Raw genomic sequence first — 57,671 nt, forward strand, 5'->3', positions numbered from 1 at the left:
CCTTCGTCGATGGCCAGGCGCTGCGCACCTACCGTCATGCGCCCAATGCCGGCTCGCGCAAGTCTTGGGCGGCCGGTGATGCTTCCAGCCGGGGTGTGCGTCTGGCCGATATCGCCTTGCGTGGCGAGATGGGCGTACCGGGTGTGCTGACCGCAACGCAGTGGGGCTTCTACGATGTGTCGTTCAGCCACACCAACAAGGACCTGGCGCTAAAGCCCGTCGAGCAACGGGTGTTGCGCCTGCCGCAGCCCTTCGGCAGCTATGTGATGGAGAATGTGCTGTTCAAGATCAGCTTCCCGGCCGAATTCCACGCCCAGACTGCCTGCGAGGCCGCGGTGGCTTTGCACCCCCAGGTGCGCAATCGCCTGCATGAAGTCGACCGCATCGTCATCAGTACCAACGAATCGGCGATACGCATCATTTCCAAGGTCGGTCCGTTGGCCAACGCGGCCGACCGCGATCATTGCCTGCAGTACATGGTTGCTGTGCCGCTGATCTTCGGTGATCTGGTGGCCGAGTACTACGAAGATGCCTTCCACGCGGTGCACCCGAGCATCGACCGGTTGCGTGAGAAGATGGAAGTCGTCGAGGAGCCGCGGTTCAGCCGCGAGTACCTGGAGGCGGACAAGCGTTCCATTGCCAATGGCCTGCAGGTGTTCTTCAAGGACGGCACCCATACCGAGCAGGTGGTGGTGGAGTACCCGATCGGGCATCGGCGTCGACGCGGGGAGGGGATACCGTTGCTGGAGGCCAAGTTCCGGGAAAACCTGGCGACGCGGTTTGCCCGTCAGCGTTGCGATGAAATCTTTGCCTTGTGCAAGGATCAGGCGCGGTTGGAAGGTACGGCGGTGCAGCGGTTCGTCGATCTATTCGTGATTTGAGACTGCCATGCTAGCCAATCGCGGGACAAGTCCGCACACCGGTATAGCACCTGTTGGAGCCGGCTTGCCGGCGATTGCGCCGGTCTGGCCAGCATAAAAAAGCCCCGGCATCGCTGCCGGGGCTTTCGTTTACAGCGTACTGCTCAGCTTACGCCTGGACCACTGGGATCTGGGCGTTGGCTGCCGCTTCGCGGAACTCGGCGATCTGATCGAAGCTCAGGTAGCGGTAGACGTCGGCCGCCATGCTGTCGATGTCCTTGGCGTACTGCAGGTACTCTTCGACGGTCGGCAGTTTGCCGAGGATCGAGGCAACCGCGGCCAGCTCGGCCGAAGCCAGGTAGACATTGGTGGCGTCGCCCAGGCGGTTCGGGAAGTTACGGGTCGAGGTGGAGACTACGGTCGAGCCGGTCTGCACACGTGCCTGGTTACCCATGCACAGCGAGCAGCCTGGCATTTCCATGCGCGCACCGGCCTTGCCGTAGATGCCGTAGTAGCCTTCCTCGGTCAGCTGGTGGGCGTCCATTTTGGTTGGCGGGGCCAGCCACAGACGGGTCGGGATACCGCCCTTGACCTTGTCCAGCAGCTTGCCGGCAGCGCGGAAGTGACCGATGTTGGTCATGCACGAACCGATGAACACTTCGTCGATCTTGTCGCCGGCAACGGTGGACAGCAGGCGGGCGTCGTCCGGGTCGTTCGGCGCGCAGAGCACAGGCTCCTTGACGTCGGCCAGGTCGATCTCGATGACCGCGGCGTACTCGGCATCGGCGTCGGCGGACAGCAGCTGCGGCTTGGCCAGCCAGGCTTCCATCGCCTGGGCGCGGCGCTCCAGGGTACGGGCGTCACCGTAGCCTTCGCTGATCATCCAGCGCAGCAGGGTGATGTTGGACTTCAGGTACTCGGCGATCGACTCTTCCGGCAGCTTGATGGTGCAGCCGGCAGCGGAACGCTCGGCCGAGGCGTCGGACAGCTCGAAGGCTTGTTCGACGGTCAGCTCGTTGAGGCCTTCGATCTCCAGGATGCGACCGGAGAAGATGTTCTTCTTGCCCTTCTTCTCGACAGTCAGCAGGCCCTGCTGGATGGCGTAGTAAGGGATGGCGTGGACCAGGTCACGCAGGGTGATGCCAGGCTGCAGCTTGCCCTTGAAGCGAACCAGTACCGACTCGGGCATGTCCAGCGGCATGACGCCGGTGGCGGCGGCGAAGGCCACCAGGCCGGAACCGGCCGGGAAGGAAATGCCGATCGGGAAGCGGGTGTGCGAGTCGCCGCCGGTGCCGACGGTGTCAGGCAGCAGCATGCGGTTCAGCCAGCTGTGGATGATGCCGTCGCCTGGACGCAGGGACACGCCGCCACGGGTGCGGATGAAATCCGGCAGGGTGTGGTGGGTGGTGACGTCGATCGGCTTCGGATAGGCCGCGGTGTGGCAGAACGACTGCATGACCAGGTCGGCGGAGAAGCCCAGGCACGCCAAGTCCTTCAGCTCGTCGCGGGTCATCGGGCCGGTGGTGTCCTGGGAACCGACGGTGGTCATCTTCGGCTCGCAGTAGGCACCCGGGCGCACGCCCTGGCCTTCCGGCAGGCCGCAGGCGCGGCCGACCATCTTCTGGGCCAGGGTGAAGCCCTTGCCGGTGTCGGCAGGCTGCTCTGGCTTCTTGAACAGGTCGGAGGCACCCAGGCCCAGTTCGGCACGGGCCTTCTCGGTCAGGCCACGGCCGACGATCAGCGGGATACGGCCGCCAGCGCGGACTTCGTCGAGCAGGACTTCGGTCTTCAGCTCGAAGGTGGTGACCAGCTCGTCGCTACCGTGACGACGGACTTCGCCCTTGAACGGATAGACGTCGATGACGTCGCCCATGGCCAAGTTGGTGCAGTCGAACTCGATCGGCAGGGCGCCGGCGTCTTCCATGGTGTTGTAGAAGATCGGGGCGATCTTGGTGCCGAAGCAGAAGCCACCGGCGCGCTTGTTCGGCACGTACGGGATGTCGTCGCCGAAGAACCACAGCACCGAGTTGGTGGCCGATTTACGCGAGGAGCCAGTGCCGACCACGTCGCCGACGTAGGCGACCGGGAAGCCCTTGGCCTTGACCGCTTCGATCTGGGCCAGCGGGCCGACCGAGCCTGGTTGCTGGGGTTCGATGCCGTCGCGGGCCATCTTCAGCATGGCCAGGGCGTGCAGCGGGATGTCAGGGCGCGACCAGGCGTCCGGGGCAGGGGACAGGTCGTCGGTGTTGGTTTCGCCAGGCACCTTGAACACGGTCAGGGTGTACTTGTCGGCGATGGCTGGGCGGGCGGTGAACCACTCGCCGGCAGCCCAGGATTCCAGGACGGCCTTGGCGTTGGCGTTGCCGGCCTTGGCTTTCTCGGCCACGTCGTGGAAGGCATCGAACATCAGCAGGGTGTGCTTGAGCTGTTCGGCCGCGACGGCGCCCAGTTCGGCGTCATCCAGCAGCGCAACCAGCGTTTCGATGTTGTAGCCGCCCTGCATGGTACCCAGCAGTTCGGTGGCGTGCTTGCGGTCGATCAGCGGCGACTTGGCTTCGCCCTTGGCGATAGCGGAGAGGAAAGCGGCCTTGACGTAGGCAGCTTCGTCGACCCCTGGGGGAACGCGGTGGGTGATCAGGTCTACGAGGAAGGCTTCTTCGCCGGCCGGCGGGTTCTTCAGCAGCTCGACCAGGCCTGCAGTTTGTTCGGCGTTCAGCGGCTGGGGCACGATGCCCAGGGCGGCACGCTCTTCGATGTGTTTGCGGTAGGCTTCAAGCACAGTTATTACCCTCATCAGTGGTCCCTAAAGGGAGTCCGGGACGCTCATCCAGCATTCTCCGCACCCATGCGCAATCACGGCTTTTTGGGCCGCCCAGCCAGGGTCGCGGAGAATCCTTACAGAAGCTGCTTTCAAAGTTTTACGCCTGTAGAACGGTGAGCTGATGAGGGCTGGCGCGGGCCATGCACGGTGGCATGCCCCGGCCAACGCCGTTCTACCGGATGAACTGTGCTCGTGACGCTTTGAAAACAGCTTCCAACGGACATTGGTGCCTTGAAAAGGCGGTGTGATTCTACGGTAAAAACGGGACGAAAGTAAGGCGGCATATGTGACTTTAACGAGTGACCCTGGTTAGACAAAGGGCTAACATGGGCCGGTGTTCCGCCGTAAAGCCATCGCTCCTACATGTCCAACCAATCCATCAAGACGCCTTGCGTCGGCCTCTGCTCCACGGTCTATGGCGACCTGGTATGCCGCGGCTGCAAGCGCTTCCACCATGAAGTGATCCACTGGAACAGCTACGACGAGGACGAGAAGCGCGCCGTCTGGCTGCGCCTGGAACACCTGTTGGTGCAGGTGATGATGGCCAAGCTGGAGGTGTTCGACAAAGCGCGCCTGCGCCAGCAACTGGAGCAGCGCTCCATCCGCTTTCTGGCGCACCAGTCCGAGTATTGCTGGGCCTACCAGTTGATCGCGCGCGGTGCCCGCATGATCCGCGACCTGGAGGCATACGGCATGGCCTTGTTGCCAGAGTTTCGCGATTGGGAGCTGCCGCAGTTGCGCGATGCCATCGACCGGGAGTTCTTCCTGCTCTCCGAGGCCCATTACCAGCGCTACATCGCGCCGTCGTTCCTCCACAGCGCCCTGGGCTAGGGGCGGCTTGCGCGAAGCCGGTGAGTGGCCTGGCGGAGGTGACGGCGCGGGGCGCGGCTCACTCGCCGCTGTATTCGCAACCGCTGGTGCAGGTCTCGTGGATGCGGACCTTGGACAGCTCAGGCAGCAGCGGCTTGACCTGGTCCCAGATCCATTTGGCGATCACTTCGCTGGTGGGGTTTTCCAGGCCGGGGATGTCGTTCAGGTAGTTGTGATCCAGCTGCTCGTAGATCGGCTTGAAGATCGCCTTGATCTCGGCGAAGTCGCGGATCCAGCCGGTATGCGGGTCGAGCGGGCCGGTCAGGTGCAGGCCGACTTTGAACGAGTGGCCATGCAGGCGACCGCATTTGTGCCCGGCCGGGACGTTGGGCAGGCGGTGGGCCGATTCGAACGTAAATTCCTTGAAGATTTCCACGCTGTAGGACTCTTGAAAACAATGCTGGCCGGCAGTTTACCAGCATGCTCGTTACAAGGCTTGCAGCCGTTCGTGCAACCGCCCGGTGGCATCCGGGGCATGCTGTTCACAAAGTCGTCTGGGTAGGGCTTGGGATGGGTGCTGCCTGTAGGATCGCGCGCCGCGCGGGCGGCGCTCGATCCTACAGGCGCCGAAGCGCTTCAAGGCAAAGGCGAAGCAACTGCAGACTGCGCTATCATCCCCCCGGCCTGTTTTCAGGTTCAATTAAGGACCACTGGTTAGTCTTTGCCCGTAGACAACTTGTACATCTCGATGGAGAGAACCCGATGAAAACCTTGACTGCCCTGTTCACTGCCGCCGCGCTCGCCCTGGGTGCCAACGTTGCCCTGGCCAAGGATGTCCAGCCTGACGAAGTGATCAAGCTGGTGAATGCCAAGACCATCAAGTCCTTGGACGAACTCAAGGCCGCCGCTGTGGCCAAGCACCCAGGCGCCACCGTGACCGATTCGGAGCTCGAGGACGAGTACGGCCGCTACATCTACAAGGTCGAGCTGCGTGACAGCCAGAACGTCGAATGGGACGTGGACCTGGACGCCAAGACCGGTGAAGTCCTCAAGGACGAACGAGACAGCTGATGACCGATCTACCGCGAACGGCGCGCTACCTGGCGTTTGCGCTGTTGGCCGCCTGTTCGCTGGCCGCTGCACGTGACCTCGATCAGGATGAAGCCTTGGAGCTGCGGCAAAAGGGCGTCATCCTGCCGCTGGAACAACTGCTCGAATCCGCCTTGGGGCGCTACCCCGGGGCGCGCCTTCTGGAAGCGGAGCTCGAAGAAAAGCACGAGCGCTACGAGTACGAGGTCGAACTGCTGACTCCCGATGGCGTGGTCCGCGAGATCAAGCTGGACGCCCGCAACGGAATGCTGCTCAAAGACGAGGAAGACGACTGAATGCGCCTGCTGCTTGTCGAGGACAATGTCCCCCTGGCCGACGAACTGACCGCCAGCCTGCAGCGCCAGGGCTATGCCGTGGACTGGCTGGCGGATGGCCGCGATGCGGTCTACCAGGGCCAGAGCGAACCCTACGACCTGATCATCCTTGACCTCGGCCTGCCGGGGTTGCCCGGGCTCGACGTGCTGGCCCAATGGCGTGCCGCCAACCTGGCCACGCCGGTGCTGATCCTCACCGCGCGCGGCTCCTGGGCCGAACGGATCGAAGGGCTCAAGGCCGGGGCCGACGACTACCTGACCAAACCCTTTCACCCCGAGGAGCTGCAGCTGCGCATCCAGGCGTTGTTGCGCCGTGCCCGTGGGCTGGCCAACCAGCCCACCCTCGAAGCGGCCGGCCTGCAGCTGGACGAAGGCCGCCAGTGTGTCAGCCGCGATGGCGTCGATATCCAGCTGACCGCCGCCGAGTTCCGCCTGCTGCGCTATTTCATGCTGCATCCGCAACAGGTGTTGTCCAAGAGCCACCTCGCCGAGCACCTCTATGACGGCGAGACCGAGCGCGATTCCAACGTCCTGGAGGTGCACGTCAACCACCTGCGACGCAAGCTGGGCCGCAGCGTGATCGAAACGCGACGCGGCCAGGGCTACGTGTATGCCGGGAGCGCCGCGTGAAGTCGATCCAGGCGCGCCTGAGCCTTGGCCTGGTGGCGGTGCTGGTGGTGGTCGGGCTGGTCCTGGCCCAGCTGACCCTGTGGCTGTTCGAGGTCGGCCTGCAGCGCTACCTGGAGGCTGGCCTGCGCAAGGAAAGCGAGAACCTGCTGGTGGCGCTGGTACGCGGGCCTGCGGGGTTGCAACTGGACGAGCGGAGGATTTCCGCGGCCTACCAGCGCCCGTTTTCCGGTTATTACTTTCGCATCGACTTCGATCAGGGCACCTGGCGTTCCCGTTCGCTGTGGGACCTGGACATGCCCAAACCGGCGGCGCCGGGCCTGGAGGACAGCCATGAGCTGGGGCCGGAAGGCCAGCAGCTGCTGGCCCTGCGCGCCGACTATCGGCGGCTGGGCCAGGACATTTCGATCAGCGTGGCCCAGGACTATTCGCCGATACGCGACGGCTTCCGGCGCATGCAGCAGATCGGCCTGGGCATGGGCTTGGTAGCCCTCGTGCTGGTGCTGGTATTGCAGCGCATCACCGTGACCCGGTCGTTGCGCCCGCTGGAGCGCGCCCGCCAGCAGATCGCCCAGTTGCAGCAAGGCCAGCGTTCGCAGCTCGACGCCCAGGTACCCAGCGAGCTGCAACCCTTGGTGGACCAGATCAACCACTTGCTGGCCCATACCGAGGACAGCCTGCGCCGTTCGCGCAATGCCCTGGGCAACCTCGGCCATGCCCTGAAGACCCCTTTGGCGGTGCTGCTCAGCCTGGCCGCCAGCGAACGGTTGAAAGACCTGCCGGACGTTCGCGAGCAATTGCGTGAACAACTGCAGCAGATCCAGCAGCGCCTGTCCCGTGAACTCAACCGCGCACGCCTGGCCGGCGATGCACTGCCAGGCGCCCAGTTCGACTGCGACGCCGAATTGCCCGGGCTGCTGGCCACGCTCGGGATGATCCACGGCGAAGGCCTGCAGCTTGTGCGCGACGTGCCGCCCGGGCTGTTGCTGCCGTGGGATCGCGAAGACCTGCTGGAGCTGCTCGGCAACCTGCTGGACAACGCCTGCAAGTGGGCCGACAGCGAGGTTCACTTGGGCATAGCGCCGAGCGCCGATGGCTACCAGCTGTGGGTGGACGACGATGGCCCCGGCATTCCCGAGCAGGCACGCCTGCAAGTGCTCGAGCGCGGCTCTCGGCTGGACGAACAGGTCGACGGGCATGGCCTGGGGCTTGGCATCGTGCGCGATATCGTCGAGGCCTGGGGCGGCACCCTGGCGCTGCTGGAAAGCCCCATGGGCGGCCTGCGGGTCAGCATCGACCTGCCGCGCAAGGGGCGTTGACCCGTCATCTCTCTTGGTCCAATCGCCGGCAAGCCGACGCCCCCAGGTATGGCGATGTCTTTGAAAACAGCGCAGGACAGGTGGGAGCCGGCTTGCCGGCGATTGGCGCCTGCGCAGGTACCAGCACAGCACTACAAAAAAATTGCAGCGCAAGCGCATTTTTTTGAATTGGCTCCTTGCCAGCCCACCCGGCACAATCGCCGCCATGAAACTTCCCCGTTTCCATCTCCATGGACGGAATCATTGAGCTATTGCATGCGCAATACCGGGCCCAGGCCGATTTGGCTGGGCTTTCTTTTTAACCAGAAGAACACGATCGATCTCCTTGATGTCTGCCTCGCGTCCTGAAAGCCGTTTGCAGCGCCTGCTGCCTGCTCCCTTGAACATCCCCCCCAAAGAATGGCTGCGTGCCGGTGTCGGTGCACTGCTCGGCCTGTTCCTGGCCGGTACTCTATGCAGCATGGTCTTCGGCCCCTCGGTCGCCTTGCATCTGCTCGGCCCGCTGGCCGCCTCGGCGGTGCTGGTGTTCGCCGTGCATTCCGGCCCGCTGGCCCAGCCCTGGCCGGTACTGGGCAGCTATGCCGTGGCCGGTGCGGTGGGCCTGGCCATGCGTCATGGCTTCGGCGCCGAGCTGTGGGTGGCTGCGGCCGCCCTGGGCGTGTCGATCCTGTTGATGTGCCTGCTGCGCTGCCTGCACCCGCCCGGTGGCGCGGTGGCGGCTGGCGCGGTGCTGGCCGACCCAGGCCTGGTGGCGCTGGGCAACCATCTGCTCGAGCCGATCCTGTTGCACGCGCTGATCCTGGTCACGGTGGGGGTGTGCTACAACCGCCTGACCGGCGTGCGCTACCCCAAGGGGCCGTTGCCACGCAAGGACCTGCACCACACCCACGACCCGCTGCCCAGCGAGCGGGTAGGGGTGAACAGCGAAGACCTGGATGTGGCTCTGGAAGAGCTGGGCGAGTTCGTCGACGTCACCCGCGATGAACTCGAACGTATCATCCTGGCCACCGAGCAGCATGCCTTGCAACGCAGCCTGGGCGGCATCACCGCGGCCTCGGTGATGTCCCGCGACGTGCAGTTCGCCTCGCCGGCCACCACCCTGGAACAGGCCTGGAAGATGCTTTCGAGCCATCACCTCAAGACCCTGCCGGTGCTCGAAGGCGGCCGTCTGGTGGGCATCGTCAGCTTGAGCGACCTGGTGGGCCCGGCCATGGCCCGTGCGCGCTTCAGCTGGCGAGGGATGTTCCGCCGCCATACGGTGCGCATGGAGCAGGTGATGAGCCGACGGGTGATCAGCGTCAGCAGCCAGCACCCGCTGGATCGCTTGTTGCCGCTGCTCAGCGATCACGGCCTGCACTGCCTGCCGGTACTGGAGGATGATCACCTAGTGGGGGTGATCACCCAGACCGACCTGATCGCAGGCCTCAAGCGGCATCTGCTCAATGCCGCCGCGCAACGTTCAGATAACCGGGTCCCAGCGCTGTGACCAATCGCTGTCGCCGGCTGCCACCAGCCGGCGCAGCACGCTTAAGGCCTGTTGCAGGGCTTCGCTGTCACGCTTGCGGGCATAGACCAGGAAGGTCGGGTAGGTGAACTCCGGCGCCTGCGGCACCCGCTCGACCACCCCGCGCTCCAGGTAGGCCTGCACCACCCGGGTGCGGAAGTAGCCGCTGCCGCCCTGGTCGAGGATGAACTGCAGCGCCAGCGGGCCGAGGTTGAAACTCAGCGCCGGGCGCGCACAGTCGGGCAGGGCCGCGTCGTGCTGGCGGCGGAAGGCTTCGCCCCAGTCGATGTAGATGTAAGGGTCGGGGTGGCCGACCCGGCGCACGCGGATCAGCTTTTCCTCCATCAATTGCTCCACCTGCAAACCAGGCCCGTAGGTCGGCTGGTACACCAACGCGGCATCGAGCAGGCCCATCTCCACCTTGCGCAGCAACGACTCGCCGTCGCTCACTTCGCTGCGGATGGCATGGCTGGGCAGTTCATGGTGCAGCGCGCTGACCCAGTCGAGCATCATCGGGTTGGCCAGGCTCACTTCGCCGCCTACATGCAACACCTGCTGGCAACCCTGGGGCAACGGCAGGTCGCGCCGCGCCGCTTCCCAGGTCTGCACCATCTGGTTGGCGTAGACCACGAACGCCTCGCCGTCGCTGGTCAAGCTGGCGCCGTTGCGGCTGCGCACGAACAGCTGGCAGCCCAGTTGCTGCTCCAGGCGCTGCACCCTCGCGGTGATCGCCGTCTGCGACACGAACAGGCGTTCGGCGGCGGCGACCAGGCTGCCGCAGCGCACGATTTCCAGGAAGGTACGGGCCTGATCGATATCCATTGAAGCGGCTCAGTGGCTGACGGAAGGCGTATTCTAGGCGTTTGCACCGCAATGGTGCGACTGCCTGTGCAATCTTGCATATCGGTTGCGACTTAAGTCCGATGGCGAGGGTGGGGTAGGGGTCCATACTCCAGGTTCGCCCTTCAATAACAACAAGTATCGGGTTGCAGACCGCCATGACCTACCAGCACAGCTACGCCCATTCCATTGCCGACCCCGCCGCCTTCTGGGCCGAACAGGCCGACCGCCTGGCCTGGCACCGCAAGCCCACGCTGACCCTGCAGGACAACCCCGACGGTACCCACCGCTGGTTCGCCGACGGCCGTCTGAACAGTTGCTACCTGGCCCTGGACCACCAGATTGAACAAGGCAGGGGCGAGCAGTTGGCGCTGATCTACGACTCGCCCGTGACCGGCGTGCAACAGACGTTCACCTACAACCAGTTGCGCGACGAAGTGGCACGCCTGGCAGGGCTGCTGCGACAGCTGGGCGTGAGCAAGGGTGATGGCGTGATCATCTACATGCCCATGGTGCCTCAGGCGGCCATGGCCATGCTGGCCTGTGCGCGGATCGGTGCGGTGCATTCGGTGGTGTTCGGCGGCTTTGCTGCCAACGAGCTGGCCTTGCGTATCGACGATGCCCGGCCCGCGCTGCTGCTCACCGCGTCGTGCGGGCTGGAGTTCGACCGGGTGATCGAATACAAACCGCTGGTCGACCGTGCCCTGCAACTGGCCGGGCACCAGCCGCGCCATGTGCTGGTGCTGCAGCGCCCTCAGGCCCACGCCGGCTTGCAGCCAGGGCGCGACCTCGACTGGCAGGCGGCATTGACCGGTGTCGAGCCAATACCGCCGGTGCAGCTGGATGCCGGCGACCCGCTGTACATCATGTACACCTCCGGCACCACCGGCAAACCCAAGGGCATCGTGCGCGAGAACGGCGGCAATGCCGTCGCGCTGTGCTATGCCATGCGTCATGTGTACGGGATGCAGGCCGGTGACGTGTGGTGGGGGATTTCCGACGTGGGCTGGGTGGTCGGCCATTCGCTGATCGTCTACGGGCCGCTGATGAGCGGCTGCACCACGGTCTTCTACGAAGGCAAGCCGATCCGCACGCCGGACGCATCGGCCTACTGGCGCGTGGTGGAGCAGTACAAGGTCAACGGCCTGTTCTGTGCGCCCACCGCCATGCGCGCGATCCGCAAGGAAGACCCAGAAGGTGAGCTCATCCGCCGCCACGACCTGAGCTCGCTGCGCCAGCTGTTCCTGGCCGGTGAGAAGCTCGACTCCAGTACCCATCAATGGCTGGAGCGTGTCAGCGGCAAGGCGGTGCACGACCATTGGTGGCAGACCGAGACCGGGTGGCCGGTCACCGCACCTTGCGCAGGCCTGGAAGGCAGCGCGGCGCGGCCGGGGTCGAGCAACCGCGCGGTGCCGGGTTACCACGTGCAGGTGCTCGATGACGAAGGCCGGCCACTGGGGCCGAACCAGCAGGGCGCCATCGTCATTGCGCTGCCCTTGCCGCCAGGTTGCAGCCAGACCTTATGGGGCGACCACGCACGCTATCTACAGGCCTATCTGCAGAGCTATCCGGGTTACTACCACACCGGCGACGGCGGCTACCTGGACGAGGATGGCTTCGTCTACATCATGGGACGCACGGACGATGTGATCAACGTCTCCGGCCATCGTCTGTCCACCGGCGAGATGGAGGACCTGGTGGCGCGTCATCCGGCGGTGGCCGAGTGCGCGGTGATCGGCGTGCATGACGAGATCAAGGGCCAGGTGCCGTTGGCGCTGGTGGTGCTCAAGGATGGCGAGGGTGTCACCGAGCAGCAGTTACAGGCCGAGCTGGTGGCCAACGTGCGTGAGCAGATCGGCGCGCTGGCTTGCTTCAACCGGGTGCGCCTCGTTAAACGCCTGCCCAAGACCCGCTCGGGCAAGATCCTGCGCGCCGTATTGCGCAAGATTGCCGACGGGCAGGACTACGTGCCGCCGTCGACCCTGGACGACCCGGCGGTGCTGGAGGAGATCGAAGGCGTGTTGGCGGACCTGCCGCGGGCAGGGTGATGAAGGGCAATACCACTTCCTGTGGGCGCGGGCTTGCCCGCGATTGCCTTTATAAGCTGAGCTTGTTTTTGAAATACGATAAATCGATTTTCCTTATTTCTTCCAACTTGCTTCCATGCATGCCAAGGATCACTCCTAAAACAACGGATAAAAATCAGGAGCCACACCATGCGTTACGCACATCCGGGTACCGAAGGCGCGAAAATCACCTTCAAGAGCCGCTATGGCAACTACATCGGCGGTGAGTTCGTTCCTCCGGTCAAGGGTGAATACTTCACCAACACCTCGCCGGTGAACGGCCAGCCGATCGCCGAATTCCCCCGTTCCACCGCCGAGGACATCGACAAGGCCCTCGACGCCGCCCACGCCGCCGCCGATGCCTGGGGTCGCACCTCGGTGCAGGACCGCTCGAATGTGCTGCTACGTATCGCCGACCGCATCGAACAGAACCTGGAAATCCTGGCCATCACCGAGACCTGGGACAACGGCAAGCCGATCCGCGAAACCCTCAACGCCGACATCCCCCTGGCCGTGGACCACTTCCGCTATTTCGCCGGCTGCATCCGCGCCCAGGAAGGCGGCGCCGCCGAGATCAACGACAGCACCGTGGCCTACCACATCCACGAACCGCTGGGCGTGGTCGGGCAGATCATCCCGTGGAACTTCCCGCTGCTGATGGCCGCCTGGAAGCTGGCCCCGGCCCTGGCTGCCGGCAACTGCGTGGTGCTCAAGCCTGCCGAGCAGACCCCGCTGGGCATCACCGTGCTGCTCGAGCTGATCGGCGACCTGCTGCCCAAGGGCGTGCTCAACGTGGTGCAAGGCTTCGGCCGTGAGGCCGGCGAGGCCCTGGCCACCAGCAAGCGCATCGCCAAGATCGCCTTCACCGGCTCCACGCCGGTGGGCTCGCACATCATGAAATGCGCCGCCGAGAACATCATCCCGTCCACCGTGGAGCTGGGCGGCAAGTCGCCGAACGTGTACTTCGAGGACATCATGAAGGCCGAGCCGGCCTTCATCGACAAGGCCGCCGAAGGCATGGTGCTGGCGTTCTTCAACCAGGGCGAGGTGTGCACCTGCCCATCCCGTGCGCTGGTGCAGGAGTCGATCTACGACGAATTCATGCAGGTGGTGATGAAGAAGGTGCTGCAGATCAAGCGCGGCGACCCGCTGGACACCGACACCATGGTCGGCGCCCAGGCCTCGCAACAACAGTTCGAGAAGATCCTCTCCTACCTGGAGATCGCCCAGAAGGAAGGCGCCGAGCTGCTGACCGGGGGCAAGGTGGAGAAACTCGAAGGCAGCCTGGCCACCGGCTATTACATCCAGCCGACCCTGCTCAAAGGCAACAACCGCATGCGCGTGTTCCAGGAGGAGATCTTCGGCCCAGTGGTCAGCGTCACCACCTTCAAGGACGAGGCCGAGGCCCTGGCCATCGCCAACGACACCGAGTTCGGCCTCGGCGCAGGCGTCTGGACCCGTGACATCAACCGCGCCTACCGCATGGGTCGCGGCATCAAGGCCGGCCGCGTATGGACCAACTGCTACCACCTGTACCCGGCCCATGCCGCGTTCGGTGGCTACAAGAAGTCCGGCGTGGGGCGTGAGACGCACAAGATGATGCTCGACCACTACCAGCAGACCAAGAACCTGCTGGTGAGCTACGACATCAACCCGTTGGGCTTCTTCTAAACGGGCATCGCGGGGCAAGCCCGTTCCTACAGGTGGCAGCACGTTCCCTGTAGGAACGGCCTTGTGCCGCGATGGGCCGCGCAGCGGCCCCTCGCTATTTGGGGTGGCGCTCCAATTGCCGCTCGATCATGTACTTCACCGCCAGCCGGCGCTCCTTGAGCCGGTGCAAGTCATCGTCACTGACATTGCCAGCCGAGATTGCTTCGGCGGCCAGCACCTGGTTGTCGATGTCCACGTATTCATCCAGCAACCGGTCCAGCTCCTTGTCCTGTTGGCGCCGCTGCTGGACGATTTCGCGAGGGTAGTGAAGGTCCTGGTAGAGGTCATGGGAAACTGGCATGGCGCCCTCCTTGTGATGCGCAGGCTTTGCTTACCTGATTGGAATGAAGGAAGCCGCGGTTGTTGAAGCGAGGCCGGGAAAATGCGACGGATGGCAATGCCACGGCTGACCAAAACCCGGAGCAGAGGACTAACTTGCTGTTTTAAGGCATTTTTTTTCACCTTGGGGGTTCCCAGGTGAGAAGACTGTTGGTATAGTGCCGGCCATTCCAGCACAGCGACCCAGCGTTGTTGTCAGTGAGTCTTCAGAGCGACAGTGCACAGGCATTCGTCGTATCCGATACAGGGGCGTCGCCAAGCGGTAAGGCAGCAGGTTTTGATCCTGCCATGCGTTGGTTCGAATCCAGCCGCCCCTGCCATTATCTTCATATCTCTCCTGCTGTTTCCGTGTGCCTCAGCGCACAGTATCGAATCATTTCCGATAGCTAATTCAGCCATTTTTCATACGGCTTTCAGTATTGTGGCGCCTGGCAGTCCCATCGCGGAACAAGCTCCACACAGAGACCGCGCGGGACAAGCGCGCGGCGCTATACCTGTGGGAGCGGGCTTGTCCCGCGATGACGTCGGTTCGCTCAGCGCAAGTCCTTGACCATTTTCGCCAAGGTTTCCAACACCGCGCCCGCCAATGCCTTCGAGCGTTCACCCGACCAGCCGGTGATGGGGTTGGGCGCATCGTCATGGTCCTTGAACGGCATTTCCAAGGTCAGTGACAGGCAGTCATAAGCCTGGCCCACGGCGTTGCACGCCAAGGTCATGTTGGCCTGGCCCGGCTCGTCGCGGGTATAGCCATGCACGGTCTGGAAGTCTGGCGTCACGCTGCACAGCGTGCTGCGGAACTGCTCCTCGAGCTTCGCCAGACGTGGCGTGTAGCCGGGGTTACCCTCGCAGGCGGCGGTGAACACATGGGGGATTTCCTCGTCGCCATGGGCGTCGATGAAGGCATCCACCCCGTACTGCTTCATCTGCGATTGGGCGAAGAACACCTCGGGGCTGAACTCGACACTGGCGTCTTGCCAGGCGCGGTTCAGGTCCTTGCCCTTGAAGTTGGTGCGCAGGTGGCCCAGGAAGGCGCCGTCGGGGTTCATGTTGGGGATCAGGTACAGGTCGGCTTCGGCCAGCAGGGCCTGGACGGTATCGTCGTTGGCTTGCAGACGGTCGATCACACCTTCCATGAACCATTCGGCCATGTGTTCACCCGGGTGCTGCTGGGCGATCAGCCAGATCTTGCGCTTGCCGGCTGAGCCGTTGCCTGCACGCAGCAGTGGAATATCGCGACCTTGCACACTGCGTCCACAGGCCAGCAACTCGACGCCGGGCAATTGCCTGGCGCGTTCGATCAATTGATTGTGGCGTGCGCGCGGGTAGGGTTCGAAATAGGCGAACCAGGCCTGTTCCTGCTGTGCTGCGAATTCGAAGCTCAGCGCCTTGCCGTCGAACTGGCTGGGTACGCGGAACCAGGTCTGCTGGTCGTAGGAGGCCACGGCGTGGTAGCCGGCCCAGGCGTTCTTGTAGGAGGACTGATGGGCGTTGTCCAGGCTGAAGCGGTGGGTCTGGCCTGGTGTCAGGCCGCTGGCCCTGAAGTGGAACCACTGAAAGTGGCCGCTATGAGTGTCGGGGCGGATGGCCAAGTGCACCCGGGTCGGGTCGCTGGTGTCCAGTACCTGAATGTTGCCGGAATCGAAATCGCAGTCGATGTGCAGCGGGGACAGCGTCACGGTCATTGCCAGGCTCCTGTGGCTTTGTTGTGTCGCTACTGTACACCTGCCGGTGTAATGCCTGGGCAGTGAATTTACCGAAACACCTGTAGGAGCAGCCTTGCGCCGCTCCTACAAGGGGTAGAGGCCCAGTACGAGGAGCGCAGCGGCACCGAGGCCGACGGCAATCGAACACCCGCCCAACGACAGCGCCGCCCGGCCATGCCGGTACCAGCCGTCATGGCCCAGCTGGCGAGCCGGGGCGAGCAGGCTGCGCCAGCGCAGTTCGGTGTCGTGGAAAGCGCGCAGGTGCTCGGGGGCGGCGTCCAACCAGCGGCGGAAGTCGATGCGTTCGCTGGCGGTGGCTTGCGGGCTTTGCAAGCGTACGTACCATTGGCCAGCGATGCTGGCCAGGGCATCGCCTGGAGCGCACGTAGCCTGCAGCGCCTGGTTCATGTGACGTTCTATCGCCAGCAGGGGCAAATCAAGGTGTTCGGCAATATCGGCGAAGCCGAGCCGGTCGAGGCGGCTGAGCAGGAAGACTTGCTGCACGCGACGCGGCAGGCGCTTGAGCTGATGGAGCAGGGTGCCTTCGGCGGCAGAGTGGAGGCCGGAAGTGCCCTGTTCAACGGGCAATAGCAGACGGGACATAGACAGCTCCTTGCTCGATGGGGGAGGGGGCATCATCCATGATGCGCAAGCAGATTAATCTTAACGATAGTGATTCTCAAGTGCTGATTGCGCAAAACGTTGTTACAGCCGTTCACGAATTGACACACCTTTGCTATCATCGCGGCCATTACGCGGTAATCGATCTTCATTAGCCTGAAGAGCCAAAAAAAAGACCCGGCAAAAAGCCGGGTCAAAAACCGTGATTAGCCTGATGAGGAGATAATCTGAGAGTCCGACCTAAGGGCTTTCAGGTTATCCAGCGGGTCTCGCGACCTGCTGAGTGCAATAATAATCGTTATCATTTGCCAGTCAAATGAATTTTCACCTATCCGGTAAAAAAGTTTTGCCGGTGCGCTTCCTTTTCCCGGCAACCGGGGGTATCGCTGCCGGGCGGCGATCACGACTCTCCTTATTTCTCTTCCTTCAATGCCGTCTGCTCGTGTTCCAGCAGTGCCCGGGCCATGTTCACCATATGCATCAAGGCAAACATCACCTCGCGGGTCATGCCCTCGGGTTGGTGGGAGGCGGTTTCGTGCGCGGTGGCCGAGGCGCAGCGCAACAGCGCCAGTGCATGATTGTGGGCCTGCCTGGCCGTCACGCCGTTGTGCAGGGTCCAGATCTTGTTGTCCAGACTGGGGCGCGGCGGAGCTGGATTGAGGTAATAATCGAGCGCACGGCGGGCGGCTTCGCTGTCGAGATCTGTTTCTTCGTTTTTCGATGGTTTCATCCTGATACCTGCTCACTGTCACTGCGGAGTGGTGAATACGGAGCATAGGTCAAACTGTATTATTTATCTAAGGCAAGATAATTCAGGATGTGTATTGATGCGCTGGATACAGCCCGTATTGTTCTCGGCCATGGAAAACTGGAACGAATTTCTCGCGCGCTACAAGCGTGAACATGGCCTTAACCAACTGGAACTGGCCGAACGCCTTGGGATGACCCAAGGCGGCGTGGGCCACTGGTTACGTGGCACCCGCAGGCCTACCTTGGCGACCATCAATGAAAAATTGGAAAAGCTCGGGTTGGTCTATCTCAAAGCCCAGGTCATGGTGGTAGAGCGTGGCCTGTTGCGTGAGCCCCTGGGCGTCTATGCGCCAGAGCGCTCCCTTTCATCCGAGGCGCTGCGTTATGCCAGTTTCCGCTTTCCGGTCCTGGCCTGGGCCGACCTGCAAGGCCCTTTGCCCGACGCTGTCGAAGTGACCGAGCAGACCGACTATATGCCGGCCGGCAATGCATTCTGGCTGCCTGTTGAAAACGACTCGATGAACGCGGCAAGCGGAATGAGTGTGCCCCAGGGCATGCTCATTCTGGTGGACACGGGCCTCGATCCGGTGCCCGGCAAACTGGTGATCGCCCGGCAGCCGGGCAAGGCGGCGGTCCTCAGGCAACTGATCGAGGAGGGCGGAGAGCGCATGCTCAGGCCGCTGAATACGCGGTATCCGACCGTTCTGTGCGAAGACGGGTGCGAGTTTCTTGGGGTCGTCGTGCGGGTGCACGGTAAGTTCTAGATCGCTGGGGCTGCTTCGCAGCCCAATCGCCGGCAAGCCGGCGATTGGCCGCGCAGCGGCCCTTTGCATTAATCGGCCAGTTCCACCAGCACCGTGCCCTCGCCGACCATATCTCCCTCCTGGCAGAACAGGGCCTTGACCGTGCCGCCGTGAGGGGCGCGGATGCTGTGCTCCATTTTCATCGCCTCCAGCACCACCAGCGCGGTACCGGCCTCGACCACCTGGCCCGGCTCCACCAACACCCGTACGATGCTGCCGTTCATGGGCGCGCCCAGACCGCCCTGGTGGCTGTGACTGGCTTCGGCTTCGGCGATGGGGTCGAAGGCGCTCACTGCATGCATTTCCCCATCCCATTGCAGGTACAGGGTGTCATCACGGCGTATGGCCAGGTGACGACGGCGCACGCCATCCACAGCGTGGCACAGCTGTTCGCCGTCCAGGTGCCAGGTCGAGGGCGCATTGTGTTCCAGCGCGACGGCCTGGTCCTGCCCGCCGCTGACCAGGTGCAGGCTGCTGCGTGCTGCCAGGCCCAGGCGCAGGCCGTCGCGCCGGGCCCAAGGCGAGGCGGGGTCGTCGTGACGCTGGTGCGCAGGGCTCCCTTGCAGCCAGGCTTCGGCGGCCGCCTGCCAGAACGTCGCCGGCAGTGCGTTCGGCGCAGGCAGCAACTCGGCCTGGTGGCGCGGGATGAAGCCGGTGTCCAGTTCCGCGGCGGCAAAGGCCGGGTGGGCCAGGATGCGGCGCAGGAAGGCGATGTTGGTCTTCAATCCGCCGATGGCGAATTCGTCGAGCATGGCCAGCAGGCGCAGGCGGGCTTGCTCGCGGTCCTGGCCCCAGGCGATCAGCTTGCCCAGCATCGGGTCATAGAAGGGCGAGACCACATCGCCCTCGCTGACGCCGCTGTCCACCCGGCGGCCCTCGCCGGGTGCCGACTCGCGGTACAGCGCCAGGGTGCCGGTGGCAGGCAGGAACTCGTTGGCCGGGTCTTCCGCGTACAGGCGCACCTCGATGGCATGGCCGACCAGCGGCACCTGGTCCTGGGTGATCGGCAGCGGCTCGCCGCAGGCCACGCGGATCTGCCAGGCCACCAGGTCCAGGCCGGTGATGGCCTCGGTGACCGGGTGCTCCACCTGCAGGCGCGTGTTCATTTCCATGAAGAAGAACTCGCCGCGGGCATCGAGCAGGAACTCGACGGTGCCCGCGCCGACGTAGCCGATGGCCTGGGCGGCGCGCACGGCAGCCTCGCCCATGGCCTTGCGCAGCTCGGGGGACAGCCCAGGGGCCGGGGCTTCCTCGACCACTTTCTGATGGCGGCGCTGGATCGAGCAGTCGCGCTCGTTGAGGTACAGGCAGTTGCCGTGTTGGTCGGCGAACACCTGGATCTCCACATGGCGCGGTTTGAGCACGTACTTTTCCACCAGCATGCGCGCATCGCCGAACGACGACTGCGCCTCACGCTGCGCCGAGGCCAGGGCGTCGGCCAACTGGCTTTCCTCCTCGACCACCTTCATGCCCTTGCCGCCACCGCCGGCGCTGGCCTTGAGCAGCACCGGGTAGCCGATGCGCTCGGCGGCGGCGCGGAAGGTGTCCAGATCCTGGGCTTCACCGTGGTAGCCCGGTACCAGCGGTACGCCTGCAGCTTCCATCAGCGCCTTGGCCGCCGACTTGCTGCCCATGGCATCGATGGCGCTGGCTGGCGGGCCGAGGAAGATCAGCCCGGCCTGTTCGATGGCGCGGGCGAAGCCTGCATTCTCGGAGAGGAAGCCATAGCCTGGGTGGATGGCCTGGGCGCCGCTGGCCTTGGCTGCCGCCAGCAGCTTGTCGATCACCAGGTAGCTCTCGGCGGCCTTGGTGCCGCCCAGGTCGATGCGGATGTCAGCTTCGCGGCTGTGGCGGGCGTCACGGTCGGTGGCGCTGTGTACGGCGACGGTGGTCAGGCCCATGGCCTTGGCGGTGCGCATGACCCGGCAGGCGATCTCGCCGCGGTTGGCGACCAGCAGGGTGGTCAGGGTAGGGCGGCTCATGGGCGCGGCTCCTTGTTGTCTTGCCAGGCGGGGCGGCGTTTTTCCAGGAAGGCGCGCAGGCCCTCCTGGCCTTCGGGGCTGACGCGGATGCGGGCGATCGTATTCTCGCAGTAGCGGCGCAGCGCCGGGCTCAGCTCGCCGTCGTCCACCTCGCGCAGCAGGTCCTTGGTGGCGCGCAGGGCCTGGGGGCTGTTCTGCAGCAGATTGTCGACCCAAGCTTGGACCTGGGCATCGAGTTCGGCAGCCGGGTAGACCTCGGCCAGCAGGCCCAGCTCGCGGGCACGCACGCCGCTGAAGCGTTCGGCGGTCAGGGCATAGCGACGCGCGGCGCGCTCGCCGATGGCCTTGACCACGAACGGGCTGATCACCGCCGGGGCCAGGCCGATGCGCACTTCGGACAGGCACAGCTGGGCATCCTCGGCACCGATGGCCATGTCGCAGCAGCTGATCAGGCCCAGGGCACCGCCGAAGGCCGCGCCTTGCACCACCGCCAGGGTCGGTGCCTTGAGGCGGTGCAGGGCGTACATCAGTTCGCCCAGCTCATGGGCGTCGTCCAGGTTGGTGTTGAAGTCCAGCTGCGCCGACTGCTGCATCCAGGCGAGGTCGGCACCGGCGCTGAAGTGTCGGCCACGACCGCGCAGCAGCACGAAACGCAGGCTGGCATCCTCGGCGAGCTGGTCGAGGGCGACGATCAGTTCGCGGATCATCTGCGCGTTGAAGGCGTTGTTCTTGTCTTCGCGGCTCAGCCACAAGGTGGCGAAGCCGCGAGGGTCCTTGATCACTTCCAGGGTGCTGAAATCGCTCATGGGTCACATCCGGAAAATGCCGAAGCGGCTCTGTTCGATCGGGGCGTTCAGCGCGGCGGACAACGCCAGGCCAAGCACGTCGCGGGTCTGGGCGGGGTCGATGACGCCGTCGTCCCACAGCCTTGCGCTGGAATAGTAGGGGTGGCCTTGGCGCTCGTACTGGTCGAGGATCGGCTGCTTGAGCCTGGCCTCTTCCTCGGCGCTGAAGGCGGTACCGGCCCGTTCGCTCTGCTCGCGCTTGACCTGGGCCAGCACGCCAGCAGCCTGCTCGGCACCCATCACGCCGATCCGCGCGTTGGGCCACATCCACAGGAAGCGCGGGTCGTAGGCGCGGCCGCACATGCCGTAGTTGCCGGCACCGAAGCTGCCGCCGATGATCACCGTGAACTTCGGCACCTGGGCGCAGGCCACCGCGGTCACCAGCTTGGCGCCATGCTTGGCGATGCCACCTTCTTCGTATTTCTTGCCGACCATGAAGCCTGTGATGTTCTGCAGGAACAACAGCGGGATACCGCGCTGGCAGGCCAGCTCGATGAAATGCGCACCTTTTTGCGCCGCCTCGGCAAAGAGGATGCCGTTGTTGGCCAGGATCGCCACCGGATAGCCGTGCAGGTGGGCGAAGCCGCATACCAGGGTGGTGCCGAACAGTGCCTTGAACTCATCGAACACCGAGCCGTCGACCAGGCGCGCGATCACCTCGCGGACATCGAACGGCTGCTTGGCATCGGCAGGTACCACGCCATACAGTTCCTCGGCGTCGTACAGCGGGGCGACCGGCGCCTGGCGCTGCAGTTTGCCGAGCTTGTGCCAGTTGAGGTTGGCCACGCTGCGCCGGGCCAGGGCCAGGGCGTGCTCGTCGTTGTCGGCATAGTGGTCGGCCACACCGCTGGTGCGGCAGTGCACGTCGGCGCCGCCCAGGTCCTCGGCGCTCACCACCTCGCCGGTGGCGGCCTTCACCAAGGGTGGGCCGGCGAGGAAGATGGTCGCCTGCTGGCGCACCATGATCGCTTCGTCGGCCATGGCCGGCACATAGGCGCCGCCTGCGGTGCACGAGCCCATCACCACGGCGATCTGTGGGATCCCCAGGGCGCTCATGTTGGCCTGGTTGAAGAAAATCCGCCCGAAGTGCTCACGGTCGGGGAAGACCTCGTCCTGGCGGGGCAGGTTGGCGCCACCGGAATCCACCAGGTAGATACAGGGCAGGCGATTCTGCAGGGCGATGGCCTGTGCGCGCAGGTGCTTCTTCACCGTCAGCGGGTAGTAGGAGCCGCCTTTGACCGTGGCATCGTTGGCCACGACCATGCACTCCACCCCTTCGATACGGCCAATGCCGGCGATCACGCCGGCGGCGGGCACATCTTCGCCGTAGACCTCATGGGCGGCCAACTGGCCGATCTCGAGGAATGGCGAGCCCGGGTCGAGCAGCCGGTCGATGCGCTCACGCGGCAGCAGCTTGCCCCGCGAGGTGTGCCGCTCCTGAGCCTTCGGGCCGCCGCCCTGGGTGACGTGGGCGAGCAGGGTACGCAGGGCCTGCACCTGTTCGCGCATGGCCGCGCTGTTGGCGGCGAATTCCGCCGAGCGCGGGTTGATCTGGGTGTGCAAGGTAGCCATTGGCGCCGGTTCCTCGTGCTCAGCGGGTTTCGTTGAACAGTTCGCGACCGATCAGCATCCGGCGGATCTCGCTGGTGCCGGCGCCGATCTCGTACAGCTTGGCGTCGCGCAGCAGGCGGCCGGCCGGGAATTCATTGATGTAGCCGTTGCCGCCCAGAATCTGGATCGCTTCCAGGGCCATCTGGGTGGCGCGCTCGGCCGTGTAGAGGATCACCCCGGCGGCGTCCTTGCGGGTGGTCTCGCCGCGGTCGCAGGCCTGGGCCACCGCATACAGGTAGGCGCGGCTGGCGTTGAGCTGGGTGTACATGTCGGCGATCTTGCCCTGGATCAGCTGGAACTCGCCGATGCTCTGGCCGAACTGCTTGCGGTCATGGATGTAGGGCACCACCAGGTCCATGCAGGCCTGCATGATCCCGGTCGGGCCGCCAGAGAGCACCACGCGCTCGTAGTCTAGGCCGCTCATCAATACCCGTACGCCACCGTTGAGCTGGCCGAGGATGTTCTCTTCAGGCACTTCCACGCCATCGAAGAACAGCTCGCAGGTGTTGGAGCCGCGCATGCCCAGCTTGTCGAACTTGTTGCTGCGCGAGAAGCCCTTCCAGTCACGCTCGACGATGAATGCGGTGATGCCGTGGGGGCCCTTGTCCAGGTCGGTCTTGGCGTAGATCACGTAGGTGTTGGCGTCGGGGCCGTTGGTGATCCAGGTCTTGCTGCCGTTGAGCACGTAGCGGTCGCCGCGCTTCTCGGCGCGCAGCTTCATCGATACCACGTCGGAGCCGGCGTTGGGTTCGCTCATGGCCAGGGCGCCGATGTGCTCGCCGCTGATCAGCTTGGGCAGGTATTTCTGCTTTTGCTCATGGGTGCCGTTGCGGTTGATCTGGTTGACGCACAGGTTGGAGTGGGCGCCATAGGACAGGGCTACCGAGGCCGAGCCACGGCTGATCTCTTCCATCGATACCACGTGGGCCAGGTAGCCCAGGCCCGCGCCGCCGTATTCCTCCGGCACGGTGATGCCCAGCAGGCCCATGTCGCCGAACTTGCGCCACATGTCGGCGGGGAACAGGTTGTCCTGGTCGATCTGCGCGGCGCGTGGGGCCAGCTCGGCGGCAACGAAGGTGCGCACCTGGTCGCGAAGCATGTCGATGGTTTCGCCCAGGGCGAAGTTCAGGGTGGGGTAATGCATGCGGGGGCACCTTCTTGTTCTTGAGGTTGGTAGACGTCGCACTGTCACTGTGGGAGCGGACTTGTCCCGCCGTCAGATCCAACGACGATGTCAGCCCTGGCTGGCGCAATCGCGGGGCAAGCCCGCTCCCACGGGGTAGGTGCAAACCGGTACTTGTGTTTTCACCTTTACGTTAACGTAAACCTGGCTTCGGAAGCTGTCAATCGACTCGTGACCTTTACGTTAACGTAAATCTGCGCCAGAGTAGCCGCGCTTGCTTCAGTCATGCCCAGAACAACCACAAGAAGGGATACCCATGAGTCAACCAAGCTACACCCGCGGTCGCCAGGACCGCCCGTTGTTGACCCAGACCATCGGTCAGGCCTTCGACGCCACCGTGGCCCGCAACCCCGACGGCGAAGCCCTGGTGGTGCGGCACCAAGGCCTACGCTACAGCTGGCGAGCGCTGGCCGGGCAGGTCGATGGTCATGCGCGCGCGCTCATGGCGCTGGGCGTGCAGGTCGGCGACCGGGTCGGGATCTGGGCGCCCAACTGCGCCCAGTGGTGCATCCTACAGCTGGCCAGCGCCAAGGTCGGCGCGATCCTGGTCAATATCAACCCGGCCTACCGGGTCGGCGAACTGGAATACGTGCTGCGCCAGTCCGGTTGCTGCTGGCTGGTCTGCGCCGATGCCTTCAAGACCTCCGACTACCATGCCATGGTCCTGGACTTGGCCCCCGAGCTTGCCACCTGCGCCCTCGGCCAGCTGGCCTGCGAGCGGCTCCCGGCGTTGCGTGGAGTGATCAGCCTGGCAGCGAACCCGCCGGCCGGCTTCCTGCCCTGGGGCCACCTGGCCGAGCGGGCAGGGCAGAGCGCCCCCGAGGCTTTCGAGGCCCGCCAGCGCAGCCTGCAGTTCGACCAGCCGGTGAACATCCAGTACACCTCCGGCACCACCGGCGCGCCCAAGGGGGCCACGCTCAGCCACTACAACATCCTCAACAACGGCTACATGGTCGGTGAGAGCCTGGGCCTGACCGAGCGTGACCGCATGGTGATCCCGGTGCCGTTGTATCACTGCTTCGGCATGGTCATGGCCAATCTCGGCTGCGTCACCCATGGCAGCACCATGATCTACCCCAACGATGCCTTCGACCCGGGCCTGACCTTGCAGGCCGTGGCTGAGGAGCGTGCCAGCATCCTCTATGGGGTACCGACCATGTTCATCGCCATGCTCGACCACCCCGGCCGCGCCGGATTGGACCTGTCCAGCCTGCGCAGCGGCATCATGGCCGGCGCCACCTGCCCGATCGAGGTCATGCGCCGGGTGATCGAGCAGATGCACATGGCCCAGGTGCAGATCGCCTACGGCATGACCGAGACCAGCCCGGTGTCGCTGCAGACCGGCCCGGACGACGAGCTGGAGCTGCGCGTGACCACGGTCGGCCGTACCCAGCCGCAACTGGAAAGCAAGCTGGTGGACGAGCATGGCACTATCGTCCCGCGAGGCGAGATCGGCGAGCTGTGCACTCGCGGCTATAGCGTCATGCTCGGCTACTGGGGCAACCCCCAGGCCACCCAGGACGCCATCGACCCGGCCGGCTGGATGCACAGCGGCGACCTGGCGGTGATGGACGAGCAGGGCTACGTGCGCATCGTCGGGCGCAACAAGGACATGATCATTCGGGGTGGGGAGAACATCTACCCACGTGAGCTCGAGGAGTTCTTCTACACCCACCCGGCGGTAGCCGACGCCCAGGTGATCGGCATCCCCTGCAGCCGGTATGGGGAAGAGCTGGTCGCCTGGATCAAGCTGCACCCCGGGCACAGCGTGACCGCCGAGCAGCTGCAGCAGTGGTGCAAAGCGCGCATCGCCCATTTCAAGGTGCCGCGGCATTACCGCTTCGTCGACGAGTTCCCAATGACGGTGACCGGCAAGGTGCAGAAGTTCCGCATGCGCGAAATCAGCATCGCCGAGATCAAGCTGTAACCTGATCCTGTTATCACCGGTTCTGTGGGAGATTACCCAGCCCTTCGGGCTGCGCTGTCGCGCAGAGAACAAGCGGCCGATGCTTGCCCCTGTGGGAGCGGCGGTGCGGCGGTCCGACTTGTCCCGCGATCAAGGGCGAAGCCCTTGCCAGGCGACGGTGATATCGGGCCCGGCCTAATCGCGGGACAAGCCCGCTCCCACAAGGTGTACCGCGCTGTACTTGTCTATCCTTTGCCTTTCACCGGCGGCTCCTCGCTCGGCGGGTCGCCCACCGGCGGCGGTGGGCCCGGCTTGGTCGGCTCCTCGGGGTCTTCCTCGGGCTCCGGCGGCGGCAGGGTCGGGTCGTCGATATTCGGGTCCGGCGTCTCCGGTGGAATGGGAATACTCATGGCCAGGCCTCCCAGGGGAAATACGGCGTCGTTGCAGGCTTTGACCCGGCCCCGCGCCGTTCGCTCAATTTTTTTGAACCCCCGGCAGCTCCCACGGCTCTGAACCCTTACCGCCACTGCAAAAGGGAGCAAGGTTCGATGTCAGGTAATGAGCCCTTCGAAAGCGTGCCCATGGCCAACGACCACCCGGACCAGGCGATCAGCCTGTCCCAGGCGTTGCTGGCGCCACGTATCGTGATCGAGGACACCCAGCCCGTGCTCGATGCCGGCACCTTCGCCACCAAGGCGGTGCGCGGCCAGCCGGTGGCGGTGAGCAGCAAGGTCTATACCGATGGCCATGATCGCCTGGCGGTGACCCTGCACTGGCGCCAGGCCCACAGCCGGCGCTGGCACTGCACACCGATGCACTCGCCGGGCAACGACCTGTGGCTGGCCGAATTCACGCCCCTGGAACTAGGCCTGCACCTGTTCAGCATCGAAGCCTGGATCGACCCCTTCGCCACCTACTGCCATGACCTGGAGAAGAAGTACCACGCCGGCGTCGACGTCACGCTCGAGCTGGAGGAGGGCCGGCTGCTGCTGGGCAAGGGCATCGAGCGCAGCGATGGCCTGCTGCGCGAACAGCTCGAGCAGGTGCAGCAGCGCCTGCCGACCTTGGCTTCGGATGACCAGGTGGCCTTGCTGCTGCGGGCCGATACCGCCTTGCTGATGAGCGAGGCCGAGCACCGCAGCTACCTGACCCGCAGTGCTGAGTTCCCCGTGGACGTGGACCGTGAACAGGCCTTGTTCGCCAGCTGGTACGAACTGTTCCCTCGTTCCATCACCGACAGCCCCGAGCGCCACGGCACGTTCAACGACGTGCACCAACGCCTGCCGATGATCCGCGACATGGGCTTCGACGTGCTGTACTTCCCGCCGATCCACCCCATCGGCAACAAGCACCGCAAGGGCCGCAACAATGCCCTTCAGGCCGAGCCGGGCGACCCGGGCAGCCCCTATGCCATTGGCAGCCCCGACGGTGGCCACGATGCCATCCACCCGCAGTTGGGCAGCCGCGAGGACTTCCGGCGCCTGGTGGCCGCTGCCGCCGAGCATGGCTTGGAGATCGCCCTGGACTTCGCCATCCAGTGCTCCCAGGACCACCCCTGGCTCACCGAGCACCCCGGCTGGTTCAGCTGGCGCCCAGACGGCACCATCCGCTACGCCGAGAACCCGCCGAAGAAATACCAGGACATCGTCAACGTCGATTTCTATGCCGCCGAGGCCGTGCCATCGCTGTGGCTGGCCCTGCGCGACGTGGTGGTCGGCTGGGTGGAGGAGGGCGTGCGCACCTTCCGTGTCGACAACCCGCACACCAAGCCGCTGCCGTTCTGGCAATGGCTGATCGCCAATGTACGCAGCCGCTACCCGGACGTGATCTTCCTCGCCGAGGCTTTCACCCGCCCGGCGATGATGGCGCGCCTGGGCAAGGTCGGCTACGCCCAGAGCTACACCTACTTCACCTGGCGCAACACCAAGCAGGAGCTGCGCGAGTACCTCCAGGAGCTCAACCAGCCGCCATGGCGCCATTGCTACCGGCCGAACTTCTTCGTCAACACGCCGGACATCAACCCCTATTTCCTGCAGACCAGCGGACGCGCGGGCTTTCTCATCCGCGCCGCCCTGGCAACCATGGGTTCCGGGCTGTGGGGCATGTGTTCGGGCTTCGAGCTGTGCGAGGGCACACCGTTGCCGGGCAAGGAGGAGTACCTGGATTCGGAGAAGTACGAGATCCGCCCGCGGGACTTCACCCAGCCGGGCAACATCGTCGCCGAGATCGCCCAGCTCAACCGCATCCGGCGACAGAACCGTGCCCTGCAGACCCACCTGGGCATCGAGTTCTTCAACTGCTGGAACGACAACATCCTGTACTTCGGCAAGCGCACCCCGGAGCGCGACAACTACATCCTGGTGGCCGTGAGCCTGGACCCGCACAACGCCCAGGAGGCGCACTTCGAGTTACCGCTGTGGGAGCTGGGGCTGGATGACAACGCCGACACCCATGGCGAGGACCTGATGAACGGCCACCGCTGGACCTGGCACGGCAAGACCCAATGGATGCGCATCGAACCCTGGCACCTGCCGTTCGGTATCTGGCGAATCGAAAAGCCCCATTGACTGTTGTAGGAGCGGCCTTGTGCCGCGAAAGGGCTGCGCGGCAGCCCCAGCCATTTGTCATGTTGCCGAGATCCTGGGGCCGCTTCGCGCCCCTTTCGCGGCACAAGGCCGCTCCTACCGGGGCGCGCCGAACCTGGAATCGGAAGGAGTCGCCCATGGCCAAGCGTTCCCGCCCACAAGCCTTCATCGACGACCCGCTGTGGTACAAGGACGCGGTGATCTACCAGTTGCACGTGAAATCGTTCTTCGACGCCAACAACGATGGCATCGGTGATTTCGCCGGGTTGATGAGCAAGCTCGACTACATCGCCGACCTGGGCGTCAACACCCTCTGGCTGCTGCCGTTCTACCCCTCGCCACGGCGCGACGACGGCTACGACATCGCCGAATACAAAGCCGTGCACCCCGACTACGGCAGCATGGCCGACGCCCGGCGCTTCATCGCCGAGGCCCACAAGCGCGGCCTGCGGGTGATCACCGAGCTGGTCATCAACCACACCTCCGACCAGCACCCCTGGTTCCAGCGCGCCCGCCACGCCAAGCGCGGCAGCAAGGCCCGGGACTTCTATGTGTGGTCGGACGACGACCAGAAATACGACGGCACGCGGATCATCTTCCTCGACACCGAGAAGTCCAACTGGACCTGGGACCCGGTCGCCGGCCAATACTTCTGGCACCGCTTCTACTCCCACCAGCCGGACCTGAACTTCGACAACCCGCAGGTGATGAAGGCGGTGATCGGCGTGATGCGCTTCTGGCTCGACCTGGGCGTCGACGGCCTGCGCCTGGACGCCATTCCCTACCTGATCGAGCGCGACGGCACCAACAATGAGAACCTGCCCGAGACCCACGCGGTGCTCAAGGCCATCCGCGCCGAGATCGACGCCAACTACCCCGACCGCATGCTCCTGGCCGAAGCCAACCAGTGGCCTGAGGATACCCGGCCGTATTTCGGCGAGGGTGACGGCGACGAATGCCACATGGCCTTCCATTTTCCGCTGATGCCGCGCATGTACATGGCCCTGGCCATGGAAGACCGCTTCCCCATCACCGACATCCTGCGCCAGACCCCGGAGATCCCGGCCAATTGCCAATGGGCGATCTTCCTGCGCAACCACGATGAGCTCACCCTCGAAATGGTCACCGACCGTGAGCGCGACTACTTGTGGAACTACTACGCCGAGGACCGCCGCGCGCGCATCAACCTGGGTATCCGTCGGCGCCTGGCGCCGCTGCTGCAGCGTGACCGTCGGCGCATCGAGCTGCTCACCAGCCTGTTGCTGTCGATGCCGGGCACCCCGACCTTGTACTACGGTGACGAGCTGGGGATGGGCGACAACATCTACCTGGGCGACCGCGACGGCGTACGCACCCCCATGCAGTGGTCGCCGGACCGCAATGGCGGCTTCTCCCGGGCCGACCCCCAGCGCCTGGTGCTGCCGCCGATCATGGACCCGCTCTATGGCTACCAGACCGTCAACGTCGAGGCCCAGGCCCACGACCCGCATTCGTTGCTCAACTGGAACCGGCGCCTGCTGGCCGTGCGCAAGCAGCAGAAGGCCTTCGGTCGGGGCACCCTGAAGATGCTTACCCCCAGCAACCGGCGCATCCTCGCCTACATCCGCGAGTATACCGATGCCGAGGGCAACACCGAGATCGTGCTGTGCGTGGCCAACGTTTCCCGCGCCGCCCAGGCCGCCGAGCTGGACCTGGCCCCGTACGCCGACAAGGTCCCGGTGGAGATGCTCGGCGGCAGCGCCTTCCCGCCCATCGGTCAGCTGCCGTTCCTGCTGACCTTGCCGCCCTACGGCTTCTACTGGTTCCTGCTGGCTTCGCGCGACCGCATGCCCAGCTGGCACCTGGAGCCCGCCGAAGGCCTGCCGGAGCTGACCACCCTGGTATTGCGCAAGCGCATGGAGGAGCTGCTCGAAGCGCCTTCCAGTGACACCCTGCAAACCACCATCCTGCCCCAGTACCTGCCTAAGCGCCGCTGGTTCGCCGGCAAGCAGGGGCCGATCGACCAGGTGCGCCTGAGCTATGGGGTTCGCCTGGCCACGGCCACCACGCCGGTGCTGCTCAGCGAGCTGGAAGTTCACAGTGACGGAGCCGTGCAGCACTACCAGCTGCCGTTCGGCCTGCTGCCCGAAGAGCAGATCAACAGTGCCTTGCCACAGCAGCTGGCGCTGTCGCGGGTACGCCGCGGCCGGCAGGTAGGCCTGATCACCGACGCCTTCGTGCTCGAGCCGTTCGTCCGCGCCGTGCTGAGCAACTGCCAGGCCGGCACCCGCCTGGCCGGTGGCGCCGGCGAGCTGCGCTTCGACTGCACCGCACAGCTGGCCACCCTGGAACTGGACCAGGACAGCGAAGTGCGTTACCTCAGTGCCGAGCAGTCCAATAGCTCGGTGGTGGTGGGCGGCAGCCTCGTGCTCAAGCTGATCCGCCGGGTCAACCCGGGCATCCACCCGGAACTGGAAATGAGCGCCTACCTGACCGCTGCCGGCTTCGGCAATATCTCGCCGCTGCTGGCGTGGGTCAGCCGCGTGGACGAGCAGGGCCAGCCGCACCTGCTGATGATTGCCCAGGGCTACCTGAACAACCAGGGCGATGCCTGGGAGTGGACGCAGAATACCCTCGAGCGTGCCGTGCGCGACGAGATGGAGCCTTCCACCGTCGAGCCCGAGGCGCACACCGATGCCTTGGCCGAACTCACAGGTTTTGCCGCCTTGCTTGGCCAGCGCCTGGGCGAAATGCACCTGTTGCTGGCCGCTCCCAGCGACGATGCGGCGTTCCAGCCACGTCCCAGCAGCGAACAGGACTGCGCACGCTGGAGCACGCAGATCAGCGCCGAGCTGGCTCACGCATTGGACCTGCTGGCCCAGCATCGCGATGACCTCGACAGCGACAGCCAGGCCCTGGTCGACGACCTGCTGCAACAGCGCGACGGCCTGGCCCAGCACGTCGACAGCCTGGCCCGCCAGGCCCAGGGCGGCCTGCTGATGCGCGTGCACGGCGACCTGCACCTGGGCCAGGTGCTGGTCGTGCAGGGCGATGCCTACCTCATCGATTTCGAAGGCGAACCGGCGCGACCGCTGGAGGAGCGACGCGCCAAGCACAGCCCGTACAAGGATGTCAGCGGCGTGCTGCGTTCGTTCGACTATGCTGCAGCGATGATCCTGCGCAGCGCCTCGGCGGTGGACCTTTCCGATGCGGCGCGCCAGGCTCGGCAGCGAGTCGCCCGGCAGTACCTGCACCAGTCGCGGCATGCCTTCGTCGAGGCCTACGGCCTGGCCACTGCCGCAATGCCCCATGCCTGGGAGCAGGCCGAAGGCGAGCGCGCTGCGCTGGAACTGTTCTGCCTGGAAAAAGCCGCCTATGAAATCACCTACGAAGCCGAGAACCGCCCGGGCTGGCTGGCCGTGCCTTTGCATGGGCTGCATGGGCTGATCAGCACCTGGGGCGAAGCATGAGTGCGATATCCAGGGCGTCGCTGCGCGCCCCAATCGCGGGGCACGCAGCGGCCCTCAACTAACGACCCAAAACATCTGGAAGGGTAAAAAGATGAATGCAATCACGCGTGAAAACGGCGGCCTTCGGCAACGGGACCTGGATGCCCTGGCCCGCGCCGAGCACGCCGACCCGTTCGCGGTACTGGGCCCGCACGGCGATGGTGCAGGTGGGCTGTTCGTCCGCGCCTTCCTGCCCAACGCCCTCAATGCCCGGGTGCTGGCCCGCCACGATGGGCGCGTATTGGCCGAGATGGAGCAGGGCAGCCTGCCGGGACTGTTCACCGCACACCTGGATGAAGCCCACCCGTACCTGTTGCAGATCGGCTGGGCCGGTGGCGAGCAGGTCACCGAGGACCCCTACAGCTTCGGCCCGCAACTGGGCGAGATGGACCTCTACCTGTTCGCTGAAGGCAACCACCGCGACCTTTCCGGGCGCTTCGGCGCCCAGCCGATGCACGCCGACGGCATCGACGGGGTGTGCTTCTCGGTGTGGGCGCCGAATGCCCGGCGGGTGTCGGTGGTGGGCGACTTCAACAACTGGGACGGCCGTCGCCACCCCATGCGGCTGCGCCACGATGCCGGTGTCTGGGAGCTGTTCGTACCGCGCCTGGGCGTGGGCGAGGCCTACAAGTTCGAGGTGCTCGGTCGCGATGGCGTGTTGCCGCTCAAGGCCGACCCCCTGGCCCGTGCCACCGAGCTGCCGCCCAGCACCGCCTCCAAGGTGGCCGCGGCGCTCAGCCACCCTTGGCAGGATCACGAGTGGATGCAGCAGCGCGCCGAGCGCCACGCTTACCGGGCACCGCTGTCGATCTACGAACTGCACGCCGGGTCCTGGCGTTGCGAGCTGGACGATGCCGGTGAAATCGCGCGCTTCTACAACTGGCGGGAACTGGCCGAGCGCCTGGTGCCCTATGTGCAGGATCTGGGGTTCACCCATATCGAGCTGCTGCCGATCATGGAACACCCCTTCGGCGGTTCCTGGGGCTACCAGCCGCTGTCGCTGTTCGCCCCCACATCCCGCTATGGGACTGCCGAGGACTTCGCGGCCTTCGTCGATGCCTGCCACCAGGGCGGCATCGGGGTGATCCTCGACTGGGTTCCGGCGCATTTCCCCACCGACGAGCATGGCCTTGCCCGCTTCGACGGCACGGCGTTGTACGAGTACGACAATCCCCTGGAAGGTTTCCACCAGGACTGGAATACACTGATCTACAACCTTGGCCGCAACGAAGTGCGCGGCTTCATGCTGGCCTCGGCCTTGCACTGGCTCAAGCACTTCCACATCGACGGCCTGCGTGTCGATGCCGTGGCCTCGATGCTCTATCGCGACTACTCGCGCAAGGCCGGCGAATGGGTACCCAACCGCCACGGCGGACGCGAGAACCTGGAAGCCATCGACTTCATCCGCCACCTCAATACCGTGGCGGCCCACGAGGCGCCGGGGGCGCTGATCATCGCCGAGGAGTCCACCGCCTGGCCGGGGGTGAGCCAGCCGGTGCAGCAGGGCGGGCTGGGCTTTGCCTACAAGTGGAACATGGGCTGGATGCACGACACCCTGCACTACATCCAGAACGACCCGGTGCACCGCACCTATCATCATAACGAGATGAGCTTCGGCCTGATCTATGCCTACTCCGAACATTTCATCCTGCCCATCTCCCACGACGAGGTGGTGCACGGCAAGCATTCGCTGATCGACAAGATGCCGGGCGACCGCTGGCAGAAGTTCGCCAACCTGCGCGCCTACCTGGCGTTCATGTGGGCGCACCCGGGCAAGAAGCTGCTGTTCATGGGCTGCGAGTTCGGCCAGTGGCGCGAGTGGAACCACGACCACCAGTTGGACTGGTACCTCCTGCAGTACCCCGAGCACCAAGGGGTGCAGCGTCTGGTCGCAGACCTCAACCGCCTGTACCGCGAGCTGCCCGCCCTGCACGAGCAGGACTGCCAGCCCCAGGGTTTCCAGTGGCTGATCGGCGACGATGCGCACAACAGTGTGTATGCCTGGCTGCGCTGGAGCAGCGCCGGCGAGCCGCTGCTGGTGGTGGCCAACTTCACCCCGGTGCCGCGCGAAGGCTATCGAATCGGTGTGCCGTTCGGCGAGCGCTGGCAGGAGCTGCTCAACAGCGATGCCGAGCTGTATGCCGGCACCAATGTCGGCAACCTGGGGGCGGTGGCCAGCGAGCAGATGCCCAGCCATGGGCAGCCGCTGTCGCTGGCGCTGAACCTGCCGCCGCTGGGTGTGCTGGTGATGAAGCCGGCTTGACGTTCGGTCGCCCTCTGTGGGAGGCGCCCGGTTGGCGCCGATCCTGTAGGAGCGGGCTTGTCCCGCGATGGCGTCAGGCCGGGTAACGGCATTGCCTGAGCTGACGCCATCGCGGGACAAGCCCGCTCCTACAAAAGCGCCTGGCAGCCTTACCAGCGCATCCTCACCCCCAGGCTGCCGATCAGGCCGTTCAGGTCATTGCCATCCACATCGCTGCTGTAGTCGGCGCTGACGAATAGCGCGACCTTCGGCGTCACCCGTGCCACCAGCCCCAAACCCAGGTCCACGGTGGTGGAGTAGCGAGAGCTGGAGATCTTGTCCACCTGGTCCAGCTTCACTGTGTCGGCATTGCTGAAGTCGTACCAGACGTTGGTCCGCACATAGGGTTCGATCGGCATCCCGCGCACTTCGTAGCGACCCGACAGCTTGGCGCCGACCCGGCCGCTCCAGCTCGGTTGGCTGTCGAAGGCCTGCAAAGTCTCTTCCTGCGCCCGGTTGCTGGGGAAGAACTGCTGGTTGATCAACTGCGCCTGGGGCTCGATCACCCAACCGCCTCCCAGGCCGATGGGGTAGCCGCCTTCGACCGAGAAGGTCACCGCGTGGCCGCTGTCGTCCAAACGCTGGCCGTTCTCGCCGCGGCCATTGACGTCGATACGCGTGCCCATGGCCACGGCATCGACGTGCCAACCCTGTTCATGGGTCATGCTCCAGTACACCCCCAGGCTCTCGCCGCTGAGGTTGACGGCGTTCTTCTGTTTGTCGCCGAGCAGCCGGCGCATGCCGTTGAAGCTGGTCTGCAGGTTGTTGTGGCCGACGAAGAACCCGGCGCGGTGCACATGGCCTTCGCTGGTCTCACGCACGAACAGGTCCGGGCCGATCATCAGCTGCTGGCTGGGCGCCTCCAATTGTGCCGGTACCTGGGCGCCGGGCCGGGTAGGCCCAGGGAAGAACTGCGCCCATTGGCTGGCAACCAGATCCGGAGCCGGTTGCCGGTGGCGTTCGCCCATGCGCTCGGAAAACGCGTTCAGTGTGCCCAGGCCCAGGCCGCCGACGGTCACTGGGTCCAGGGACAGCTGAGGTACCGCCGGCGGTTGCAGAAAACTGTCGAAAGGCATGCCCTCCTGCAGTTCGAGCGCGAAGGTTTCCACCGGGGTTGCCAGGAGCAGCGACGTGGAAACCGCGCAGAAAATCGCGTCGAAGCGCAAAGGGTTCGAGGGTCTTTTCATGGCGGATCTCCTTTTGTTGTTGTGTGGGTGTGTTGGGCTGCCCTAGCAATCCGGCCCGATTACCCTGTACGACACAAAACAGAAGGCGACCGAGGCCATCGCGCCCGCCATCACACGTGCGCACAAAGGCGCGTGCTAGAGGGTCGGCACGAGTTTTTACGTCTAGTTATAGAGTTCAGCTAAGGAGAGGTCGCAGCTTGCGTCAAGAAACGGTGAAAGATCCGTGAAGGCGATATCGTGCGATCTAATGCATTGATTCGCAGGGAATTACCTGGGGGTATATCAGGCATTCTTCTTTCCCGGCGACCGGCTATGCCGAATCATTGCTAGAGCCGCACCTCCACGGCCAGTGGCAGGTGGTCCGACAGGTGCGTCCACGGTTTGTGCCCAAGGATCCTGGGTGCATGGCTTTCGGCGTTGCGCAGGTAGATGCGGTCCAGGCGCAGCAAGGGCAGGCGCGCCGGGTAGGTGCGGGCGAGCAGGCCATGGTGGCGCTCGAAGGCCTCGTGCAGGTCACGGTGGCGGCCCAGGGTACGGTTGCCACGCAACTGCCAGTCATTGAAGTCGCCGGCGATGATCACCGGTTCATCGGCCGGCAGGCTATCGAGCAGCCGGCGCAACAAGTGCAGCTGTTTCTGCCGGTGGCTTTCGAGCAGCGACAGGTGCACGCAGATGGCATGCACCGGGCGCTGGCCCGGCACATCGAGGATGCAGTGCAACAGGCCACGGCGCTCGGGGCCAGTGATCGACACGTCGAGGTTGCGGTGTTCGAGGATCGGGTATTTCGACAGCAGGGCGTTGCCATGGTGGCCGTCGGGGTACACCGCGTTGCGACCGTAGGCGAAGTCACTCCACATGCTGTCGGCGAGGAATTCGTATTGGGAGGTCTGCGGCCAGCCGGGGTAGCGGGCGGCGTGGCGGTCGTGGCTGCCGAGCACTTCCTGGAGGAAGACGATATCGGCCTGGGTGCTGCGCACCGCCTCGCGCAACTCCGGCAGGATGAAGCGCCGGTTGAAGGCGGTGAAGCCTTTGTGGGTGTTCACGGTCAGCACCCGCACCCGATTCACGGTGGGGGCCTGGCTGACACTGACGAAACCTGGACCGCCGGCTTCGGGGTTCACGGCGTCTCCTGAAAAAATGCCTACCTTCGGATCACCACCGAACCCTGTGGGAGCGGGCTTGTCCCGCGATCGCGTCAGACTAGGCACCGAGGTTGCCCCTGTTGATGCAACCGCGGGACAAGCCCACAGGGTGGGTGATGGCTGTTCTAGAGTCTAGGACCGAACGGCGCGCTTGGGGTTCACTCTTCGTCGCGTTGCAACGCCATCAGCAACACCGAGCGCCCCTTGACCTCGAACACCGTGTCGAATGCCAGGTGCTGCGGCTTGCGCATCTGCGGCCGGTCGGTGTCGACCAGGCAGCTCCAGTAGTCGCCTTCGGGCACCGACGGCAGGTGGAACGGCACGGTGTCATGGTAGGCGTTGACGATCAGCAGCAAGGTCGCCTCGGCCCCGGGCCTGGCGATGCCGCTGACCTGGGCGCGGCCATCCATGAGCATGCCCAGGCAGCGGCCGTGGGGATCTTCCCATTGCGCCACGCTCATTTCGCTGCCGTCCGGAGCCAGCCAGGTGACATCCTTGACCCCGATCGCTTCGTTGTAGTCGCCGACCAGGAAGCGTGAGCGGCGCAGCACTGGGTAGGCCAGGCGCAGGCGGGTCAGGCGCTTGACGAAGGCCAGCAGCTCGGCGCCGTCCTGGTCCAGGTCCCAGTTGATCCAGCCGATCTCGCTGTCCTGGCAGTAGGCGTTGTTGTTGCCATGCTGGGTGCGGCTGAATTCGTCGCCGGCAACGATCATCGGCGTGCCCTGGGCCAGCAGCAGGGTAGCGAAGAAGTTGCGCATCTGGCGCATGCGCAGGGCATTGATGCCGGGGTCGTCGGTGGGCCCTTCGACGCCGCAGTTCCACGACAGGTTGTTGTCGGTACCGTCCTGGTTGTTCTCGTCGTTGTCTTCGTTGTGCTTGTCGTTGTACGAGACCAGGTCGCGCAGGGTGAAGCCGTCATGGGCGGTGACGAAGTTGACCGAGGCGTAGGGCCGCCTGCCGCGGTTGTTGAACAGGTCGCCCGAGGCGGTCATGCGTGCGGCGAAGTCGGCCAGCTGGCCCTCGTCGCCTTTCCAGAACGCCCGTACGGTGTCGCGGAAGCGGTCGTTCCATTCGGCCCAGCCCGGTGCGAAGTTGCCCACCTGGTAGCCGCCGGGGCCGCAGTCCCAGGGCTCGGCGATCAGCTTGACCTGGCGCAGCAGCGGGTCCTGGCGGCAGGCCACGAGGAAGCTGTGTCGCTCGCTGTAGCCCTCGTGGTAGCGGCCGAGGATGGTGGCCAGGTCGAAGCGGAAGCCGTCGACATGCATTTCCCCGGCCCAGTAGCGCAGCGAGTCGGTGACCAGCTGCAGCACGCAGGGGTGGCTCAGGTCCAGGGTGTTGCCGGTGCCGGAATCGTTGATGTAGTAGCGTTTGTCATCGGGCATCAGCCGGTAGTAGGAGGCGTTATCGATGCCGCGCATCGACAGGGTCGGGCCCAGTTCGTTGCCTTCGGCGGTGTGGTTGTAGACCACGTCCAGGATCAGCTCCAGGCCCGCGTCGTGCAGGTGCGCGACCATCTCCTTGAACTCGGCGATCTTGCCGCTGGCCAGGTACTTGGGGTGCGGTGCGAAAAAGGCGATGCTGTTGTAGCCCCAGTAGTTGTTCAGGCCTTTTTGCAACAGGTGCTGGTCGTTGACGAAGGCGTGTATCGGCAACAGCTCGATGGACGAGACACCGAGGTCCTTGATGTGCTTGAGCAATTCATCGTTGGCCAGGCCTGCGAAGGTCCCTCGGTGTGCTTCGGGCACGGCCGGGTGGCGCATGCTGATGCCACGGGTGTGGGCCTCGTAGAGGATGGTGCGCTCCCAGGGGATCTGCACGCGCTGGTCGCGGCCCCAGGTGAAGGCCGGGTCGATGACCTTGCATTTGGGCACGAACGGCGCGCTGTCGCGTTCATCGAACGAGAGGTCGCCATCGGGGTGGCCGATGGTGTAGCCGAACAGCGCCTCGGACCATTTCAGGCTGCCCACCAGTTGCTTGGCGTAGGGGTCGATCAACAGCTTGTTGGGGTTGAAGCGGTGGCCGTTTTCCGGCTCGTAGGGGCCGTGTACCCGGTAGCCGTAGACCAGCCCGGGGTGCGCGTCGGGCAGGTAGCCATGGTAGATCTCGTCGGTGTATTCGGGCAGCTCGATGCGTTCGAGTTCCTGTTCGCCGCTGGAGTCGAACAGGCACAGCTCGACCTTGGTGGCGTTGGCCGAGAACAGGGCGAAGTTGACGCCCAGGCCGTCCCAGTTCGCGCCCAGGGGGAAGGGTAGGCCTTCGCGGATGCGCGATGGGGCGACGGAGCGGGATTTCTTCGGAGTGCGGGGGCTCATGGCGGTCCTCTTCAAGCCGGGTGGACGGGCATCCTTCCTGATCTGGCCCGATCGCCGGCATGCCGGCTCCCACAGGTACGGTGGCCGGTGGGAGCCGGCTTGCCGGCGATTGGCCGGGGCAGATACTTCGGGTCGCAGGTCAACCCGCCGCCGGCTTCTTCACTGCCCGAGGTTTCTTTGCCGCCGCCGGCTTCTGCACCGGCGCCGTGCTCTTGGCCAGCTCGTCCTTGGGCTTGGCCGCCGCCTTCTTGCGCGGTGCGGCCTTGGGTGCCAGGGCTTCGGCCTCGGCGAGCTTGCGCGCCATGTCCCAATGGCGCTCCTCCTGGCCTGCAGGTTTACCCTCCGATTCCCAGATTTGGTAGGCGAATTCGCGGATACGTTTTTCATCGACGCTCATCATGACGCTCCTGGTGCTCAAGATTGTTGTATCAACAGGTTGACCGGAAACTCTGCCAGCACGGTGCTCAAACTCAGCTCCTTTGAAGGGCTGACAGCGGTGCTGGAAAAAAGTCCCGAGCAAGTGGCAGGTGACAAGGCGAACGGCAAGATCACCCGGGTGTCGTCCCAGTTCTGCGCCGGGATCAGCGGGAGGGAGGCGTTGCCCAGTAGCGTGCAGGTCAGGCGCGGCACCACTACGACGGCCTGGGCGTCTTCGCCCAGGCGGGCGAAGGCCAGGACCTTGTCGGCATGCCGGCCCTGCACGGCCAGTGGTAGGTAGGCGCCACGCTGGAACAGGTCGGAGTGGGCCTGGCGGCAGTCCAGCACCCGCGCGATTAGTGCCTGCTTGATGCGCCCGTCGCGCCAGTGCATCAGCAACTCGGCCAAGGACAGGCTGTCGCCCAGACTGGCCCGTCGCGCGGCGTAGTCCACTGGGCGGCGGTTGTCCGGGTCGACCAGGCTCAGGTCCCAGAACTCGTTGCCCTGGTACAGGTCCGGCACGCCCGGGGTGGTCATGCGCAGCAGGCACTGGGCCAGGCCATTGAGCGCACCTGGGCAGGCGATGCGTTGTGCGGCCTCGTGCAGGGCGTGGCGCAGTTGCTGGTTTTCAGGTGCCAGCAACAGGCCGTCGACATAGGCTGCACAGGCCTGTTCGTAGGCGTCGTTCGGCGCGCTCCAGCTGCTGCGCAGCTTGGCTTCGCGCAGGGCCTTCTGCTGCCACTGGCGCAGGCGTTCGGCGTATTGCTGCAGGGCTGTGGTGTCATGCAGGTCCAGGCCCAGGGGCCAGCTGCCTAGCAGGGTCTGGAACAGCAGCAGCTCGTCCGCCGGGCTCGGCGCCGGGCCATCGCCCAGGGCCTGGCGCAGCGGTGTGGCCAGCTCGCGCCAATGCTCGACCCGGCTGGCCAGCCAGGGCCCGAGTTCGCTGAGCACCGCCAGCCGCGCGCGACAGTCCTCGCCGCGCTTGTGGTCATGGGTGGCGGTGGCCAGCAGGTTGTCCGGGAAGTCCCGCAGGCGCCGTTGTGCCTCGTTGTGGAAGGCCTGCGGTGGTGCGCTGAAACGCTCGGCCTCGAAGCCCACGTCGTTGCGCGACAACAGCCGGCCGGAGCGGTAGAAGGCGGTGTCCTCCACGGCCTTGGCGGCGCTGGGCGCGGTCAGTTGCTGGAAGCGTACGCAGGCATGGCGCAGGTGCTTGCGTGGACGACCCGGCGGCAGCTGGCGCCAGGGTTGGCCGCCGAGCCAGCGCTCGAGGTGCTCGAGCAGCGGCCAGTCCGCCTCGGCCAGGCTTTGCCGGGCACCGGCCAGGGCCTGCTGGAAGAAGGCCTCGTCTTCGCTGGGGCGGCCGCAGGCATTGATGTAGGTCCGGTACACCGGGTAGTGCTCGACCAAGGCCTGCAAGGCCCGGCGGATGGCGCCCAGGGTCAGGTCGCGGGTCATCAGGTCGTCGCGCGCCACCTGCAGCAGGGCCTGGGCCACCGACTCGCAGTCGCCGGCCAGGCTGGCGTTGAGCACCAGGTGCCGGGCCTGGCGGACTTCCTCGGCAAAGTCAGGACGTTCGCTCACCGTGCTCCACAGCTCGGTCAGGGGCGCTTCACCGGCCGGGTCGTGCTGCAGCAGCGAGACCTGGTTCATGAATTCGTAGCCGGTGGTGCCGTCGGTGCGCCAGTCGCGGTGCAGGTGTTCGCCGGCGCCGAGGATCTTCTCCACGTAGATCGGGAAGTGCTCGACGTCCGCTTGCAAGGGCCGGCGTGCCAGCAGGCTGTCGACCCGGCGGCGCAGCTTGCGGCAATACTGGCGCGGGTCGGCCAGGCCGTCGATATGGTCGATGCGCAGGCCATCCACCAGGCCGCGCTCGATCAGCTCGAACAGCTTGGCGTGGGTGGCTTCGAACACCACCGCCCGTTCCACCCGCAGGCCGCCGAGCTCGTTGATGTCGAAGAAGCGCCGCCAGTTGATGTCGTCGGCAGCAGTGCGCCAACTGGCCAGGCGGTAGGTCTGGCGCTCCAATAGCAGGTGCAGGCGCTTGAAGCCCGCCTCGGTGCGGCTGTCGAAGGCGGCCAGGGCGCCGTCCAGGCTATCGCCCTGGCGTACCCGCCGCGCCAGTTCCGCCTGCAGGGGCAGGGCGTCGGCCAACGGGTCGGCGGCTTCGTGCAGGGCCGTGAAATGCTGCGCCAGGGCTTGCACCTGCGGGTGCTCGCTGTGGGCCAGGATGCGCCCGTAGTCCAGCGGGCAGATGGGGAAACGGTGCTCATAGTGCGCCACCTGCAACAGGCCCTGCTCGGGCTCGAAGGTCAGGGGCAGTTCGCCGTTCTGCAGGGCCACGCCATAGTCGCTGCCCAAAAATGGCAGCAGCAGTTGGCCGGCCAGCAACGGGTCGCTGGAGTGCCACTGGATATCGAAGAATTCGGCATAGGGGCTGCGTCGGCCCCAGGCAAGCAGGCTCTGCCACCAGGGGTTGTCGGCACCGCCCACGGCCATATGGTTGGATACCGTGTCCAGAATCAAGCCCATGCCGTGCTGGCGCAGGGCGGCGACTAGGCGCTCAAGCGCTGCCTCGCCGCCAAGCTCGGGGTTGACCTGGGTCGGGTCGACCACATCGTAGCCATGGCGTGAGCCGGCCCGGGCCTTGAGAATCGGCGAGGCGTACACATGGCTGATGCCCAGTTGGGCAAAGTAGGGCACCAGCGGCACGGCATCATCGAGGGTGAAGTCACTGTGCAGTTGCAGACGTACCGTGGCGGTCAACGGCTTCATCGGTCACGCTCCCAGGCTTGTTCGCGGGCCTGGGCCAGCAGCTCCAGGCGACGTGCGGCGTCTTCGTCGTCCAGCAGCTCGCGCACCGGGCGGGCGAAGCGGCGGCGCCAGTTGGGGTGGCCGTCGGTGGTGCCGGGCAGGTTGGGTTGCTCGTCGCAACCGAGCAGGTCCTCCAGCGGCACCAGCACCAGCGGGGCACGGGTATGGCCGACGTAGCGGATGGCGGCGTCGATCAGGGCATCGTCGTCAGCCAGTGCACCATAGTTCTGTTCCAGTGTACGGCGCAGGCCATCGCGCTCCAGCTGGCGTGTGTGCCGCCAGCGTAGTTCGGCGGCAGCATCGACCAGCTGCAAGCGGTGGCTCCAGTCGATGTCGCGGGCCTGCAGCCAGCCGGCCAGCGGCGCCAAATCATGGGTACCGGTGGTGGCCAGGGCATTGTCCGGCCAATCGAGGATGGGCTTGAAGTGCCCGGGCGGCTCCTGCTCGAACGGCAGTACGCGCATACCCAACACCGCCTTGGCAGCCAGGGTCTCGCGCAGGCCTTCCGGTACCGTGCCCAGGTCTTCGCCGAGGATCACCGCCTGGTGGCGTACCGATTCCAGGGCCAGCAGGCGCAGCAGGTCGTTCAGCGGGTAGTTCAGGTAGGCCCCTTCGCTGGGCCGGGAGCCGCGAGGGATCAACCACAACCGGCGCAGCCCCATGACATGGTCGATGCGCAGGCCGCCGGCGTGGGCCAGGTTGGCCCGCAACATCTCGATGAAGGCGCGGTAGCCGTTGCGCTTGAGGCCCTCCGGGGAGAATGCGCAGATGCCCCAGTCCTGGCCCAGGCGGTTGAGGATATCCGGGGGGGCGCCGACCTTGAGGTCGGCCAGCAATTCATCCTGGCGGCTCCAGGCCTGGCTGCCGGCGCCGTCGGCTCCCACGGCCAGGTCGGCGATCAGGCCCACGGCCATGCCGTTGCCGCGGGCGGCTTCCTGGGCACGCTGCAGGCCGCGCTCGGTGAGCCACTGGCAGAAGGCATGGAAATTCACCTGCTCGCGGTGGCTGTCGGCGAACGCCTCCACTTCGGGGTGGTAGGGGTCATGCCAGGCAGCTGGCCAGTTGCGCCAGTCGGCGCCCAGGCCGCGTGCGGCCGCCTCGGCCTGCAGTACCTGGAAACGGCAATGGTGCGCCAGGGCCTGGCCGCCGGCTTCGCGGAAGCTGTCGAAATCGCTATGCAGCGGGTGGTTGCCCTGGCTGAAGTCCCGGTACAGGGCTTGCAGCAGGCGGTGTCGGGCATCGGCCGCGCGGGGCCAATCCACCAAGGGCTGGCTTTGCAGCTCGTCCAGGGTCTGTTGCAGGTCGCAGGCCTCGATGGCCATGCGCACCTCGCGCTCTCCGAGCAGGGCTGCCGGGCTGGCATAGAGTTCGTTGAGCAGCAGGCGGCTGGAAGGGGAGTAGGGGCTGTAGTGACGCTGGTCCACTGCCGAGAGGGCGTGTATCGGGCTGATGGCCAGGGCGTCGGCGCCCCGTTCGGCGGCCGCGCGTGCCAGCTGCTCCAAGGCCATGCAGTCGCCATAGCCGCCGTCACCCGGGCGGCGCAGGCTGTACAGCTGCACCGATAGGCCCCAACAACGTGGTGGCGGCTGGTCGACGGCGTCTTCCAGGGCATGGCAGCGCGGTGGTGCCACGGCGAGGGTGAAGCGGTGCTCGCCTTGGCTGAGTTGGTGATAACCGATGGGGAGCTCGCCCGGCAGGCGGGCCTGGCTGTCCAGGGAGAGGGATCGCGTGCTCCCGTCTTCCAAGGTGCAGTTCAATGTGCTGCCTGGGTCGAAATAGCGTGCCAAGTCCAGGGGCTGGCCGAGGTCGGCGGTGAGCAGCGGTGGCAAGTGGTCGCGGTCTTCGGCCTGATCCAGGGCCAGCAGGCTGGCGGCGATGTCGGCTTCGTCGTCGGCCGGGTGGCCAAGGCCGGCGAGCACCTTGCGCAGCACGTCGTCGCTGACCTGTTGCGGGCGGGCGTTGGCGTCGATCCAGTCGCGGGCCAGGCCCACCCGGGCGGCTAGTCGATGCAGGGGTATGTCGCTCATGGCGTCTCCTGGCCGGGGGGCAGCAGGCTGGCCACGCAACTGTGCGCGGGCAGGGTGGTGTCGTGGTGCGCGGTGTCGCTGCTGTCGAACAGCCAATGCTGGACGGGCGGCAGGGCCACCGGTTGCGCCTGGGCGGCGAGGTTGAGGTCGATGCGCAGCTCGCTGCCATCGCCCAGCCGCCAGCGCGCGGTCAGGGCGTACTCGCCCAGCACCTCGGCACCCAGGGCGCGGCTGCCGGGCAGGTGCGGGACGATATGCCGATGGCGCAGGGCCAGCAGGCGCTGGTACAGCCCGTGCCAGCCGGCCAGCACGTCCTGTGCGGTGGGCCGCGAGGCGTCGAAGGTGGCCTTGGCGTTGGGGTCGGGAATGCGTGCGCGTGCTTGCGGGTCGGCGAAGGCGGCGAAGTGGGCGAACTCGGCACGGCGGCCTTCGCGTACGGCGTCGGCCAGTTCGTCGTGGTGGTCGGTGAAGAACAGGAACGGTTGCCGACTGCCTTCTTCGTCGCCCATGAACAGCAGCGGAATCATCGGCGCCAGCAGCAACAGGCCAGTGGCCGCGCGCAGGGCCTGGGGTGGGCACAAGCGGGTGAGGCGCTCGCCCAGGGCGCGGTTGCCGACCTGGTCGTGGTTCTGCAGGAACAGCACGAAAGCGCTGGGCGCCAGGTGGGTGCTGGGCTCGCCCCGGGGCGTACCATGACGGTTGGCCTGGCCCTGGAACACGAAGCCTTCGCTCAAGGCACGGGCGAGCTGTTCGATGGGGCGGTCTTTGTAGTCGGCGTAGTAACCTTCGGTTTCGCCGGTCAGCAGGACGTGCAGGGCGTTGTGGCCGTCATCGTTCCACTGGGCGTCAAAGCCGTGCGTCAGGAGCGAGGCTTGGTTGTGCTCATTCTCGAGGACCAGCCAGGTATGGCGGGTGTCGGCCCCTGTCGCTGCCCGGACACGCGCCGCCAGCTCAACCAGGAAATCGGGCTGGTCGATGGCATGCACCGCATCCAGCCGCAGGCCGTCGAAGCGGTAGTCGCACAGCCACATCAATGCATTCTGGATGAAGTATTCGCGCACTTGGGGCCTGCGGAAATCGATGGCCGCGCCCCAGGGCGTGTAGCGGTCCTCGCGGAAGAATCCGCTGGCATATTCATGCAGGTAGTTGCCGTCGGGCCCGAAGTGGTTGTAGACCACATCGAGGATCACCATCAGGCCAAGGCCGTGGGCCTGGTCGATCAACGCGCACAGTTCGGCCGGGCTGCCATAGGTGTGCTGCGGGGCGAACGGCAGCACGCCGTCATAACCCCAGTTGCGTTCGCCCGGGAACTGCCCCACAGGCATCAGCTCGATGGCCGTGATGCCCAGTTCGGCCAGGCGCGGCAGTTGTCGGGCGACGCCGGCGTAGCCGCCGAGCAGGCCGACATGCAGCTCCTGGATCACCGCCTCGTGCCAGGGGCGCCCCTGCCAAGGGTGTTGCCAGGGGTAGCTGGCCACGTCCACCACCTGGCTGGGCCCATGGACCCCTTCGGGTTGGTAGCGCGACGCCGGGTCGGCTACTTCCAGTCGGTCGTCGATTCGATAGCGATAGCGGCTGCCTGCCTGGCAGGGGGCCAGGCCGGTGAACCAGCCATCCCCCTCCGGCAGCAGCTCGATCGCCGGTTGTCGTTCCAGCTGCAAGCTCACGCTGCGCGCATCCGGCGCCCAGAGGGCGAAGCGCGCCGACGTGGCGTCCAGCAAGTGTGCGCCATGCCTGTGCATCTTCGGTGCCCCCGCTCAGTAGTGGCCGACGTGGGCCTGGCAGACCAGCTCCTCGTACAGCCGGGCGTAGGGTTCCACCGCCTGGCACCAGTTGAACGGCTGGGTCATGGCCAGGCAGCGCATGGCGTTGAGCAGGTCCTTCTTGGCATATACATAGAAGGCCCGGGCCAGCGCCTCGCGGTAGCTGTCCACCGTGGACTCGTCGAACAAGAAGCCCGTGACGCCATTCTCGATGGTGTCCGCCAGGCCGCCGGTGTTGCGCGCCACCGGCAGCGAGCCGAAGCGCTGCGCATACATCTGGCTCAGGCCGCACGGCTCGTAGCGCGACGGCATGAGCAGGAAGTCGCTGCCAGCGAACATGCGCCGGGCGTCGGTTTCGTTGAAACCGATGCGTACGCCCACACGGCCCGGGTAGCGCAGGGCCAGCTCGCGCATGGCTTGTTCTTCTTCCGGTTCGCCACGGCCGATGATCGCGATCTGGCCTCCTTGGCTGACGATGTAGTCGGCCACGCCCAAGGTCAGGTCCAGGCCTTTCTGGTAGACCAGGCGCGAGACCACGGCGAACAACGGCCCTTCGGATGCCTCAAGTTGGAACAGCTCGCGCACTTGTTGTGCATTGCGCGCCTTGCCGTCCCAGTCGTTGAGGCTGAAGTTGTGCTCCAGATGCTTGTCGGTGGCCGAGTCCCAGCTCTCGTCGATACCGTTGGGGATGCCGCCTAGCAGGCCTTGCTGGGCCTTGCTGGCCAGGAAACCGTCCAGCCCGCAGCCGAATGCCGGGGTGGTGATCTCACGGGCGTAGGTGGCACTCACCGTGGTGATATGGCTGGAGTAGGCCAGGCCCGCCTTGAGGAACGACAGCTTGCCGTAGAACTCCATGCCTTCCTGTTGCAAGGCATGGTCGGGAATGGCCAGTTCCGGGCAGCAGCCGCGGCTGAACACGCCCTGGTAGGCCAGGTTGTGAATGGTGAACAGGGTCGGGGTGTTCAGGCCGCGCCAGTGCATGTAGGCCGGTGCCAGGCCTGCTGGCCAATCGTGGGCGTGCACCAGGTCGGGGCGCCAGTGGATCATGCCTTCGCCGGCGGCGATTTCCGCGGCGGCCAGGCCCAGGCGGGCGAAGCGGATGTGGTTGTCGGGCCAGTCACGGCCATTGTTGGCGCCATAGGGCGTGCCGTCGCGCTGGTACAGCTCGGGGCAGAGCAATACATAGATGACCAGGCCATCGGGCAGGTCCATGCGCCCGATCTTGCACGGCGGCAGGGCCGCATGGCCGCCGAGTTCGCCGACGATATGGATGGGGTTGTCGCTTTCCACCACCTGGCGGTAGCCAGGGATCAGTACGCGCACGTCATGCAGGTGGGAGAGGGCCCGTGGTAGGGCCGAAGACACATCGCCAAGCCCACCGGTCTTGACCAGGTCGGCGATTTCTGAGGTTACGAACAGGATCTTGCGTTTGTGCAGGTTATGACGCCGCTGGGTACCAGGTGCCTTGGCTGTCGTGGCGAAGTCCGGCAGAAGCGGTTCGCGGTTGTCCGGGTTGAATGTGTCTACGTGAGGCTCGACAGCGGCACTGATCATACTTCTCTCCGTCCCTTGTGTCGGGTGGCTGGGCACCCTTTGCGTTATGTCGTGTTGGTTCTCTCTGGTTCGTACGTCTTCGTAGTGCGTTCCTTGCCCCGGAGCCGTGCGCGCAAGCACACCGTGCAATCGGCATTCCAGCCGAAGGCAGTTGGACTGTTTGGGGTGGGTGGGCCGAGGCTGGGGTCGTCCCGTTGCTCTGGCCTACTTAATTCCTGACCTGCCGCTTTATTGGAAAGTTTCGATTTTTTTCCATCCGGTTACCCAGACGGTTTGGCAGGCGGAATCCCGAGTGTAGGAGAGGTTGCGTTACAAATGTGACCCGCTGGTCACTTCAGTGACGACCGTAGGTCTGCGCAAACGTTGGCGGGTTGTTACCGGATATGAATAGATGAGGTGTTGCCTGGGGGTTCGAGCGCCGCCCGCGCGGCGCTGGATATCACCAACGCCGAAGCTGTTACGGTGGAAGAGTCGTACTAGAAGTGGGAGCCCGAAAAGCCCCCACGCCAAGGGAGGGGATGACTCAGAGGCTGATGGCTTTGTCTTCGCAGCGCGCCTGCTCAAGCAGCAGGTTCAACTGGGCGACCTGCTGGCGCAGTTGGTCGCGTTCATCTTTCAGGCGGCGCAGTTCGTCACGGCGCACGGTGACATAGAGGGTCTGGGTTGGAGTAGCAGGCATCAATGTACCCATGTAAACACCTCGCAATTCTGGACGTTTTTTTGGGGAGCGGGGCGAGCCCGCGAATGTGCCGGTACTGGCAACACACCGTTCTGGGTTGAACACGACTCCCTATCGACGAGTGTTCCTTACAAGGGTAGACGCTCGTGCGGCGGGCATTCTGAATTCTTTTCCTGGCCTTGGGAACTTTTTTGTTTATCGTTGTCGCCCCGTTCGTCGGTGAACCCTCGAGCGGAGTGCTGGACTAATCTGAACACCTGAACCGCGTTGTCATCCATTTACCAAGGGGAGCTTCGGCACATGCAACTGGGAATCGTCGGGCTGGGCCGCATGGGCGGCAATATCGCGAGAAGGCTGATGCTCGCAGGGCACCGGACCGTGGTGCATGACCGTAACCGCGATGCGGTCGTGGCATTGGAGGGCGAGGGCGCCCAAGGGGCCCACGACCTGGGTGCCCTGGTACAAAAGCTCAAGGCCCCGCGTGCCGTATGGGTGATGCTGCCGGCCGGCGAGCCCACCGAGCAGACCATCGCCCAGCTGGCCGAACTGCTGGAGCCGGGCGATGCGATCATCGATGGCGGCAACACCTTCTACAAGGACGACATGCGCCGCGCCAGCGAACTGGCCAAGCGCGGCCTGCACTACCTCGACGTCGGCACCTCCGGTGGCGTGTGGGGCCTGGAGCGTGGCTACTGCATGATGATCGGCGGCGAGAAAGCCGTATTCGAGCGCCTGGAGCCGCTGTTCAAGGCCCTGGCCCCTGGCGTGGGCGACATCCCTCGGACCCAGGGCCGTGAAGGCGAGCATGGCCGCGCCGAGCATGGCTATATTCACGCAGGCCCCGCTGGCGCCGGGCACTACGTGAAGATGGTGCACAACGGCATCGAATACGGCCTGATGCAGGCCTACGCCGAAGGCTTCGACCTGCTGCGCAGCAAAGGCGGCCCGGAACTGCCCGAAGACCAGCGTTTCGACCTCGACGTGGCCGAGATCGCCGAAGTGTGGCGCCGTGGCAGCGTGGTCACCTCCTGGCTGCTCGACCTCACCGCCGATGCTCTGGTGGCCGACCCGCAGCTGGCGCGCTTCAGTGGCTCGGTGTCCGACAGCGGGGAAGGCCGCTGGACCATCGACGCCGCCGTCGAACAGGCCGTGCCGGTGCCAGTGCTGTCCAGCGCGCTGTTCGCCCGCTTCCGTTCCCGCCAGCAGCAAGGGACCTACGGCGACAAGATCCTCTCGGCCATGCGCCTGGGCTTTGGCGGCCACGTCGAGAAAGGCAAATGAAGCCACAGAAGATTCCCGCCGCGCCGCCGTGCACCTTGTTCCTGTTCGGCGCCAACGGCGACCTGGTCAAGCGTCTGCTGATGCCGGCGCTGTACAACCTCAGCCGCGATGGCTTGCTGGACCGCAACCTGCGCATCGTTGGCGTTGACCACAACCCGGCCACCGCGCAGGCGTTCGCCGACCGCCTGCATGATTTCATGGCCGAGCGTGACAAAGGCGAAGGCGCCAATAAATGCCTGGATGACAGGCGCTGGGCACGCCTTGCCAAGCGCCTGGATTACCAGACCGGCGATTTCCTCGACCCCGCCACTTATGCAGCCATCGCCCGGCGCATCGACAAGACCGCCCACGGCAATGCCATCTTCTACCTGGCCACTTCGCCGCGCTTCTTCCCCGAAGTGGCGCAGCGCCTGGGCGATGCCGGCCTGCTGGACGAGTCCGGCGGCGGCTTTCGCCGGGTGGTGGTGGAAAAGCCCTTCGGCACCGACCTGGCCAGTGCCGAAGCCCTGAACGCCTGCCTGCTGGGTGTGATGACCGAGCGGCAGATCTACCGGATCGACCATTACCTGGGCAAGGAGACGGTGCAGAACATCCTGGTCAGCCGCTTCTCCAACGGCCTGTTCGAGTCGTTCTGGAACAACCACTACATCGACCATATCCAGATCACCGCCGCCGAAACCGTCGGCGTCGAGACCCGCGGTGCCTTCTACGACAACACCGGCGCCCTGCGCGACATGGTGCCCAACCACCTGTTCCAGTTGCTCGCGATGGTCGCCATGGAGCCCCCGGCCGCATTCGCCGCCGATGCCGTGCGCAGCGAGAAGGCCAAGGTGATCGGTGCCATCCGCCCCTGGTCGCAGAAGATGGCCCTGAAGAACTCCGTGCGCGGCCAGTACGTGGCCGGCAAGCAAGGCCGCAAGCGCCTGGCGGGTTACCGGCAGGAGCCAAACGTGGCCCCCGACAGCCGCACCGAAACCTATGTGGCCTTGAAGGTGATGATCGACAACTGGCGCTGGGCCGGCGTGCCGTTCTACCTGCGCACCGGCAAGCGCATGAGCGTGCGCGACACCGAAATCGCCATCTGCTTCAAGCCAGCGCCCTATGCCCAGTTCCGCGAGTCGGAGCTGGAGCGGCCCAAGCCCAACTACCTGAAGATCCAGATCCAGCCCAACGAGGGCATGTGGTTCGACCTGCAGGCCAAGCGCCCCGGCCCTGAGCTGGTGATGGAGAATGTCGAGCTGGGCTTCGCCTACAAGGACTTCTTCCAGATGACCCCGGCGACCGGGTACGAGACGCTGATCTACGACTGCCTCACGGGCGACCAGACCCTGTTCCAGCGAGCCGACAACATCGAGAACGGTTGGCGCGCGGTGCAGCCGTTCCTGGATGCCTGGGCCAGCGGCGGCGAGGTCCATGAATACGCCGCCGGCGAAGACGGCCCTGAAGCGGGCAACGAGCTGCTTACGCGTGACAAGCGGGAGTGGCATACCTTGGGTTGATGCGTTGCTCTTACCGGCCCGATCGCGGGACAAGCCCGGGGCGCCGGGCCTGTAGGAGCGGGCTTGTCCCGCGATCGGGGCGCATGGCGCCCCCGAATGCGCAGTCCAACAAAGGAGTCCCCATGCCAGCCCCGATCGAAGACTACGCCCTGTTGGGCAACTGCCGCAGCGCCGCCCTGGTCAGCCGCGACGGCTCACTGGACTGGCTGTGCCTGCCACGTTTCGATGCCCCGGCAGTCTTCGCCGCGCTGCTGGGCAACGAGGAGAACGGTCGCTGGCGCCTGGCCCCCTGCGACTTGGTGGAAACCACCCACCGGCGCTACCTCGACGACACCCTGATCCTGGAAACCACCTACACCACCGCCAGCGGTCGTGCCCGGGTCCTGGATTTCATGCCGCTGGGCGAGCACAGCGCCGTGGTCCGCATCGTCGAAGGCCTTGCCGGCGAAACCAGCTTCGAGATGGACCTGGTGCTGCGTTTCGACTACGGCCGCAGCGTGCCCTGGGTGGAAAGGATCGACCCCCTGACCCTGAGTGCCGTCGCCGGCCCAGACCGCCTCATCCTGCGCAGCACCGAACCCGTCCATTCCCACGACCACCACAGCGTTTGCCGCTTCCGCGTCCATGCCGGCCAACGCCAGGTGTTCAGCCTGCGCCATCAGCTTTCGCACCTGCCCCCGCAGCCCGACTTCGATGTCGACCAAGCCTTGGAAAACAGCCATACCCAATGGCAGGCCTTCGCCGCCCGCTGCCCCGACGTCGGCCCCTGGACGCCCCTGGTCCGCCGCTCCCTGCTGACCCTCAAGGCCCTGACCTACGCCCCTACCGGCGGCATGGTCGCCGCTGCTACCACTTCCTTGCCTGAGCGCATCGGCGGCGAGCGCAACTGGGACTACCGCTACTGCTGGCTACGCGACGCCACCATGACCCTGCTGGCGCTGATGAACCTCGGCTATTTCGACGAAGCCCAGGCCTGGCGCGAATGGCTGCTACGCTCGGTGGCCGGCAACCCGGAACAGATGCAGATCATGTACGGCCTGGCCGGTGAGCGCGACCTGCCGGAATTCACCCTGCCGTGGCTCAGTGGCTACGAACAGTCCCGGCCCGTTCGCATCGGCAACGCCGCAGCCCAACAGCTGCAATTGGATATCTACGGCGAGCTTGCCGACGCCATGACCCAGGCCATTCGTGGCGGCCTGCCCCGGCACCCGCGCAGCTCCGCCATCGCCCGCCTGATCCTGCCGTACCTGGAGCGCATCTGGCGCGAGCCTGACGAGGGTCTCTGGGAAGTGCGTGGCGGGCGGCAGCACTTCGTGCATTCCAAGGTCATGGCCTGGGTGGCCTTCGACCGCGCCGCGAGCCTTGCCGAAACCACCGAGGAGGACCGCGAGCGCGGGCGGCACTACCGGCAAGTAGCCGATGAGATTCACCGCGAAGTCTGCCAGCAAGGGCTCGACGCCAAACGCCAGTGCTTCGTGCAGGCCTACGGCTCGGCGGAGGTGGACGCCAGCTTGCTGCAGATCGCCTTGACCGGTTTCCTGCCGGCGGAGGATCCCCGGTTCCTGTGCACGCTGGCGGAAATCGAAAAACGCCTGCTGCGCAACGGCTTGCTGCTGCGCTACGACAGCGACCGCTGCAGTGACGGTCTGACACCGGGGGAGGGAACGTTCCTGGTGTGCTCGTTCTGGCTGGCGGATGTGTACGTGTTGCTCGGCCGCCAGGAAGAGGCGCGGGCGCTGTATGAGCGGTTGGCGGCGCTGTGCAACGACGTCGGCTTGCTGGCGGAGCAGTACGACCCGGTGGGCAAGCGCATGCTTGGCAATTTCCCTCAGGCGTTCAGCCATATCGGCATCATCAATACCGCGCTGAACCTGCACCGGGCGCAGTGTCCGGTGCGGGATCGGGCAAATTGGCGTTGAAGCTCGAGCTTGCCTGGTTCGTCATCAGCCGCCGGTGGATTGGCTGGCTGCGTCATGCCATCGATGCAGCATCAGGCAGTGCCCAGCAGCGTTTTCATGAAGTGGGCAAACACCTTGACTCGGGTCGATTCCCGATTGATCGGCAGGTATATGAGATTGATCGATGCATCAACCGACGTCGGGTTCACCTCGAACCGAGGCAGCAATCGGACCAGTCGACCGTTGCGCACGTCGTCGGCAACCAGCCAGTCGGCCAACAGCGCGATGCCCTGGCCATCCACGGCTGCCTGGCGCAGGACATCGGCATTGTTGCTTTGCATCCGCCCTTGCACCGCGACCAGCACCGTTTCGTCGGCGATCTGGAAATGCCAGGCCCGCAGAGGCCGGCCGTAGTCGAACCGTAGGCACGCGTGGCGGGTCAGCTCGCTCGGGTGGGCAGGTGTTCCGTGCTGCTCCAGGTAGCCAGGGCTCGCCACCAGCCATCGCTGGAAGTGGCCAAGGGTGGTGCAGATGACCTCCTCGCTGGAAACGCTCGACCCCAGGCGCACGCTCAGGTCGATGCGATCCTTGTAGAGATCGACCCGTTCATCGCTGAGGCTCAGGGTCACCTCCAATTGCGGATGGCATGCGAGCAGCTGGGCCAGGTGAGGCGAAATCAGGCGGCGGCCGAACTCCACGGGCACGCTGACCCTGAGCTTGCCTTTGGCTTGCGGCCCACGGTCGGTCACCATGCTGTCTGCAGCGGCCAGCGCGTCGAGGATGGCCACGGCGTTGTCGAAATAGGCCTGGCCCAGGTCGGTCGGGCTGTTTCGCCGCGTGCTGCGGGTCAGCAGCGTGGCGCCCAGCGCAGCTTCCAGGGCCGCAACCTGCCGTGTGACCGACGAGGTCGCCACGCCAAGCTTTCGCGCCGCGGCAGCGTAGCTACCGCAACGCACCGTTTCGACGAACATGCTCAGCGCGAGAAATTTATCCATAGGTGCAACTCTGTCGAAGGGGATCCGCGGGCTGTAGCGCGACTGCGCACAGCGTTGGAGGATATCGACAGCAGAGGCGATAGTCATGCGTGAGGGCTAACGCTCATGCCGGGCGAGGAAGATCACCAGCGCCAGGCCCGGGATCGCAGCCGCTGCGTAGAGCGTGGGCGACCATCCGAAGCGTTCGTAGAGTGGGCTTGCCAACACCGAACCCAAGGCTCCGCCGACGAAGATACTGGTCATGAACACGGCGTTGAGACGTGCCCGGCTGTGTGGATCGAGCGCATAGACCTCGCGCTGCCCCAGCACCATGTTCAGCTGCACGGCAAAATCCAGGGCGACAGCCGCAACCACCAGGCCCAAATAGCCAAGCCCCGGGATGCCAGCGACCAGCAGCGAGAGCGGAGCCAGCAGCAAGGCGACCAAGGTGCTTGTACGGCCATGACCGGCATCGGCAAGACGCCCGGCAATGGGCGCCGCGATCGCGCCGACTGTACCGACCAGGGCAAACACAGCCACACCCTTCTGACTGAAGCCGTAATGGCGGATCAGCTCGATGGGCACGATGGTCCAGAAGAAGCTGAAGCTGGCGAACAACAGCCCCTGGTACAACGAGCGCTCACGCAATACGGCGTATCGCCTGGCCAGGACGAATACCGAGCCGATCAGGCGGCCGTAGGTGGTGTGGTGGTTTGGCACACGTTCGGGCAACAGCATCGCGACCAGGGCGGCAATGACCACCATCAGCATGGCGGCGCTGTAGAATACGCCTCGCCAGCCGAAGTACTCCGACACCAGGCTCGAAACCGGGCGTGCGAGCAGGATACCGAGCAACAAGCCGCTCATGATGTTCCCCACGACCCGACCCCGGCTGCTTTCCGGCGCCATATGCGCAGCCAGGGGCACCAAGATCTGTACCGCCACCGAGGTCAGGCCGATCAGAAGCGACGCGGCCAGGAACAGCGAAGGCGAGCCCACCAGACCTGCTGTGGCCAGGCAGGCGGCGACGACCAGTGTAAGGCCGGTGACCAGGCGCTTGTTCTCCATCAGGTCAGCCAATGGCACCAGCAGAAGCAGACCGGCGGCATAGCCCAATTGGGTCAAGGCCACAATCAGGCTGGCATATTCGGGGGCAAGCCCGATGCTGGGGGCGATCAGTTCAACGATGGGTTGGGCGTAGTACAGGTTCGCGACGACGGCTCCACAACAGAACGCCAGGAACAGGACCAACGCCTTGGACAGGGTGGGCGACGTATCGGCATCCACCGACGGTGAAGCGGTTATCTCAGGGCTGCTCGCAGACATTGGTGAGGTCTCCGGATTGGGTTGGAAGTCAGCGACAAGCCTATGTGTGCAGCCGTTCCGTCGGTAGACGAACGTGCCGCAATGAACCTGTGCGCATCGCGCAACACTGGCCCTCGTCGATAGGCTGGGGCAGCTCGACGGAACGCCCCTGTTTCGCGTGTCGTCTGAACAGACACACATGCGGTGTCGGGGGCGACAGGTGTTGGCTGCCCCCTCACTACCTTCAGCGCGCCCTTTTCCGACTTGCCTGGTCGGCGTTACCCCTTGGTCAGGTCAACCAACGGCGTCTGCCGCACCTCGGTTTCGCGCCCACCCTGGATCTCGCTCACCCGTTTCAAGGCCTGGTCCACAGCCGTTTTGTCTGCCAATAGGCTGTAGCTGATGTGGAACTGCCGGCGTTGCTTCGGTCCGATTGTCGGCACCAGGTTCAGTGGCCGCTGGTAACGGCGGTTATAGGAAAAACTCGTTCCTGGCTCCAATCCCGTGACATAACCCTGGCCTTGGGTATCGGTATTCTTCCACAAGGAAAACACAGGCAGTGTCCGAGTGTTGAAACCGACCGAGACGCCCAGGGTGCCGGCCTTGTTATGCAACACGGCCAATGTATCGCCCCTGGCATCGGCATACGGCACCACGTTATAGACCGTTTCGTCATAGTCCTTGGTGGGGGCGCGGTAGGTTTGCCAGTCGGGCAGGTCGCCCCTGGCCTTGTCGTTGAACGGCGACACCTGTTTCACCGGCGCGGCGAAACGAGCGCCCTGCTCCAGGAATGGGGTGCTGAAGTTACTGTGATACAGCGCCTGGTATTCCTTCGGATAATCGCCGTTGTTGGTGAGGGTGTCGTTGAGGGTGAACACCACGCTGCCGGGTTCGGTAACCACTTCGGTCGCGATGGAGAAGTCGACCTTCTTGAATGCCTGCTCTTTCAGTTCGCCACGCAAGGTGATGGCGTACGGTGGCTTCTCATCGATGTGCAGGGTGACGTTGTTCGCAGGAATGTTGGCGGCCCGACCGTGCAGGGTCAGCAGTTCGCCATTGTCGATGCCGGGGTGGCCGACCCACTCGTAACCGCAGCGGGTGACCAGCTCGTTGAAACCTTCCAGCCAGCCTAGGCCATTGCGCCCATTGAGTTCGATGAAGGAGGGGTTGACCACTTCCTTGACCGGCGAGTCCCAGCCCATGCGCACATTACCGACCGAGGCCTGCAAGACGTTCATGCCGCGAGTCGGCACCACCGAAAGTTTCATCGTGCCGTTATCGATGTCGACGATGCTGACACCCTCCTGCCGACCGCCGTGCAAGGTGCGCAGGGTGACGCTGAAGGGCTTGTCGGTTTTTATGCCAAGCTGCTGGCTGGTGATCTTCCAGTTCTGGGCGGGTTTGTCGGTGTCGAGCAGGACGTAGTCCCAGGCCATGGCCTGGGAGGTCGCGAACAGGGCGCTGAAAGCAACGAAGCGTTTGAGAGCGGGCATGGCGGCAGCCTTTTGTTGGAGTTGTGCCTTTTTTATAGAGTTAGAGAAACGTTTCAGCAAGCTGGATTAATGATGCTTCCGGCAAATGTACGAAATCATTTGCTATCCGTTGGCGCCGATTCTTTAATTCGCTTGTTGGTTATTGGCCATGTGCCACTACTTTTGCCCAATCCGTCCTCGTCGCCACCGCCAAAGGATTGAGTCATGGATTCGTTTGCAAGATCCTGCCTGTATGCTGCACTCCTTGCCGGTACCGTTGTTCTGCACGGCTGTTCCAGCTGGAAGCCTGCCGGGGCCTACGGTATCGAATCCGCTGTCCGGGATTCCGAGGTCAGCGCCTTGCCCAAGTCCCAGGCACAAGCTGTGGTATTCATCGACCCCTCTCAGCTGGGTACTGCCATCGACAAGTCGGCTGAAGGATTTGCCGGAAGCGCCTGTGAAGTATCCTTCCGCCTCTATCCAGAGCTGTATGCGCAGTCATTCCAGAAGCTTTCCATGGTTTATCGGCGTGTGGATCTGAAGCCTTTGGGCAGTTCTGCGGCCGGGTACGATCTGGCGGTATTGCCGCAACTCGAGGATGTTCAATGGAGCGCTGACGGGCCGAGTGCCAATATGGCGGCGGTAAAAGTGCTGTTCACTTTGATGGCGGGCGGCACACCGAAGCACAGCTTCGAAGCCTTCCAGATGGCACGTGGCGACCTGGGGCGCTGGCACCAGGGCTGCCCGGACGCAACGAAGTCCTCCTCAAAGGCGGCGCAAGAGGCGGTCGGCCTGGCGGTGAACCGGATCGTCCGGGAGATGGCGGCCCAGCCCATTCGTGCAGGCGGGGCCTCGATTCCCCCGTCCGGCGAGCAACAAAGCCTGCTGCTGATGCAGATCCAGGGCCTGCGAGGCAATGCTGGGGTGCTCAATCACGAAACGGACTACACCCCAGTCATTGCGGCCGGCCTGGACGTCACGGCGGCGGCCTACAACCTGAAGGGCAGAAGCGCCGAAGCAACGACCGCACTGAACCTGGCCAATCAGTTGAGAGCAGGGGCCAGCGCAGCGACGGGTGAAGGCGCTGCCATGGCTGCTGTCGCAGCAAGCGACGGCATCCCGGTGCCTGCCGCGGCTTCATCAGCCAGTTGCAGCGGCGACTACAGCTTCCTGGCGCCACAGCTGCGAGCCTATCAGGACCCTTCATTGTCCGAGGTCCGCTCCAGCTACCTGAGGCAGCCTATCTCCAAC

42 protein-coding genes and 1 tRNA gene (2 of these 43 only partly in view) are annotated in these 57,671 nt (G+C 65.0%); 19 read left to right on the forward strand and 24 right to left on the reverse strand.

Translation table 11 applies throughout. The features are described 5' to 3' along the window. Nucleotides 1-881: the 3' portion of a 2-methylcitrate dehydratase gene (prpD, locus tag AC1MHZ_RS08465; RefSeq protein WP_324818264.1), read on the forward strand. Its footprint begins 604 nt before the window's first position; the window shows 881 of its 1,485 coding nt (coding positions 605-1,485); its start codon lies off the left edge, out of view; the stop codon is at nt 879-881. A gap of 148 nt (nt 882-1,029) precedes the next feature. On the opposite strand, the gene acnB is transcribed toward prpD, so the two are convergent. After that, nucleotides 1,030-3,639, reverse strand: coding sequence for a bifunctional aconitate hydratase 2/2-methylisocitrate dehydratase (acnB, locus tag AC1MHZ_RS08470; RefSeq protein ID WP_084855433.1), 2,610 nt, complete (start codon nt 3,637-3,639; stop codon nt 1,030-1,032). Between the two features lie 405 nt (nt 3,640-4,044). Between acnB and AC1MHZ_RS08475 the strand changes: the two genes are divergently transcribed. Beyond that, nucleotides 4,045-4,512, forward strand: a complete 468-nt coding sequence (locus tag AC1MHZ_RS08475) for a DUF1289 domain-containing protein (RefSeq protein WP_084855432.1) — start codon at nt 4,045-4,047, stop codon at nt 4,510-4,512. Between the two features lie 58 nt (nt 4,513-4,570). On the opposite strand, the gene queD is transcribed toward AC1MHZ_RS08475, so the two are convergent. After that, the gene (queD, locus tag AC1MHZ_RS08480; protein ID WP_224458606.1) at nt 4,571-4,927 is read right to left on the reverse strand and encodes a 6-carboxytetrahydropterin synthase QueD; all 357 of its coding nucleotides are present in this window, start codon (nt 4,925-4,927) and stop codon (nt 4,571-4,573) included. Between the two features lie 326 nt (nt 4,928-5,253). Here queD and AC1MHZ_RS08485 point away from each other — a divergent pair, with 326 nt between their 5' ends. The 5 genes from AC1MHZ_RS08485 to AC1MHZ_RS08505 all read left to right on the forward strand — a co-directional run bounded on the left by AC1MHZ_RS08485 (nt 5,254) and on the right by AC1MHZ_RS08505 (nt 9,347). Continuing rightward, a complete protein-coding gene (locus AC1MHZ_RS08485; protein WP_084855430.1) occupies nt 5,254-5,562 on the forward strand; it encodes a PepSY domain-containing protein in 309 nt (102 codons plus the stop codon). Next, on the forward strand, nt 5,562-5,876 hold the full coding sequence (locus AC1MHZ_RS08490; protein ID WP_084855429.1) for a PepSY domain-containing protein: 315 nt from the start codon (nt 5,562-5,564) through the stop codon (nt 5,874-5,876). The genes AC1MHZ_RS08485 and AC1MHZ_RS08490 overlap by 1 nt, the downstream gene beginning before the upstream one ends. Beyond that, complete coding sequence (locus tag AC1MHZ_RS08495; RefSeq protein WP_482966253.1) at nt 5,877-6,545, forward strand: response regulator transcription factor; 669 nt, start codon at nt 5,877-5,879, stop codon at nt 6,543-6,545. After that, nucleotides 6,542-7,861 carry a sensor histidine kinase gene (locus tag AC1MHZ_RS08500; protein ID WP_482966254.1) on the forward strand — a complete coding sequence of 440 codons (1,320 nt, stop codon included), beginning with the start codon at nt 6,542-6,544 and terminating at the stop codon, nt 7,859-7,861. The genes AC1MHZ_RS08495 and AC1MHZ_RS08500 overlap by 4 nt, the downstream gene beginning before the upstream one ends. Nucleotides 7,862-8,189: 328 nt before the next feature. Then, a complete protein-coding gene (locus AC1MHZ_RS08505; RefSeq protein ID WP_084855426.1) occupies nt 8,190-9,347 on the forward strand; it encodes an HPP family protein in 1,158 nt (385 codons plus the stop codon). Here the strand turns inward: AC1MHZ_RS08505 and AC1MHZ_RS08510 are convergent. Then, entirely contained in the window at nt 9,321-10,187 is an 867-nt protein-coding gene (locus tag AC1MHZ_RS08510; protein WP_482966255.1) for a LysR family transcriptional regulator, read from the reverse strand. The genes AC1MHZ_RS08505 and AC1MHZ_RS08510 overlap by 27 nt on opposite strands. Nucleotides 10,188-10,363: 176 nt before the next feature. Between AC1MHZ_RS08510 and AC1MHZ_RS08515 the strand changes: the two genes are divergently transcribed. Together AC1MHZ_RS08515 and exaC are read left to right on the forward strand one after the other, a co-directional pair. Then, a complete protein-coding gene (locus AC1MHZ_RS08515) occupies nt 10,364-12,253 on the forward strand; it encodes a propionyl-CoA synthetase (protein ID WP_084855443.1) in 1,890 nt (629 codons plus the stop codon). Between the two features lie 168 nt (nt 12,254-12,421). Further along, the gene (exaC, locus tag AC1MHZ_RS08520; RefSeq protein ID WP_324815770.1) at nt 12,422-13,942 is read left to right on the forward strand and encodes an acetaldehyde dehydrogenase ExaC; all 1,521 of its coding nucleotides are present in this window, start codon (nt 12,422-12,424) and stop codon (nt 13,940-13,942) included. A 94-nt stretch (nt 13,943-14,036) separates the two neighbouring features. On the opposite strand, the gene AC1MHZ_RS08525 is transcribed toward exaC, so the two are convergent. Continuing rightward, a complete protein-coding gene (locus tag AC1MHZ_RS08525; protein ID WP_084859217.1) occupies nt 14,037-14,282 on the reverse strand; it encodes a DUF465 domain-containing protein in 246 nt (81 codons plus the stop codon). Nucleotides 14,283-14,565: 283 nt separating this feature from the next. Here AC1MHZ_RS08525 and AC1MHZ_RS08530 point away from each other — a divergent pair. Further along, nucleotides 14,566-14,640: transfer RNA gene (locus tag AC1MHZ_RS08530), tRNA-Gln, on the forward strand. A 213-nt stretch (nt 14,641-14,853) separates the two neighbouring features. Here the strand turns inward: AC1MHZ_RS08530 and AC1MHZ_RS08535 are convergent. The 3 genes from AC1MHZ_RS08535 to AC1MHZ_RS08545 form a co-directional block, all read right to left on the reverse strand. Further along, nucleotides 14,854-16,002: a M14 family metallopeptidase gene (locus tag AC1MHZ_RS08535; RefSeq protein WP_324817923.1), complete on the reverse strand. Its 1,149-nt coding sequence runs from the start codon at nt 16,000-16,002 to the stop codon at nt 14,854-14,856. A 105-nt stretch (nt 16,003-16,107) separates the two neighbouring features. Further along, nucleotides 16,108-16,626, reverse strand: coding sequence for a DUF4880 domain-containing protein (locus AC1MHZ_RS08540; protein WP_084859220.1), 519 nt, complete (start codon nt 16,624-16,626; stop codon nt 16,108-16,110). A gap of 430 nt (nt 16,627-17,056) precedes the next feature. Beyond that, nucleotides 17,057-17,374, reverse strand: coding sequence for a hypothetical protein (locus AC1MHZ_RS08545; protein WP_324817921.1), 318 nt, complete (start codon nt 17,372-17,374; stop codon nt 17,057-17,059). Between the two features lie 130 nt (nt 17,375-17,504). On the opposite strand from AC1MHZ_RS08545, the gene AC1MHZ_RS08550 reads away from it, so the two are divergent. Beyond that, the gene (locus AC1MHZ_RS08550; RefSeq protein ID WP_084859238.1) at nt 17,505-18,158 is read left to right on the forward strand and encodes a LexA family protein; all 654 of its coding nucleotides are present in this window, start codon (nt 17,505-17,507) and stop codon (nt 18,156-18,158) included. A gap of 68 nt (nt 18,159-18,226) precedes the next feature. Here the strand turns inward: AC1MHZ_RS08550 and AC1MHZ_RS08555 are convergent, their stop codons facing one another. Genes AC1MHZ_RS08555 through AC1MHZ_RS08570 form a run of 4 tightly spaced genes read right to left on the reverse strand, consistent with a single transcriptional unit; the run spans nt 18,227 to nt 23,779 of the window. Further along, a complete protein-coding gene (locus tag AC1MHZ_RS08555; RefSeq protein ID WP_084859225.1) occupies nt 18,227-20,179 on the reverse strand; it encodes an acetyl/propionyl/methylcrotonyl-CoA carboxylase subunit alpha in 1,953 nt (650 codons plus the stop codon). Beyond that, on the reverse strand, nt 20,176-20,985 hold the full coding sequence (locus AC1MHZ_RS08560) for a gamma-carboxygeranoyl-CoA hydratase (protein ID WP_084859227.1): 810 nt from the start codon (nt 20,983-20,985) through the stop codon (nt 20,176-20,178). The genes AC1MHZ_RS08555 and AC1MHZ_RS08560 overlap by 4 nt, the downstream gene beginning before the upstream one ends. 3 nt (nt 20,986-20,988) lie before the next feature. Continuing rightward, entirely contained in the window at nt 20,989-22,596 is a 1,608-nt protein-coding gene (locus AC1MHZ_RS08565) for a carboxyl transferase domain-containing protein (RefSeq protein ID WP_084859228.1), read from the reverse strand. Nucleotides 22,597-22,615: 19 nt separating this feature from the next. Beyond that, nucleotides 22,616-23,779, reverse strand: a complete 1,164-nt coding sequence (locus AC1MHZ_RS08570) for an isovaleryl-CoA dehydrogenase (protein ID WP_084859230.1) — start codon at nt 23,777-23,779, stop codon at nt 22,616-22,618. A 295-nt stretch (nt 23,780-24,074) separates the two neighbouring features. Between AC1MHZ_RS08570 and AC1MHZ_RS08575 the strand changes: the two genes are divergently transcribed. After that, nucleotides 24,075-25,745, forward strand: coding sequence for an AMP-binding protein (locus tag AC1MHZ_RS08575; protein WP_482966256.1), 1,671 nt, complete (start codon nt 24,075-24,077; stop codon nt 25,743-25,745). 224 nt (nt 25,746-25,969) lie between these two features. On the opposite strand, the gene AC1MHZ_RS08580 is transcribed toward AC1MHZ_RS08575, so the two are convergent. Continuing rightward, complete coding sequence (locus AC1MHZ_RS08580) at nt 25,970-26,134, reverse strand: hypothetical protein (RefSeq protein ID WP_172403077.1); 165 nt, start codon at nt 26,132-26,134, stop codon at nt 25,970-25,972. A 138-nt stretch (nt 26,135-26,272) separates the two neighbouring features. Between AC1MHZ_RS08580 and AC1MHZ_RS08585 the strand changes: the two genes are divergently transcribed. The 3 genes from AC1MHZ_RS08585 (at nt 26,273) to glgB (ending at nt 34,060) form a co-directional block, all read left to right on the forward strand. Continuing rightward, entirely contained in the window at nt 26,273-28,291 is a 2,019-nt protein-coding gene (locus AC1MHZ_RS08585) for an alpha-1,4-glucan--maltose-1-phosphate maltosyltransferase (RefSeq protein ID WP_482966257.1), read from the forward strand. A gap of 155 nt (nt 28,292-28,446) precedes the next feature. After that, nucleotides 28,447-31,758 carry a maltose alpha-D-glucosyltransferase gene (gene treS / locus AC1MHZ_RS08590; protein ID WP_324818783.1) on the forward strand — a complete coding sequence of 1,104 codons (3,312 nt, stop codon included), beginning with the start codon at nt 28,447-28,449 and terminating at the stop codon, nt 31,756-31,758. 91 nt (nt 31,759-31,849) lie between these two features. Then, entirely contained in the window at nt 31,850-34,060 is a 2,211-nt protein-coding gene (gene glgB, locus AC1MHZ_RS08595; protein ID WP_465001927.1) for a 1,4-alpha-glucan branching protein GlgB, read from the forward strand. A gap of 149 nt (nt 34,061-34,209) precedes the next feature. Here the strand turns inward: glgB and AC1MHZ_RS08600 are convergent, their stop codons facing one another. From AC1MHZ_RS08600 to AC1MHZ_RS08640, 9 genes are all read right to left on the reverse strand, one after another. Next, on the reverse strand, nt 34,210-35,286 hold the full coding sequence (locus tag AC1MHZ_RS08600; RefSeq protein WP_084855784.1) for an autotransporter outer membrane beta-barrel domain-containing protein: 1,077 nt from the start codon (nt 35,284-35,286) through the stop codon (nt 34,210-34,212). Between the two features lie 326 nt (nt 35,287-35,612). Further along, entirely contained in the window at nt 35,613-36,407 is a 795-nt protein-coding gene (locus AC1MHZ_RS08605) for an endonuclease/exonuclease/phosphatase family protein (protein WP_084855783.1), read from the reverse strand. 179 nt (nt 36,408-36,586) lie between these two features. Next, the gene (gene glgX, locus AC1MHZ_RS08610; protein WP_084855782.1) at nt 36,587-38,740 is read right to left on the reverse strand and encodes a glycogen debranching protein GlgX; all 2,154 of its coding nucleotides are present in this window, start codon (nt 38,738-38,740) and stop codon (nt 36,587-36,589) included. Between the two features lie 139 nt (nt 38,741-38,879). Further along, nucleotides 38,880-39,140, reverse strand: coding sequence for a DUF2934 domain-containing protein (locus AC1MHZ_RS08615; protein ID WP_084855781.1), 261 nt, complete (start codon nt 39,138-39,140; stop codon nt 38,880-38,882). Between the two features lie 14 nt (nt 39,141-39,154). Next, nucleotides 39,155-41,929, reverse strand: a complete 2,775-nt coding sequence (locus AC1MHZ_RS08620) for a malto-oligosyltrehalose synthase (protein ID WP_482966258.1) — start codon at nt 41,927-41,929, stop codon at nt 39,155-39,157. Beyond that, entirely contained in the window at nt 41,926-43,995 is a 2,070-nt protein-coding gene (gene malQ, locus AC1MHZ_RS08625; protein ID WP_324816849.1) for a 4-alpha-glucanotransferase, read from the reverse strand. Before malQ ends, AC1MHZ_RS08620 begins: the two co-directional genes overlap by 4 nt. Beyond that, on the reverse strand, nt 43,992-45,737 hold the full coding sequence (treZ, locus tag AC1MHZ_RS08630) for a malto-oligosyltrehalose trehalohydrolase (RefSeq protein ID WP_482966259.1): 1,746 nt from the start codon (nt 45,735-45,737) through the stop codon (nt 43,992-43,994). The genes malQ and treZ overlap by 4 nt, the downstream gene beginning before the upstream one ends. A gap of 15 nt (nt 45,738-45,752) precedes the next feature. Next, complete coding sequence (glgA, locus tag AC1MHZ_RS08635; protein ID WP_084855777.1) at nt 45,753-47,312, reverse strand: glycogen synthase GlgA; 1,560 nt, start codon at nt 47,310-47,312, stop codon at nt 45,753-45,755. 523 nt (nt 47,313-47,835) lie between these two features. Then, nucleotides 47,836-48,003: a DUF6026 family protein gene (locus tag AC1MHZ_RS08640; RefSeq protein WP_172402987.1), complete on the reverse strand. Its 168-nt coding sequence runs from the start codon at nt 48,001-48,003 to the stop codon at nt 47,836-47,838. Nucleotides 48,004-48,267: 264 nt separating this feature from the next. Here AC1MHZ_RS08640 and gnd point away from each other — a divergent pair, with 264 nt between their 5' ends. The 3 genes from gnd (at nt 48,268) to AC1MHZ_RS08655 (ending at nt 52,690) form a co-directional block, all read left to right on the forward strand. Next, the gene (gene gnd, locus AC1MHZ_RS08645; protein ID WP_368830258.1) at nt 48,268-49,272 is read left to right on the forward strand and encodes a phosphogluconate dehydrogenase (NAD(+)-dependent, decarboxylating); all 1,005 of its coding nucleotides are present in this window, start codon (nt 48,268-48,270) and stop codon (nt 49,270-49,272) included. Further along, nucleotides 49,269-50,771, forward strand: a complete 1,503-nt coding sequence (zwf, locus tag AC1MHZ_RS08650; protein WP_416768016.1) for a glucose-6-phosphate dehydrogenase — start codon at nt 49,269-49,271, stop codon at nt 50,769-50,771. The genes gnd and zwf overlap by 4 nt, the downstream gene beginning before the upstream one ends. 122 nt (nt 50,772-50,893) lie before the next feature. Further along, nucleotides 50,894-52,690, forward strand: a complete 1,797-nt coding sequence (locus AC1MHZ_RS08655; protein WP_482966260.1) for a glycoside hydrolase family 15 protein — start codon at nt 50,894-50,896, stop codon at nt 52,688-52,690. A 71-nt stretch (nt 52,691-52,761) separates the two neighbouring features. On the opposite strand, the gene AC1MHZ_RS08660 is transcribed toward AC1MHZ_RS08655, so the two are convergent. From AC1MHZ_RS08660 to AC1MHZ_RS08670, 3 genes are all read right to left on the reverse strand, one after another. Continuing rightward, nucleotides 52,762-53,664 (reverse strand): LysR family transcriptional regulator, encoded by a 903-nt coding sequence (locus AC1MHZ_RS08660; RefSeq protein WP_482966261.1) that lies wholly within the window; start codon nt 53,662-53,664, stop codon nt 52,762-52,764. A 96-nt stretch (nt 53,665-53,760) separates the two neighbouring features. Then, on the reverse strand, nt 53,761-54,969 hold the full coding sequence (locus AC1MHZ_RS08665) for an MFS transporter (protein ID WP_482966262.1): 1,209 nt from the start codon (nt 54,967-54,969) through the stop codon (nt 53,761-53,763). 257 nt (nt 54,970-55,226) lie between these two features. After that, nucleotides 55,227-56,441 (reverse strand): aldose 1-epimerase family protein, encoded by a 1,215-nt coding sequence (locus AC1MHZ_RS08670; RefSeq protein WP_084855766.1) that lies wholly within the window; start codon nt 56,439-56,441, stop codon nt 55,227-55,229. A 204-nt stretch (nt 56,442-56,645) separates the two neighbouring features. Between AC1MHZ_RS08670 and AC1MHZ_RS08675 the strand changes: the two genes are divergently transcribed. Then, nucleotides 56,646-57,671 carry the 5' portion of a hypothetical protein gene (locus AC1MHZ_RS08675; protein ID WP_324817302.1) on the forward strand. The gene runs 294 nt beyond the window's last position, so the window shows 1,026 of its 1,320 coding nt (coding positions 1-1,026); it begins with the start codon at nt 56,646-56,648; its stop codon lies off the right edge, out of view.

The sequence above is a fragment of the Pseudomonas sp. FA-1 genome, from assembly GCF_056856075.1.

Bases quoted from the DNA above. Each gene is read 5' to 3' on its own strand.
- AC1MHZ_RS08475 (WP_084855432.1), top strand. From the start codon at position 4,045: ATGTCCAACCAATCCATCAAGACGCCTTGCGTCGGCCTCTGCTCCACG.
- AC1MHZ_RS08485 (WP_084855430.1), top strand. From the start codon at position 5,254: ATGAAAACCTTGACTGCCCTGTTCACTGCCGCCGCGCTCGCCCTGGGT.
- AC1MHZ_RS08490 (WP_084855429.1), top strand. From the start codon at position 5,562: ATGACCGATCTACCGCGAACGGCGCGCTACCTGGCGTTTGCGCTGTTG.
- AC1MHZ_RS08495 (WP_482966253.1), top strand. From the start codon at position 5,877: ATGCGCCTGCTGCTTGTCGAGGACAATGTCCCCCTGGCCGACGAACTG.
- AC1MHZ_RS08505 (WP_084855426.1), top strand. From the start codon at position 8,190: ATGTCTGCCTCGCGTCCTGAAAGCCGTTTGCAGCGCCTGCTGCCTGCT.
- AC1MHZ_RS08510 (WP_482966255.1), bottom strand. From the start codon at position 10,187: ATGGATATCGATCAGGCCCGTACCTTCCTGGAAATCGTGCGCTGCGGC.
- AC1MHZ_RS08515 (WP_084855443.1), top strand. From the start codon at position 10,364: ATGACCTACCAGCACAGCTACGCCCATTCCATTGCCGACCCCGCCGCC.
- exaC (WP_324815770.1), top strand. From the start codon at position 12,422: ATGCGTTACGCACATCCGGGTACCGAAGGCGCGAAAATCACCTTCAAG.
- AC1MHZ_RS08525 (WP_084859217.1), bottom strand. From the start codon at position 14,282: ATGCCAGTTTCCCATGACCTCTACCAGGACCTTCACTACCCTCGCGAA.
- AC1MHZ_RS08535 (WP_324817923.1), bottom strand. From the start codon at position 16,002: ATGACCGTGACGCTGTCCCCGCTGCACATCGACTGCGATTTCGATTCC.
- AC1MHZ_RS08540 (WP_084859220.1), bottom strand. From the start codon at position 16,626: ATGTCCCGTCTGCTATTGCCCGTTGAACAGGGCACTTCCGGCCTCCAC.
- AC1MHZ_RS08545 (WP_324817921.1), bottom strand. From the start codon at position 17,374: ATGAAACCATCGAAAAACGAAGAAACAGATCTCGACAGCGAAGCCGCC.
- AC1MHZ_RS08550 (WP_084859238.1), top strand. From the start codon at position 17,505: ATGGAAAACTGGAACGAATTTCTCGCGCGCTACAAGCGTGAACATGGC.
- AC1MHZ_RS08555 (WP_084859225.1), bottom strand. From the start codon at position 20,179: ATGAGCCGCCCTACCCTGACCACCCTGCTGGTCGCCAACCGCGGCGAG.
- AC1MHZ_RS08560 (WP_084859227.1), bottom strand. From the start codon at position 20,985: ATGAGCGATTTCAGCACCCTGGAAGTGATCAAGGACCCTCGCGGCTTC.
- AC1MHZ_RS08565 (WP_084859228.1), bottom strand. From the start codon at position 22,596: ATGGCTACCTTGCACACCCAGATCAACCCGCGCTCGGCGGAATTCGCC.
- AC1MHZ_RS08570 (WP_084859230.1), bottom strand. From the start codon at position 23,779: ATGCATTACCCCACCCTGAACTTCGCCCTGGGCGAAACCATCGACATG.
- AC1MHZ_RS08575 (WP_482966256.1), top strand. From the start codon at position 24,075: ATGAGTCAACCAAGCTACACCCGCGGTCGCCAGGACCGCCCGTTGTTG.
- AC1MHZ_RS08580 (WP_172403077.1), bottom strand. From the start codon at position 26,134: ATGAGTATTCCCATTCCACCGGAGACGCCGGACCCGAATATCGACGAC.
- AC1MHZ_RS08585 (WP_482966257.1), top strand. From the start codon at position 26,273: ATGTCAGGTAATGAGCCCTTCGAAAGCGTGCCCATGGCCAACGACCAC.
- treS (WP_324818783.1), top strand. From the start codon at position 28,447: ATGGCCAAGCGTTCCCGCCCACAAGCCTTCATCGACGACCCGCTGTGG.
- glgB (WP_465001927.1), top strand. From the start codon at position 31,850: ATGAATGCAATCACGCGTGAAAACGGCGGCCTTCGGCAACGGGACCTG.
- AC1MHZ_RS08600 (WP_084855784.1), bottom strand. From the start codon at position 35,286: ATGAAAAGACCCTCGAACCCTTTGCGCTTCGACGCGATTTTCTGCGCG.
- glgX (WP_084855782.1), bottom strand. From the start codon at position 38,740: ATGAGCCCCCGCACTCCGAAGAAATCCCGCTCCGTCGCCCCATCGCGC.
- AC1MHZ_RS08615 (WP_084855781.1), bottom strand. From the start codon at position 39,140: ATGATGAGCGTCGATGAAAAACGTATCCGCGAATTCGCCTACCAAATC.
- AC1MHZ_RS08620 (WP_482966258.1), bottom strand. From the start codon at position 41,929: ATGAAGCCGTTGACCGCCACGGTACGTCTGCAACTGCACAGTGACTTC.
- malQ (WP_324816849.1), bottom strand. From the start codon at position 43,995: ATGAGCGACATACCCCTGCATCGACTAGCCGCCCGGGTGGGCCTGGCC.
- treZ (WP_482966259.1), bottom strand. From the start codon at position 45,737: ATGCACAGGCATGGCGCACACTTGCTGGACGCCACGTCGGCGCGCTTC.
- glgA (WP_084855777.1), bottom strand. From the start codon at position 47,312: ATGATCAGTGCCGCTGTCGAGCCTCACGTAGACACATTCAACCCGGAC.
- AC1MHZ_RS08640 (WP_172402987.1), bottom strand. From the start codon at position 48,003: ATGGGTACATTGATGCCTGCTACTCCAACCCAGACCCTCTATGTCACC.
- zwf (WP_416768016.1), top strand. From the start codon at position 49,269: ATGAAGCCACAGAAGATTCCCGCCGCGCCGCCGTGCACCTTGTTCCTG.
- AC1MHZ_RS08655 (WP_482966260.1), top strand. From the start codon at position 50,894: ATGCCAGCCCCGATCGAAGACTACGCCCTGTTGGGCAACTGCCGCAGC.
- AC1MHZ_RS08660 (WP_482966261.1), bottom strand. From the start codon at position 53,664: ATGGATAAATTTCTCGCGCTGAGCATGTTCGTCGAAACGGTGCGTTGC.
- AC1MHZ_RS08665 (WP_482966262.1), bottom strand. From the start codon at position 54,969: ATGTCTGCGAGCAGCCCTGAGATAACCGCTTCACCGTCGGTGGATGCC.
- AC1MHZ_RS08670 (WP_084855766.1), bottom strand. From the start codon at position 56,441: ATGCCCGCTCTCAAACGCTTCGTTGCTTTCAGCGCCCTGTTCGCGACC.